Here is a 57,671-nt window from a genome sequence, read left to right on the forward strand (position 1 = left end):
TACGTCGCCTATGTGAACGGCTGGGCCGACCCCGACGTGCTCAGCGGGCGGACCTAAATAGCGGCAGCCCGATTGCCGATCCGACATGCCTGCTTTGGGACGAAAGTCGGACAATGGGTGCCCCGCTAATATTCGCGACAAGCTGGCCACCAGAGGAATGCGGCCGTATACCGCGCCCAGAGGTTGCCCTGCCGATGCAGGTGCCCACATTTCAGTGCGCGCTTTTGGACCGTAACCGATGCCCAGAACCCGCGTATTGGGTTTAACGAAAGACGCGTGTGCGGCTGTATGAAATCGCCCGATAAGATTTTAGAAATTCTAGGCTGGAAGGCCCATTTCCGCGAACAGGTCGCTAGCGAGGAAGCCCGGCAATGCCATCCCGTCCGGGTGATGGCCGTCCACCGCGGCAAGATCGACGTTGCGGGCGCCGGATTTCAGCGCCTCATCTCGCCCTATATTCCAGGCGCGGGGCCGTCGGACGATCATCCGACAGTCGGGGACTGGCTGCTTATCGACCGCGACACGCTTGAGCCCGTACGCGTCCTGCAGCGAATGAACCTGTTCAAACGGCGCGCGCCGGGCGATCCCCGCAAAGAGCAGATGATCGCCGCCAACGTGGACACGCTGTTCATTGTCGCCTCGTGCAACCAGGATTTCAGTGTCGCCCGGCTGGAGCGCTATTTGGTGCTGGCACGCGAGGTCGGGGTGAATCCCGTCGTGGTTCTCACCAAGACCGACCTGGCGGACGACCCGGAGGCTTTTGCGGCGGCCGCACGCGCGATCGAACCGGGATTGCGCGTCGAATCGGTCAACGGCCGCGACCCTGCCAGCGTCGCTCGCCTCGCTGCATGGTGCGGTAAGGGCGAAACCGTTGCGCTTCTTGGATCCTCGGGCGTCGGAAAATCGACGCTCGTAAACACGTTGCGAGGATCGGATAGCATCGCCACCCAAGCGATCCGCGCAGGCGACGGTACGGGTCGCCACACCACCACCGTGCGCGAAATGCATCGACTCGACGGAGGGGGCTGGCTGCTCGACACGCCCGGTATGCGCGAACTGCAACTGTCCGATGCGGCCACCGGAATATCGGAAGTTTTCGACGATTTCATCATTGTGGCGCAGCATTGCCGCTTTTCCGACTGTGCGCATGGCGTCGAGCCAGGCTGTGCCGTCCGGGCAGCGATTGCCGAGGGAAAATTGACGTCTGCGCGCTTCGATCGCTGGCGCAAACTGGCGGCCGAGGACAACATCAACCCTCCACATTTCAAGAAGCGCGCGCCGAACTGACAGATTCGCGAGGAATTCGACAACTGTCTGCTGACGGGAAGAATTCCGGAATCGTCGTCAACGCATTCGCGCAACTTCAGAATGTCCGCGTCCGGACGAAAGCCGCTACGCCGATCCGTTTATTCCAGCGCCGCTCAGTTCCGCAGGCGGTCGATCGCCTGCGCGAGCGCGACATAGAGCTTGCCGATATCCGACGAGAGCAGGGTCACGCTGATCGCCGACCCGTCGCGCGCGCCGATGAGCACGCGCAGCATCGCTTCGAAATCGTGGATGAACTGGTTCACTGCGGCGTGGAAGCCATCGTCGGCCTGATAGATGCGCAGGATTTCCTTGGCCTCGCTATTGTCGATCAGCTTGACCGCACGCCGCGCGAACACGCCGCGGTCGCCCTTCAGATACGCATCCCATGCGATGTCGCTGACTTCGCTCGACAATATCTTGGTGACGTCGATCGCGGTCGATTTCAGCGATTCGGTCAGCAAGCCGACCTGTTTCGCGAGCGAGTCGCGGTCTGACGCGGCGATCGCCTGTTCGGCTTCGCTCACGCGCTGTTCGACGCTCGCGCTGGTGTCCATGATCGTGATCAGCTGGCGCATCAAGCGGTCGGCGGCGCCGTTGGCGGCGGCGACGGCGCGCGCCGAGGCTTCCTCGATCGCGCTGAGTTGCGCCATGATCTCGTTCTTGAACGCGGCGTCGATCGCATCGGTCGCGGTCGCCTGCATCGTCTCGCGCGCGCTCGTCACCAGTTTCTCGAGCGTCAGTCGCGCTTCGTCGGCCGCCGAATCGGCGGTGGCGCGAACTTCGCCCAGCGTCGCGATCATGCGCGCGCCGCCCTGTTCTGCGAATTCGTCGGCACCTTCGCGCAGCTTGGCGAGCGCCGTCTCGGCGTCGGCGAGCGAGCCGTTGATGCGGTCGACAAGCGCCTGCTGGCTGGTCGCATGACCCGCCATCTGTTCCTCGTTCGCCTTCAGCGTCGCCTGGACGGCGTTGACGTGCGACGCCGTCGATTGCGCGACGAGTTCCGACGCATCGAGGATCGGGCGGAGCTGCGACAGCGCCGTCTGCGTCGTCTTGCCGTGCGAGGTGATACGGTCGAGTGCGTGCGGCAGCGTTTCGTCGAGTTCGCGCGTCACGGCATCGAGCGCGAGGAGCAGCGATTCGGCATGGGTGATAAGCTGATGCGCCGAGGCGTTGCCGCTCTGCACTTCCTGCATGAAGGCGCCGAGCTGCGCTTTGGTATCGTCGATCGAGCGGCCGATGACCCCCGTGCTGGCGCTGACGCTGACATCAAGAATTTCGAGCTGCTTGCCGACTTCGGCGACATGCGCGGTGATGCGCGAGGCGAGCGCGTCGCTGGCGTCGGCGTGCGCCGCGAGCTGCGCGCCCATCGCATTTCCGGCATCGCGAGCGAGGCCGAGTTTCGCATCCATCAGCGCGCCGGCGTCGTCGACGCCTTCGCGGAACTGCCGCCAGCTTTGATCCATCTGGCCCGTCATCGCGGCGACGGTCGAGGTCATGTCATCGCGTGCGGTGGCCGCTACCTTTGTCATTTGCGCAAGCACGGCGCCTTGTTCGTTGGCAACCTGCGCCGACGCGGCGAGCAGTTCCGCTTCGGTTTCCTTCGTCTGTTCCTGCAGCGCGACGATCGCCTCGAGCATGGTCGCAGTCGTTTCGGTTCCGGTCTGCGCCGCCTTGGCCGCTTCCTCGCCAAGCGCCGCGAGCCGGGCTTCGAGATTGGCGCCCTGCTGGTGCGCGACGAGACCGGCTTCGCGGAAATTGACCGCGAGCCGCTGCGCGACGTCGTCGATCCGGGGCAGGCCGGCGAGCAGCCCATCCATCCGCTGCAGCGCGACATCGCCCGAGCGCGCGAGCTGGTCGTGCGCATTGGCGATAACCGAGGCGTTGCTGGCGAGCTTGTCGCTGCTTTCACCCAGCCGCAATACGGTGTCGAGGCCGAGCTGCTGGACGATCTTCGCCTGCTCGCCGAGCTGCTTCTGCGCATCGGCCAGATGCAAGCCGAGCGAATGCATCGACTGGTTCAGCGCCATATTCTCTTCGCGAAGCGCGGCCGCGACCCGGGCGAAACGCGCCTGTTCGGACCGGCCCGATCGGAGCAAGGCCATCCACAGCACCGCAAGCAACGTCAGCGGCATCGCGATCGTAGCGACCAGTGTGGGCCAGACGGAGAGGGCCGGGCTGCGTGCAAAGCCGCCTGTTGCGACGAAAAGCGCGAACCCCGTCCAGCCGACCGCCAGAAGGATAAGCAGTGCCGGGGCACCGCGTTCGCGCCAGGCCGGCGCAGCGCGTGGCGCTTCGTCGATATCCCCGGCGTCATCGAGCGAGGACATGTCGAGCCAATTCCGTTCGGTGGGCGCCTCGGTTTCGGGCGCGAGCGCGGGTTCGGGCGCCGCCACTTCTGCCGGTTCCGCGCTGTCCGCTTCCTGGTTTGTCGCGGAATTCCGCCACAATCCAACGATTTTCTTTTCCCCCGTCATCCTGCCATCTTAGCATCAAATGGCCGCCATGAAACGGAAACTTAACTACAAGCTGCCAATCCTGTGGAATGTCTTTCGACAGCGGCCCCCTCGACCGATATCTCAGCGCGGCGTTCGGCGACGATCCGGCGATGGCGATGGATCTGCGCACCGCCTTCACCGGCAGCGCGCGCGACCTGTCCGACCTGATGCGCCGATCGCGCTGCGATGCGAACTGGGAAATGGCGGCAACCCGCCTGAAAGGGCTCGCCGCGACCTTTGGCATCATCCCGCTGATCCAACTCGCCGAAGCGGCGATCGAGGGCGCGCCGGGTGACCCCGCCGTGCTGCGCCGGATCAACCTGGCAATCGACGCGATCGCCTGACCGCCCGCCCTGACGCTGTGCGGCCCGGACCGGCAGACCGGGTTCAATTTCGGTTCAGCCGCTTTTCTCCATTGAAATATCGATACCGCCTGTCTTGCCTTGGCAACGCGACGGGTTTAGCCGCGTTTACGACGCGCGGCCGAACCTGTGTGCGCCAAAGCGCATGCCTGGGCGAAGGCGGCCGAGTAAAAGGAGAGATTTCGATGTTTAACCGTTTCCGCTCGATGCCCGCAACGGCGATGGCCGCCGTGCTGGGCTGCGCGCTGATGGCGACTGCGACCCCGGCTACCGCTCAGAAGAAAGAGAAGCCGAAGAAGGAAGAAGAGGCGAAGGGCAAGGGCCTGTCGGCAAGCAAGGGGTTCGGCCCCGCGCTCAAGAAAATGACCGACGCGACCACCGCAAAGGACGCCGCGGCGTTGCAGGCGGCGCTGACCGAAGGGCAGGGGACCGCCACCGCGCCCGACGATAAATATCTCCTCGGCTTCTACCAGCTCCAGCTCGGCATCCTGAACAAGGACCAGGCGGTTCAGGGACAGGCGCTCGATGCGATGCTCGATTCGGGTCTGACCCCGCCGGAAAATCTCGCGGTCTACAGCTTCTTCTCGGGCAATTTCGCTTATGCGGCGAAGGACTATCCGAAGGCGATCAAGCGGCTCGAAGCCGCGCGAGCCGCTGGTTCGACCGAAGCCAATGTGCCCATTCTGTTGATGGACAGCTACCTCAGCTCGGGTCAGGTCGATCAGGGCATCACGATCGCCAAGGCCGCGATCGAGGCAAGCCGCGCCGCGGGTCAGCGTCCGTCGGACGAACTGTATGTCCGGCCGATCAAGGCTTTGCAGGCGGCAAAGCGCAACGACGAGATGCTAGGCCTGATGACCTTGCGCCTGCGCGATTATAGTCAGCCGCAAGTCTGGCGTCAGACCTTGTTTTCGGTGCTGCAGGCCGGGCCGGCTGCCGGGACGCCGAAGGAACAGGAATCCGTTACGCTCGACGTCATGCGCCTGATGCGCGCGGCGGGCGCGATGACCGAACGCCTCGAATATGACGAGTATAGCGCGCTTGCGGCCAGCGACGGCCTGCCGGGCGAAGCCGTCGCCGTTATCCAGGAAGGCGAGCAGAAGAAGGTTTTCCCGGGCACCGACGCGAAGCTGGCGGCCCGGCGCGATGACCAGAAGGCGCGCGCCGGCAACGAGGCATCGACCATCGTGGCCTATTCCAAGCAGCCTTCGACGCTGACCAACCCCAAGACGGCGGGTGCCACCGCCGACGCGCTGGTCGGCTATGGTCATTATGCCGATGCGATTCCGCTCTATCAGGCGGCGGCAAAGGGCGCAGCGGACAAGGACATGTGGACGTATCGCCTCGGCGTTGCCCAGGCACTTTCGGGCGACAAGGCGGCCGCCAAGGCCAGCTTCGGCCAGGTGGCCGGCCCCCGCAAGCGGTTGGCCGACCTTTGGGTGGTCAAGCTGGATGCGCCCGCGGCGGCTCCCGCTGCGGCGGCTACCCCGGCGGCTCCCGCGACGAACTGATCGCGCGCTCCGCACAAAAGAAAAAGGGCGCCGTCCGGTCAGGATGGCGCCCTTTTCTTATGGCCGACCTGCAATCTCAGGGTTCGACGGGAATTCCCGCCAGCTGTTTCGCGGTGCGAATCGTCAGCGAGGTTTTGACGCTGGTGACGTTGGGCGCCGACGTCAGGTGCGCGGTCAGGAACGACTGGAAGCTCTGCAGGTCGCGCGCGACGACCTTCAGCAAAAAGTCGATCTCGCCGTTCAGCATATAGCATTCGCGCACCTCGGCGAGCCCGCCGACATAGTCCTCGAACGCTTTCAGGTCGGATTCGGCCTGGCTGCGCAGGCTGACCATCGCAAAGACGGTGATTCCATAGCCGAGCTTCGATGCGTCGAGGTCGGCGTGATAGGACCGGATGACCCCCGATTCCTCGAGCGCCCGGACACGTCGGAGACATGGCGGAGCCGTCAGCCCCACCATTTGTGCCAGTTCGACATTCGTCATCCGCCCGTTTTTTTGCAGCTCGCCCAGTATCTGCAAATCAATCTGATCGAATTTCTGACTAGCCATCATTGAAACATCCGCTTTCCAAAACTGCGGTGACCATAATATTATTTCAGGCGATTGCAATTGTCCCACAATGCGACGTGGACGGTTAAGGCACTTTCATGACCGGATGATTCACGCTAGCCGGTAAGCATATGCTAACCAACGACCAAGGCTGTGGGGCTGATTTCGCGTGACTGCTGACTCGATGATTGCGACCATCTTGCGCCAGGCGCCTGCGGATCGCCGTGCGAGTATCACTGCCTGGCGACAACTTACCGATATTCTGGCGCAGCGCGGCAATCAACTGTCCGATGACGATATTCGCCGCAGCCTGCACGCGCTTGCCGTACTCAGGCCGCGTGTGCCCGAATCGGTACGGCGCGACTGCGCGCGCGCCGTCGCGCGCCATGGCCGTTTTGCACCGCTCGTCGCGCTCTATGCCAATGATGTGCCGGCGGTGTCGGCGATCATGCTGCGCGATGCGCGGCTCGCCGAAGCCGACTGGCTGGCGCTGCTGCCGGCGACGAGCGCGATGGCACGGTCGGTGCTGGCGGGACGCTCCGACTTGCCGCACGGTGTTTATCGCGCGCTCGCCAGCCTTGGCAGCGCGTCGGTCGCGCTGCCGCAGCCCGAAGCCGCCGCGCACGAGGAACCGGCTCCCACAGCCGAAGCGACGCCCGAACCCGCGAGCGAGGGGCATCCGAGCCAGATCAGCGAACTCGTTCGTCGGATCGACAAATATCAGTCGACGCGCACTCAGCCCGCCCAATCGCGGGCGCCGCGCGCGGCATTCCTGTTCGAAACCGGCCCCGATGGCGTCGTCCACTGGGTCGAGGGCGTGACGCGCGGCGCGGTGATCGGCCTGTCGATCGCTGAGGCCGCCTATGGCGGCGAGCCGGGCACCGACGGCGTTGCCGCGGGCGCCTTTCGCCAGCGCGCCGAAATCATCAACGCGCGCATGCTGCTGGAGGGGACGCCGGCGGAGGCGGGCGAATGGCGGTTTTCGGCGCTGCCCTGGTTCGACCCGGCGACAGGGCAGTTCCGCGGTTACCGCGCGAGCGCGCGCCGCCCGCACCGCAATGAAATGCCCTTTGGGCGGCCGGCGTCGGAGGATTCGGGCGATTCGATCCGTCAGCTCATCCACGAGCTTCGCAGCCCGCTGAATGCCATTTCGGGTTTTGCGCAGATTATTTCGGGACAGATGTTCGGGCCGGTCAGTCACGGCTATCGTGGGATGGCCGAAACGATCGTCGCCGATGCCGCGTCGGTACAATCGATCATCGACGATCTGGAGACCGCGGCGCGCAGCGGCTCGGCGGGCACCGGCGCCCCGTCGGACGAGGTCGTCGATATCGGCGTGGTGGTGACGCAAGTCGAAAGCGAACTTGCCGCGCTCCTCGCCGACCAGCGCGTCGATCTCAGCATCTCGCGCGTCGGGGGACCGTTCCTCGGGCTTGCCGGCGACGCGGATGTCCGGCGGATGGTTGGCCGCCTGCTGACGGCGCTGGTCGATGTATCCGAACCGGGGGCAATATTGGTTGGGCAATTGGTGACCGAATCGCGGCACGACGACATGCTCCAGCTGCGGGTCGTCCGCCCCGCGACGATCCGCTTTGCCACGGCGGCGGACCTGCTCGACCCGGGGTTCAGCCCCGAAGGCGAAGCGCCCGGCGCCGCGGTGCTCAGCCTCGGTTTCTCGCTTCGCCTCGTCGACAGCCTCGCGCGCGGTAGCGGGGGACGCCTCGATATCGGGCATAACGCCTTGACCTTGCACCTGCCCTCCGCCAACTCAAAGGCCGAAGTCGAGCTGGAAGCCCAGCAAGGCGAGTAGGTCTGTCGGCCAGCCTTTCGGGGCAAAGGGGAGCATGGTGCAGCCTGCGGGCAATTTCTTTGCGTATCCGGCCGCATCGGACCTGATCGAACTGGACGCCGGTGAGCGCTCCCGATTCTGGGTCACGATCGACACCGAAGAGGATTTCGACTGGGCCGCGCCCTTCGCGCGCACCGGCTATCGTCTCGCGTCGGTTCCCGCGCTCGCCGAATGCCAGAGCTATTTCGAGCGTGCCGCGGTTCGCCCCATCTATCTGGTCGATTGGCCGATCGTCGCCGACGACCGCGCGGTAGGCATCCTGGGTGCGGCGCAGGATGGCGGCCGCTGCGAAATCGGCGCGCAGCTCCATCCCTGGGTAACCCCGCCGCACGATGAGGATGTGAACGAGCGCAACAGCTATACCGGAAGCCTGCCCGCCGCGTTGCAGCGCGCGAAGATGACGGCGCTGCGTGATGCGATCCGCGATCGCTTCGGCATCGCGCCGGTCGTCTACCGCGCCGGCCGTTACGGCCTCGGCTCCGACACCGCCGCGATGCTCGCCGAACTGGGCTTCCGCTGCGACACATCGGTGCGCAGCGGGTTCGATTATCGCGCCGGGCACGGCCCCGACTATCGCGACGCGCCGCTGCATCCCTGGTGGGTTCGGACGGGGCAGGGCGCCGTGCTCGAGATGCCGGTCACCACCGTCTTCGGCGGCTTGCTCGGGGGAGCGGGACGCCGCATCTATCACCGCGTCGCGCGAAACGGCACCCACGCCGGCGCCGCCCTCGCGCGTCTGGGGCTTGTCGAGCGGATCGCACTGACGCCCGAGGGGATCCCCGCCGAACGCGCGTGCAAGGCGATCGATATCGCGATCGCGGCGCGCCTTCCGGTGCTCAACTTCTCGTTCCACTCGCCGTCGCTGCAGCCGGGAAATACGCCTTACGTCCGCAGTGTTGCGGATCTCGACCTCTTCTATCGCTGGTGGGACATTGTGCTCGACCACCTCGCGCGCCGCGGCGTTGAGGCGACTACCGCCGCGGGAATATTGGCGATGGCCCAACGAAGGCTTCCTTCAAAGCCGGCATCCTGATCGTTGGCGCTTGCCAATGCGGCGCGGCCTCCGCTATCGCCCGCACACCCCCACCGGGTTTCAAAAGGGGGCCTGTAGCTCAACGGTTAGAGCTGGCCGCTCATAACGGCTAGGTTGCGGGTTCGAGTCCTGCCGGGCCCACCATTTCCTCCACCATTTTCCCTTGCAAATCGAAACCGATACCTCTCCATTGCGCGGGCAGAAGGAGAGGGACATGGGGAAGCGGCGAATGATTTTGCTCGGCGGTCTTGCGATCGTTGCTGTGGTTGCTGGGACGGTGGCGGTACGGACCGCGACCTTCGCGCCCAAGGACATCGCCGACGGCAGCGCCATCCGGCTCGCCGCCGTGCCGGCCTATGATCTCGATGCCGCCGTCGGGCATCTGAGCGCCGCGGCGCAGATCAAGACGATCTCGCACCAAGACCCGGCCGAGAATGACGTCGCCGAATGGGACCGGCTGCATAGCTGGCTCGCGGCGACCTATCCGGCGACGCACCGCGTCATGGCGCGCACGATCCTGCCGAACCGGACGCTCGTCTATCACTGGCCGGGCAGCGACGCGTCGCTCGCACCGATCATCGTCATGGCGCATCAGGATGTCGTGCCCGTTACCGAGGGCACCGAAAAGGACTGGAAATATCCCCCCTTTGCGGGAACGATCGCCGAAAAGGCGGTGTGGGGCCGCGGCACGGTCGACGACAAGGGCTCGCTCATCGGGCTGTTCGAAGCGATCGAGGCGCTGGCGGCGCAAGGCTTCCAGCCCAAGCGCGGCATCTACCTCGTGTCGGGGCACGACGAGGAAGCCGGCGGATCGGGCGCTGCCGCGGCCGCAGCCAAGTTGAAGGCGGAGGGCGTGCGCGCGCTCTACACGCTCGACGAGGGCAGCGTCGTGCTGCGCGACACCCCGGTGATCGACGGGCCCGCCATCCTGATCGGCGTCGCCGAAAAGGGCTATGCGACGCTCAAGGTCACCGCCAACGCACCCGGCGGGCACAGTTCGATGCCGCCCGCCGAAACCGGCGTGACGACGCTGGCGCGCGCCGTGCTCGCGATCACCGAAAGCCCGTTCCCGATCGAAATGCGCGGCCCCGGTGCGGCGATGGTCGAGGCGCTGGCTGCGCACAAGGGCGGCACGACGAAGCTGGCGGTCGCGAACCAGTGGCTGCTCGGCCCGGTACTGAAAAAGCAGCTTTCGGCTTCGCCTTCGTCGGCTGCGGCGTTCCACACGACGATCGCGCCGACGATGCTTCAGGGAAGCCCCAAGGAAAATGTGCTGCCGCAATCGGCCACGGCGTTGATCAATTATCGTATCGCGCCGTGGAACAGCTCGGCCGACGTGATGGCGCGCGCGAAGGCGGCGGTCGGCGATGCGCCGGTGGAACTCAGCTGGGTGAAACCGCCGAACGAGCCGTCGCACGTGTCGTCGACCAGCTCGCAAGGCTGGAAATATGTCGTCGCGGCGGCGCGCGCCGATGCGCCCGATGCCATCGTCGCCCCATTCCTGGTCGTCGGCGCGACCGACAGCCGCAGCATGGGACCGATTTCCGAGGATGTGTACCGCTTCATGCCAATGCACTTCACGCTCAAGGAAACCGCGATGATCCACGGCACCAACGAACATATGACGATCGACAGTTTCAAGCGGATGATCGATTTCTATGCGCGGCTGATCGCGACGTCGGCGGGGTAATTCGGGGGCGGCAATCAGTCGGCGAACGGGTCGCTCGGATTTTTCTTCGCCATCAGCGCGGCGCAATCTCTTAACGCTGATATTTGCCAGCCCTGTCCATAGGAGACGTCGACGTCGGCGACGTTGATGCCGCCGCGCTTGATCTTCACGCGCGCCGCCTTCTCGATGAAACCGAGGAACTGTTTCCCGTCAAATGCGGCGACGATCGCCGCCATATCACCATCGACGCGCCCCCGGAAATTGACCTGCCCGAAATGGGCGGTCTGTTCGTCCTTCAGCTCCAGATCGGTCGCGAGGCTGTAGGTTTCGCCGTCTTTCAAGGATTTGAAGCTGGGATCTCTGAGCGCGAAGGTCACTTCGTCGCGCCGCTCATCAAACTCCACATATATGACGATGCCGCCCTCAAACTCCTTGATGGCGGCGCAGGACGAGGGTTGGATAGCGCTTACCCGCCATCCATTATATATTTTGGTGACCCACTCCGTCGACGGCTCTGGGGCCATGCCCAACATCAACGCGGTCAAAATGCCATGCCTATTCCCCCCGGCGATCAGGCTATGGGCGGCGGAGGCGGCTGTCCAGCCGGTAAAGGCGCGTCGTGCGCGTTGGCAGCGATCATGGACGGTCTGGGAAGATAGTGGTCGGGGAGACAGGATTCGAACCTGCGACATCCTGCTCCCAAAGCAGGCGCGCTACCGGGCTGCGCTACTCCCCGACTACTGCCCCGCGCCTTAGACAGCGCCGGGCCGCAAGTCTATACGCTGCTTGTCGCGGAACCCTTGAGTTCGATCAGATTTCCTTCGGGATCGCGGAAATAGATCGACGGGCCTTCGCCCTCTGCGCCGTATCGGGGTCCCGATTGTTCGATAGCGACGTCGTGGCGATCAAGATGTGCGCGGATCGCGGCCTCGTCGAACGGAGCGATGGCGAGCGCGAAATGATCGACATTCCGCCCCTCGCTGCCCGGAGCCGCGCCGCCGGCCGCGCCGAGGCGGCCGTCGATCGTCACGAGATCGATCAGCGATTGCCCGGCGCGCAGCTGAAACAGGCCGATTTCCGCCTGCTCGCGTTCGTCGCTGCAGCCGACAACCTCGCGATAAAAGGCGAGCATCCGGTCGAGATCGGATATGCGCAGGACGATGTGATCGAGCCCTTTGAGATCGAAGGGCGGGGTGGGCGTCGGCATCGGATTTTCCTTTCCAACCCGAATGACGCCTGACCGCCCCACCGGGTTTCATCTCGCCGTGCAGGCAAAGAAAAAGGCGGCCTTCCCGAAGGAAGACCGCCCCAATCTCGTTTCAGTCAACGCCCCGAAGGGCTGCGACTTACTTCTTTTCTTCAGCCGGAGCAGCAGCGGCCGGAGCAGCAGCGGCGTCAGCCGGAGCAGCAGCGGTTGCAGCAGCGTCAGCGGCCGGAGCAGCAGCTTCTGCACCAGCAGCAGCAGCGTCGGCACCAGCGGCAGCGGCTTCAGCGCCAGCAGCAGCGGCGTCGGCGCCTTCTTCAGCAACCGCTTCAGCGGCAGGAGCTTCGGTGGTGGCTTCTTCAGCAGCCTTTTCACCGCAAGCGGCGAGGGCGAACATGCTGGCAGCAACGGCGATAGCAGCAAACTTCTTCATGATGTGTGGGCTCCCTAAAATGCCTTAACGCGTCCGGGAAAACTTCCCGTACCGCGAGCCGCGGGATTTAGCCGTTCCGCATGAATCGTCAACAAAAATAATTGAGATGGTCGGCGGCGGCGGGATTCTGTCATTTCTCCGTCACACTAGGGAAGCTCGTCGTTCGTGCTGTTCGCCAGAATCGCCAGAGTCGCGGCCCAAACTGTCACATTTTGCCGCAATTGCGCGGGGTCGATCTTGTCGAGCGTATCGTCGGGCGTATGGTGGATATCGAAATAGCGTGTCCCATCCTGTGCCAGATCGATCGCCGGAACCCCGGCCTGCACGAGCGCGCCGATATCGGCCCCGCCGTTCGCCGGCTGCTTCCCGCGGACGACGCCGAACGGCATCACCGCGGCGGCAATCCGGTCCGAAAGCGCCTTGGCGCTGTCGGGCAGCTTGAAATCGACCCGCCACACGCGATCGGCACCAAAGTCCGACTCAAGCGCGACGGCGTGCTTCTCTTTTCCATGCGCTTCGAAATAGGCTTTGCCGCCGAACACGCCGACTTCCTCGGCGCCCGCCCACAAGATGCGGATCGTGCGGCGCGGCTGGCCGGCAGTCATGACATGCTTCGCGGCGGCGGTGATAATCCCGCAGCCCGCGGCGTCGTCGATCGCTCCCGTACCGAGATCCCAGCTGTCGAGATGGCAGGCGATGATGACCGGGCTGGCGGCGGGGTCGCTGCCCGGCACCTCGGCGATGACATTGCCGGAGCGCTGCTGCCCGAGGTTCCGCGGCGTCAGGAGCAGTTTCATCCGTAGCGGCGCAGCCGTTTTACCGGCATCTACGCGTTTCCACTGTCGCACCAACTGGTCGGCGTCGGGATTGGAGAGCGCGCCGGCGGGGATCGGCTTGACGCCGGCTTCGAAATTGGTGCCGCCGGTGTGGGGATTGCGGTGGCTGTCGGTTCCGATCGAGCGGATCACGACTGCGATCGCACCTTTCTTTGCCGCGACATTCGCGCCGGTGAAGCGAGCGCGGCCATATTGGCCATAGCCGCTGCCGTCCTGCGCGGACTTCATCTGATGATCGATGAAGACGATCTTGCCTTTCACCAGATCGTCGGGGGCCGCGACGAGCGCGTCATAGCTCGCGAAATAGACGATATCGCCTTCCAGTCCCTTGGGGCCCGTCGAGGCGCTGGTGCCGAGCGCGGTGATGTGGAGCTTCTGCGGCTGGAACGGGCCGGTCAGCGACGCCTCTTCGGCGCCGCGCACCCAGGTCTGCATCATGAAGGGTTCTTCGCGCACATTCTGGAACCCCATTTCGGTGAGCCGCTTGACGCCCCAGCGCCGGGCCGCCGCCTCGGCCTCGGTCGCCGCCTGCCGCGGGCCGATTTCGGTCGTCAGTCCTTCGGTGATCGCCCAGGCCGGATCGTCGCCTTGCTGCGCCAGTTCGGCGGCGCTCTGAGCCGGTTGGGCCGAAACGGCGGAGGAAAGGAGAAGGGCGGCGATCCCGGCAAGGCCGGCGGAGGTGCTGTTGATTTTCATGCCGCTTTCGTAACGGCGCGCCCCGCGCGCGCAAGCGCCGATTGCCAATCGCGCGCCCATTCGCTAACCGGCGCGCAACTCATAACTCTCCCGGCCGCGCGCGCGGCCCAGCCCATACCGGAGCATATCCATGGCCGCCCAATATAGTTTCGTGATGAAAAGTCTGAACAAGACTTATCCCGGCGCGCAAAAGCCGACGCTTAAGGATTTGAGCCTGCAATTTTATCCCGATGCCAAGATCGGCATCGTCGGCCCGAACGGCACCGGTAAATCGACGCTGATGAAGATCATGGCCGGCATCGACAAGGAGTTCACCGGCGAGGCGTGGGCAGGCGAGGGGATCACCGTCGGCTATCTGGCGCAGGAGCCGCAGCTCGATCCGACCAAGACGGTCAAGGAAAATGTCATGGACGGCGTCCGCGGCGTCGCCGACATGATGGACCGCTTCAACGAGATCAGCACGCTGATGGCCGATCCGCCAGAAGGCGCCGATTTCGACGCGCTGATGGAAGAAATGGGCACGCTTCAGGAAAAGATCGACGCGGTCGACGGCTGGACGCTCGACAACCAGCTCGAAATCGCGATGGAAGCGCTCCGCTGCCCGCCGGGCGATTCGAGCGTCGAGAGCCTGTCGGGCGGCGAAAAACGCCGCATCGCGCTCACCCGCCTGCTGCTCGAAAAGCCCTCGATCCTGCTGCTCGACGAACCGACCAACCACCTCGATGCCGAAAGCGTCGCGTGGCTCGAAAAGCATCTCGTCGACTATCCGGGCAATGTCATTCTCGTCACTCACGATCGCTACTTCCTCGACAACGTCGTGAACTGGATCCTCGAACTCGATCGCGGCCGCTATTTTGTCTACGAAGGCAATTATTCGACCTACCTCGAAAAGAAGGGCAAGCGCCTCGAGCAGGAATCGCGCGAGGACGCCGGTCGCCAGAAAGCGATCAAGGACGAGCTCGAGTGGATCCGGCAATCGCCGAAAGCGCGTCAGGCCAAATCGAAAGCGCGTATCAAAAGTTTCGACCAGCTCGTCGAGGCGCAGGAAAAGCGCATCCCCGGCAAGGCGCAGATCGTCATCCAGGTTCCCCAGCGCCTCGGCGGCAAGGTGATCGAGGTCGAGAATATCTCGAAAGCCTTTGGCGACAAACTGCTCTTCGAAAACCTGTCCTTCTCGCTTCCGCCCGGCGGCATCGTCGGCGTGATCGGCCCCAACGGCGCGGGTAAATCGACCTTGTTCAAGCTGATCACGGGACAGGAAACCCCCGACAGCGGCAAGGTGACGATCGGCGACACCGTCCACCTCGGCTTCGTCGACCAGAGCCGCGACGACCTGAAACCCGACAATAATGTCTGGCAGGAAATCTCGGGCGGCGCCGAAATGATGAACATCGGCAAGCACGAGATGCAGACGCGCGCTTACGTGGGCGCGTTCAACTTCAAGGGCGTCGACCAGCAAAAGAAGGTCGGCCAGTTGTCGGGCGGTGAACGCAACCGCGTCCATATGGCCAAGATGCTCAAACAGGGCGGTAACGTCCTGCTGCTCGACGAACCGACCAACGATCTCGACACCGAAACGCTCGCGGCGCTCGAAGAAGCGCTAGAGAATTTCGCGGGCTGCGCGGTGGTCATCAGCCACGACCGCTTCTTCCTCGATCGCCTCGCGACGCACATCCTCGCGTTCGAGGGCGACAGTCATGTCGAATGGTTCGAAGGCAATTTCGAATCCTATGAAGAGGACAAGATCCGCCGCCTCGGCGACGACGCGACGCGCCCGCATGCGACGTCGTACAAGAAGCTGACGCGCTGACCGGGATGAGCGGGGAGGGGCAGTCACCGATTTCGTCGGGCGCGATCCGCATGGATGCGGACGCGCTCAACGAATTTCTGAAGGCGGCCTTCCCGCACTCCGAACCCGGATCGCGCGGTCACATCGTGTCTGCCGCGCCGGGTTTCATTCAGGCGCGGATGGACCCGACCGACAAGGCGCTCCGCCCCGGCGGGCTGATCTCGGGCCCGACGCAGATGGGGTTCGCCGATATGGCGGCCTATGCGCTCGTCCTCGCGCATATTGGCCCGGTCGCGATGGCGGTGACGAGCGCGCTCAACTACCAGTTCCTGCGCCCCTGCCGTCCCGGGCCGCTGTTTGCCGACGCGCATATGCTGCGCCTCGGCAAAAGGCTGGCGGTGATGGACGTGCGTATCTGGACCGACGACGCCGACAAGCCGGTGGGGCAGGCGAATGTGACTTACGCTATTCCCTGAGGGGATTCCGAGCCTCCGCTGGCGATCGATAGCCGACCTTCTCTATCATCGTCACCCTCTAACGAGACACGTGGCTCGTTAGACTTGATCCGGGGGCCACAGCTACCGTCGCGCTAATGGATCCCGGATCAAGTCCGGGATGACGAAAGGAGGAGGAGGAGTCTGCTTCCAACGCGACCGGTAACCGCTCAAAACACGGCTTTCCTACATTGTTCCGGTATGCCAGCGTCGGTTTCGGCTCTTTGAATTCGTCAAAATTCTGCTCCTCCGCCTAAAGCGACAAAGGAGACATTTCCGGCGCGCACATCCGTATCCTTTGTCGCCTTAAAGCCACAAAGGACACAGTTTCGATACGCGCATGCGGGGCTTTTGTGGCTTTAAGCCTCAATATTCCAGCGACGGATACCAGTCGGTGCCGCGGCCCGACGGCGTGAGATCGAGGATATTCCACAGACTCGCGATGTCGGGTGCGTCGCGCGGATCCTGCCCGGGGTCGGCCATGGCTGCAGTCATTTCGCTCTTCCAGAACAGCCGGATGCCGCTGCCGTTACGTTTGAACACCGCGAGCGCCGGGTTTTCACCGCCGTCGGCGTTGAGCAGCCTGAAATCCCGCGCATAATCGTCGCCGACGGTCTGCACGAAATCGAGCGCCTGCCAGCCGCGCTCCTGTGCGAACGCCTTTTGCCGTTCGACCGGGCTGCGCCCGATGATCTTGAGCGCGATACGCTGCTTGATGTCGTTTCCATTGCCGTTCACTGCGCCCAGCCAGTTGGTGCACATCGGGCAGGGGCGCTCGCGTTCGGGGCCGTACATCCAGAAATACGCGACCAGCGTGTCATGCTCGCCGAACAGTTCGGCCAGCCCGAGCTCGGCGCCGTTTGCATCCTTGAACCGGTAATCCTTCATCAGTGGCCCGGGCGGCAGCGCACGGCGCTGTTCGGCCAGCCGCGTCATCTTTCGGCGCAGGTCGATTTCTTCGGCGAGCAGTGATTTTCGGGCTTTGGTATAGGCTTCATCTTCGCCGGGAAAGGCATGTCTACGCGAAGCAAGCGCCGGCGCAGCCGACAGGGTTTGGCGAAGGGCCATCAAGTTCTCCTTTTTTGGAGAACGTGTCATCAACGTCATTGTTGCGGCGGAGTTTCACGCTTGCCCGCAGCCCTGCGTCGCTTCGTCGCGCGCCGCGCGGCCCCGTCATGCGGGCGCGGCCTCCCACAGCATCAGCTTGGTCGCATGGACATTGTCGCGCGCGCTTTTGACGTCGAGTCGGGTCAGTTTCACATCGCCCTTGAGCGCACCCATCTCGATCATCGCGTGGATCACCACGACCCCGCCCGCGCCGAGATCGATCTCGAACTCGGCGGGCCGCGCGAGGCTCGCTTTCGCGGTCGCGACGTGGAGATGATGCTTGCCGGGGTCGACGTCGGCCATCAGCATCTGGCCCGATTTGATCTGGCCGCTGGCCGTGCCGTCGAGCGTGACGTTCATGCCCTGGAGTGCGGCGACGAAGCCGCGGCGACAGACATAGATGCGGGCTTTGCCTGTCGGGGGCTCCATCTTCCGGGCATCGGCGACAAGGCCGCCATCCGCTTTTATGCCGCGCTTGTTGCTCGACAGAGCCCAAACGATAACGCCGATGAACAGGATAAGCAGGATGGGCGCGACGATCATCATCGTCTCGTCGCCAATCGCCTCAAAGACTGGCGGGCCAATGAAAGCTCCGAAAACAGCCGCGATCGCAATGATCGTCAGCCACATGGCATTTTTGCCGCTCATCCCGACCTCCCCTGTCAGGCGGGAGAAAATTCTCCCGACGTTTCGTCCATCACGTGCAGTACGCCGTCGCTGATCGCGAAAAAGGCGCCGCGCAGCTTCAGCGTGCCGCGATTTTCCTTTTCCTGGATACAGGGGAAAGTCCTGAGATTCGCTATGCTCACGCGCACAGCTTCCATCTCCATGGCGCGGCCCGCATCGCGATTGTCGAAATCGGGATATTGCGCGCGAATCTCCTCGCTCGCCTCGTCGAGCATTGCGATCCAGTCGGCGATGAAACCGCCGCGTCCGGGTTCGGCGCCTGCCATCGACCGATGCAGTGCGGCGTGACACCCGCCGCACATGCCGTGACCCATCACGACGATTTCCTCGACCTTCAGAAACTGCACCGCGAATTCGAGCGCCGCCGAGACGCCGTGACGTCCGGGCGTTGTCTCGAACGGCGGCACCAGCGCCGCGACATTGCGAACGACAAAGATTTCGCCGGGATTGGTGTCGAAAATCTGCGACGGTTCGGATCGGCTGTCCGAACAGGCGATGATCATCACCTTGGGCGATTGCCCCTCGGCCAGTTCGTTCCAGCGTTCGCGCTGTTGCTGCCAGCCGCCGTTACGGAAACGCCGGTAGCCATCGATCATATCTGCAAAGTGAGTCATGTGCCGCCCTTAGCATAGGTAGAGAGGTTGAGAAGAGGCGCGTGCGCGACTATGTGGGCGAAATGAACGCTCCCGCATCACCCGCCGCCACTCCCAGCCAGCGCCAGCGCAAGCCCGACTGGATTCGCGTCAAGGCGCCGACCAGCCCCGGTTATGCCGAAACGCGCAAGCTGATGCGCGAGCTCAACCTGCATACGGTGTGCGAGGAGGCCGCGTGCCCGAACATCGGCGAATGCTGGACGAAAAAGCACGCGACGGTGATGATCCTCGGCGACACCTGCACCCGCGCCTGCGCCTTCTGCAACGTCAAGACCGGCATGCCGCGCCCCGTCGACCTGCTCGAACCCGAGCATACCGCAATCGCCGCGGCGAAGATGGGGCTCAGCCACATCGTCATCACCTCGGTCGACCGCGACGATTTGCCCGACGGCGGCGCGAGCCAGTTCGTGAAGGTGATCAACGCGCTGCGCCGCGAAACGCCGCAGACGACGATCGAAATCCTGACGCCCGATTTCCGCAACAAGCCCGAAAGCGCGGTTGCGGCGATCGTCGATGCGCGCCCCGACGTCTATAACCATAATCTCGAAACCGTCCCGCGGCTCTATCCGACGATCCGCCCGGGCGCGCGCTATTATGCGTCGCTGCGCCTGCTCGAAAGCGTCAAGCGCCGCGATCCGTCGATCTTCACCAAGTCGGGCGTGATGCTCGGGCTCGGCGAGGAGCGGATGGAGGTGCATCAGGTGATGGACGACATGCGCAGTGCCGACATCGATTTCATGACGATGGGCCAGTATCTCCAGCCGACCCCGAAACATGCCAAGGTGATCGACTTCGTGACGCCGCAGGCGTTCGACGCTTATGCGCAGATTGCGCGCGCGAAGGGCTTCCTGCAGGTCGCTTCGTCGCCGCTGACGCGTTCGAGCTATCATGCGGGCGACGATTTCGAACGCATGCGCGCGGCCCGCGAAGCGCAGCTGGCACGCGTCAAGGCGGACTGACGAACCTTTGCCGCGGCACCACGAAACCCGCGTCCTGCCGTACAGCGACGAGCAGATGTTTGCGCTCGTCACTGATATTGCGCGCTATCCCGAGTTCCTGCCCTGGGTAATCGCGCTGCGCATCCGCAGCGACAGCGAACATGAGGCGGTCGCCGACATGATCGTCGGTTTCAAGGGGCTGCGCGAAAGCTTTTCGTGCCGCGTCCACAAACAGCGGCCGAGCGAGGTTTGCGTGAGCTACATCGACGGCCCGATGAAGCATCTGAACAACGAATGGCATTTCCAGCCCGCCGAGGGTGGCGGATGCCGTGTCGACTTCCTCGTCGATTTTTCGTTCCGCAGCCGGATGTTTGAGGCGCTCGCAGGGCAGATGTTTGACAAGGCGCTGCGCAAGATGATCGCGGCGTTCGAAACCCGCGCCGACGAACTTTACGGGGTTGTGGCCTGACTTGCCCCCACGGCGTTTTCTTTTTGCGAAATCAGCTCCGGCGACGTAAGACGAGCCCAGCATCAAGAGTTGGGGCGACGCCCAACGCCAACCTGCCGATCCGGGCAAGGTGGCACTCCGCAAGGAGGATGTGGCCGGGCCGGCAACTAAAGCGGATCAAGCCACCAAGCGTCGAACCTGTAAAGAGGAAGCGACGCGCCGTGCCCATAACAATACCCGATCAACTCCCCGCTCGACATACTCTCGAAGCCGAGGGGGTCATGGTGATGGGTGAAGCCGATGCAGTGCGCCAAGACATCAGGCCGCTGCGGATAGGCTTGCTAAACCTCATGCCGAACAAGATCGACACCGAAACCCAGCTGGCCCGACTGCTTGGGGCGAACCCGCTTCAAATCGAATTGACGCTAGTGCGGATCACGGATCATGTTTCCCGCAACACGCCGGCCGATCACATGGCGGCCTTCTATCGGCCGTGGAGCGACGTCAGCGCCGAGCGATTCGACGGTTTCATCATCACGGGCGCACCCGTCGAACGGCTACCTTATGAGGACGTTCGCTATTGGCCCGAACTGCGGTCGATCCTTGATTGGACACAGACGCATGTCCATCGCTGCTTCACGATCTGCTGGGCTGCGCAAGCCGCCCTTTTTCACTTTCACGGCGTTCCAAAGCGCAACCTGTCGCGCAAAGCCTTCGGCGTGTTCAGGCATCAAAATCTGGCCCCCACGTCGCCTTATCTTCGGGGTTTTTCAGACACATTCGACGTACCCGTCTCGCGCTGGACAGAGGTTTGCCCTTCCGCTTTGGCCGGCGCGAAAGAGCTGCATGTTCTTGCAGGCAGTGACGAAGTGGGTGCCGGCTTCGTCGACGATCGCGTCAACGGAATGCTGCACATGTTCAACCATCTTGAATATGATACCGGCACGCTCGCGTCCGAGTACCACCGCGACGGACCCGGCCAGCTTCCGAAAAGCTATTTTCCTGCCGACGATCCTGCACGCCCCCCGGAAAACCGCTGGCGCGGTCATGCTCACTTGCTGTTCGCGAACTGGGTCAACGAAATCTATCAAACAACGCCATTTGATTTCACCGGCAGCGCGAACGCGGAACGACCGAAGCCAAAGGCGCCGCTCCTGCGCTCTCAAGCCGGCAGGGCAATATCTTCCGACGGCCGCAACTCGTCCTTTTGGGGTTGAAGCAGGTCGAGCGCGAACAGCGTGGCCGCATGGCGGATCGCCGCGCGATCGGTCGATTCGAACTGCACCCGCTGGGTGAAATAATCGTCGGGATCCTGCCCGCGGAGCGCGCGCGCGAACACGATCAGGCCGACGGGCTTCTTTTCCGACCCGCCGCCGGGGCCGGCGATCCCGGTGATCGCGACCGCGACATCGGCGTCGCTGTTGGCGAGCGCACCCGCCGCCATCGCCCACGCGGTCGCGAGCGAGACTTCGCCAAAGGTTTCCAGTATCTCGCTGCTGACGTCGAGCTGGCTCTGCTTGGCATGGCCCGAATAGGTGACGAAGCCGGCGCTGAATACGTCCGAGCTCCCGGCGATATCGGTCAGCGCGACCGAGACCATGCCGCCCGTGCAGCTTTCGGCCACGGCGACTTTCCGCCCCGCAGCGCGGTTGTTTGCAAGGACGGTTGTGGCAAGGTCGTCGCGCGCGGCAAGGCGCGTTTCAGCATCGGACAGCACGGGTTCAATTCTCCGGAAGTTGCAGGGTCGCGACGGCCTGGGCCGCGATCCCCTCGCGGCGACCGGTGAAGCCCAGCCGCTCTGTCGTAGTTGCTTTGACACTAACCCGTTCGAGCGGAATCGCAAGGATTTCGGCAATCCGTGCCCGCATCGCGGCGCGGTGCGGGCCGATCTTCGGCGCTTCGGCGATGATCGTCACGTCGACATGGTCGATGCGCCCGCCGCGCGTCGCCGCCCGCTCGGCTGCAAAGCCAAGGAAGCGGTGCGACGCCGCGCCGCGCCATTGCGGGTCGCTGGGCGGAAAATGATCGCCGATATCGCCGTCGCCGAGCGCACCGAGGATCGCATCAGTCAGCGCGTGAAGCGCGACGTCGGCATCGCTATGCCCTTCAAGTCCATGACTATGAGCGATTTCTATTCCCCCGATCCATAGCGGCTTGTCCGCCACCAGGCGATGGACGTCATATCCCATGCCAACGGCAGTGCGCGTCATTTGATCGATCCCCAGCAAGCCGTTCAGGATCGCCATATCCTCGGCATATGTCAGTTTATGAAGGCGGGCGTCGCCGGGCACCGCAACGACCGGCAGGCCAAGCCGCCGGACGAGCTGCGCGTCATCGGTCGCGGCCGCCTCGACGGCTTCGGCATGCGCGCGGCGCAATGTGCCAAGATGGAACGCCTGCGGCGTCTGGACGCGCGCCAGCGCGCTGCGGTCAACAACGTCACCGGCGAGATGGGCGGCTTGTTCGACCAGCGTATCGGGAACTGGAAGCGTCGGGATCGCCGCTTCGGCGTTCCCCAGCGCCGCCAGCAGGCGATCGATCACCTCCGCGGTCACGCCGGGCCTCGCCGCGTCATGGACCAGAACAAGCGCCTCGTCGTCCCAGCCTGCCATCGACGCGAGCGCATTGCCGACCGATTGCTGCCGCTCGACGCCGGGATCGGCGGAGATCCAGGTGTTCGGAAGGTCGCCGATGGCCGCCACGACGTCATCATTCGCAACCAGCACGCCGCCCGAAATTGCGGGATGCGCTGCAAAGGCGTCGAGGCTCCACCGGAGGACCGGCTTTCCGCCCAGCGCTTCGAGCTGCTTCGGCTGCCTGAAGCCCGCACGCGTTCCCTGGCCCCCGGCAAGCAGGATTACCGCGACGGGCGGGGCAGGGAGGAAGGCGGACTCGATCATCGTGCGCGCCGGTTAGCGCAGCCGCGCCTTGCGGGAAAGCGGCTTAGCGTGTACGGGCTGCTCAAATTTTAGGCAATGTAAACGAAAGCTCCCCGCCATGGTGCCGCTGCGGCCCATCCAGATCGGCAACATCACCATCGCGGATCCTGTGATCCTCGCGCCGATGACGGGCGTCACCGATCTGCCGTTCCGCAAGCTCGTCCGCTATTATGGCTCGGGCCTCAACGTCACCGAAATGATCGCGAGCCAGGCCGCGATCCGCGAAACGCGCCAGTCGATCCAGAAAGCGGCGTGGGATCCGGTTGAGGAACCCGTGTCGATGCAGCTTGTCGGTTGCACGCCTTATGAAATGGGCGAAGCGGCAAAGCTCAACGAAGATCGCGGTGCGTCGATCATCGACATCAACATGGGCTGCCCGGTGCGCAAGGTGACCAACGGCGATGCAGGCTCGGCGCTGATGCGCGACCTCAAGCTCGCTGCGGCGCTGATCGAATCCTGCGTCAAGGCCGTGTCAGTGCCGGTGACGGTCAAAATGCGCATGGGCTGGTGCCACGACAGCCTCAACGCGCCCGAACTCGCACATATCGCCGAGGATCTGGGCGCAAAGCTCGTCACCGTCCACGGCCGCACGCGCAACCAGATGTACCGCGGCGAGGCCGACTGGGGCTTTGTCCGCAGCGTCAAGGATGCCGTGTCGATCCCGGTTATCGTCAATGGCGACATCTGCTCGGCGGACGATGCGCGCACCGCGCTGGCGCAGAGCGGCGCCGACGGCGTGATGATCGGCCGCGGCGCTTATGGCCGTCCCTGGCTGCTCGGACAGGTGATGGCGGCGCTGCGCGGCGAAAACGCGCGGCCCGATCCGGGCATCGATGAGCAATATGATGTCATTACATCGCATTATCGCGCGATGATCGACCATTATGGCGAAGTGACCGGGGTCAATATGGCGCGCAAGCATCTCGGCTGGTACGTCAAGAGCCTGCATGGCTCGGCCGAATTCCGCAATAAGGTCAACCAGATTCCGAACAGCCGCGACGTGCTCGACGCGCTCGAGCAGTTCTACACGCCGTTCCTGAGTAAGGCGGCGGCGTGACCACGCTCACGTCGAGCATCCCGAGCTTCGACCATGACGAGCTGATCCAGTCGCATCCCGTCCCAACGCTGCTCATCGACGGCGGCGGGGTGGTGCTGTTCGTCAATGCCGCCGCCGAGCAACTCTGCAATGTCAGCCGCTCGGCGATGGTCGGCCGCGTTGTCTATGACGTCATCGAGATGGATCGCAGCTATCGCCAGCGGATGAGTGACGCTTCGACGTCGGCGCTTTTCGCGCATCGCACCGAGATTTCGGCGGGTGGCCGCCGGTCCTTCTTCGTCGATATGCAGATGGTGCCCTATGGCCAAAGCGGTCACCGCATCCTCGCGCTCGTGCCGTCGCAAAGCGACGCCGAGCTGATGGGCGGCGCGATCGGCCGCTCGGGCCGCGCGGCGGGCGCGGCGGCATCGATGCTGGCGCACGAGATCAAGAACCCGCTCGCAGGGATCAAGGGCGCCGCGCAGTTGCTGGCGCGCAAGACCGACGCGGGGGGCGAGCGCTTCACGACGCTGATCTGCGCCGAGGTCGACCGGATCGCAACGCTGATCGACCAGATGGAACATTTCTCGCGCGGGCAACCGATGGCCTGCGGCCCAATCAACCTCTACCAGCCGATCCATCAGGCAATGGAAACCGCTCGCGCACGCCAGTTTCCGGGAATCCGGTTTGCGGAGGATTTCGATCCGTCATTGCCGCTGGTCCATGGGAACCACGACGCCATGGTGCAGATATTGCTCAATCTCGTGACCAATGGCTGCGAGGCGCTGGGTGGGCGCGACGACGGGGTCGTCCGGTTGACGACCGCTTACCGGCACGGCCTGTCGATCGACAATGGCGACGGGCGCGGACGCATCGCGCTGCCAATCGAGGTCAGCGTCAGCGATAATGGCCCGGGCGTTCCCGCCGACATTCGCGGCGACCTGTTCGCGCCGTTCGTGACGACGAAGCGCGAGGGAAGGGGGCTCGGCCTCGCGCTCGTCGCCAAACTGGCGCGCGATATGGGCGGCACCGTCCAGCATATCCGTGATGGCGAATGGACGCGCTTTCGGGTCCATCTGCCCGTCGCGCAAAAGGGACGGCCGGCATGAGCAAGGCGAAGACGATCCTGCTGGTGGAGGATGATCCGGCGATCGCGATGATCATCCGCGAAACGCTCGTCGGCGAATGTGGCAGCTTCGCATCGGTCGCCAGCATCGCCGAACGCAATGCCTGGCTCGCCGACAACCGTCCCGATCTCGTCATCACCGATGTCGTCCTGCCCGACGGCGACGGCATCGATTCACTGCGCATCGACGCCCTGACCCCGGTGATCGTGCTGTCGGCGCAGAATACGCTCGACACCGCGGTGCGTGCGACGGGGATCGGGAGTTATGATTATCTGCCCAAGCCGTTCGATCTCGACGAACTGACCGCGAGTGTCCGCGCCGCGTTGCAGCGAAAGGCGGAACCCGCGGCAAGGGACACCGCGGCGCCGGCTGACAGCCATGGCCTCGTCGGCCGCGCGCCGGCGATGCAGGCGGTCTATCGCACGATCGCGCGGCTCGCCTCGAACGACCTGGCGGTGCTGATCCTTGGTGAATCGGGGACGGGCAAGGAGGTCGTGGCGCGTGCGATCCACGCAACCGGCCTGCGTCGCAACGGACCTTTCGTGGCGATCAACATGGCCGCAATCCCGCGCGAACTGATCGAAGCCGAATTGTTCGGTCACGAAAAGGGTGCCTTTACCGGCGCGCACAGCCGCAATGCCGGACGCTTCGAACAGGCTGCGGGCGGCACACTCTTCCTCGACGAAATCGGCGACATGCCGCTCGAGGCGCAGACGCGCCTGCTGCGCGTCCTGCAAAGCAACGAATATTCGACCGTCGGCGGCAGTCAGGCGCTGCGCGCCGATGTGCGCGTCATCGCCGCGACGCACCGCGACATGCGCACCCTCGTCGCCGATGGCCGCTTCCGCGAGGATCTCTTCTATCGTCTCAACGTCATTCCCGTGACGCTGCCACCGCTGCGCGACCGACGCAGCGACATCGCCGCGCTCGTGCGCCACTTTGTCGAGGCGGGGCGCAGTTCGGGGTTGCCCGATCGCCAGTTCGCGCCCGCTGCGATGCAATGGCTCGAGCGCTACGACTGGCCGGGCAATGTCCGCGAACTCGGCAATGTCGTCCAGCGGCTCGCTGTCTTGTCGCGTGACGTCGTCGTGACCGTCCGCGATGTCGAGACGGTGCTGCACGAAAGCGGCGAGGGCGGCGGCGCGGTCGAGCCCGCTGCGCTGATCGCGCGCGCGGTCGACGATTGGGCGCGCGAGCAGATGGCGGATACGGCAAGCGAAGGCGATATTCACGAACAGCTCGAGGCGATCGTCGAGGCAGCGCTTTTTCGGCGCGTCCTGCGTGACGTCCGTGGTAACCAATTGGAGGCGGCACGGCGCCTTGGCATCAACCGTAACACGCTCCGCAAGCGCCTCGGGCAGCTCGATATCGATCCCGCTCACCCTTGATTGGCAAAGACAAACCCGGAATCGGGGCAATTGGGCGACACTTGCGTAGATTGTGTGTTTTCTATGCAACAGGATTGTCGTAGCGTGGCAACAATGACGCAATCCCCCACTCTGGCTCTCGACATGGATTCGGACGGCCAAGAAGTGCGTTCGGGTTTCTGGCGCTTCGCGGCCCCGGAATATTATACGCTCGCCATCATCATCAGCGTTGCCATCGCAACCTACATCTTTGTGACGGGTGATGCGCAGAGCGAGCGGCTGCTGACCCCTGCGCTGGTGGCCGCGATCATGGTCGTCAATCTCGTGCCGGCGATGGCATTGATCGTGCTCATCGGCAGCCGCGTTGCGCGCGCGCGGGCCGTGCGGTCGATGGCGGGCGGCAACGGCCGCCTCCATGTCCGGCTCGTCGCGCTCTTTTCGTTGATTGCCGCGGCGCCGACCTTGCTCGTCGTGATTTTCGCCTCGCTGCTGTTTCAGTTCGGCGTCGATTTCTGGTTTTCGGACCGGTCGCGCGGCATGTTCGAAAATGCCGCCAATCTTGCCGAGGGATATTATCAGGAAAACCAGCGCCAGGTCGGCGCGAACACCTATGCGATGGCAACCGACCTTGGCAAACAATTGAGCCTGGTTCCGATCGATAGCCCGGCCTTCAGCAATTATTATTTGCAGCAAGTTGTGGTGCGCAGCCTCAATGAATCGGCGATCATCGAAATCGGCAGGGACGGCGTCGCGCGCACCGCGACGGCGATCAACCCCGACGACAGGGCGGCCGAAGCCCGCCTTGGTTCGGCGATGGTCGGCCGCCTCGATGCGGGCGAGGATGTCGTCGTTGTTCGCCAGCCTACCCGAATCGAAGCTGCGGCGCGGCTGCCCGGCACCGATCGCGCCTATGTCTATGCCTCGCGCGACACCAACGTCCCGGGATTCCAACAGTCGGCGCGCGCGAGCGCGGTTCTAGCCGACTATAACAGCCTGTTCGACCGCTCGCAGCAGCTCCAGCTGCAATTCAACGGCGCCCTCTATCTTGGTTCATTGCTGCTTCTCGCGCTTGCCGTCATAGCGGCGATCGTGGTTGCGGACCGTATCGTTCGTCCCCTCGGCACATTGATCGGAGCGACGCGAACCGCGGCGGGCGGCGATCTGTCGGTCCGAGTTACTCCGCCGGCACGCGACGACGAAATCGCGGTCCTGACGCGTGCTTTCAATCGGATGACCGAGCAGTTGCAGGGCCAGACCGGCGCGCTCGTCAGCGTGAACGAGCAGCTCGAAGCCAGGCGCAGCTTTATCGAGGCGGTGCTGAGCGGCGTGTCGTCGGCGGTGGTCTCGGTCGATGCCGATCACCGCATCCTGCTCGCCAATGCCGCCGCCGAGCGCTTGATTTGCCAGTCGGCCGAATGCCTGACGGGCCAACCTCTCGACGATGTCGCGCCCGAACTGGCGCGCCTGCTGATCAGCGACGAGCGCGAGGCGATCGTTCAGCTATCGCGCAAGGATGCCGAACCCGCGACGCTCGCGGCGAAAGCGGTGGCGCAGGGCGATGGCTTTGTCCTGAGTTTCGAGGACATTACGCAGCAATTGCTCGATCAGCGCCGCGCGGCCTGGTCCGACGTGGCGCGGCGCATCGCGCACGAGATCAAGAACCCGCTCACCCCGATCCAGCTCGCGGCCGAGCGCCTCCAGCGGCGGTTTGGCGACAAGGTCGAGGGCGATAGTGCCACCTTCCGCAAGCTCACCGACACGGTGATCCGGCAGGTACACGACATGCGGCGCATGGTCGACGAATTTTCCAGTTTTGCCCGGATGCCGAAACCGACCTTCGGGGTCGAGGATGTCCGCGATATCCTGCGCCAGACGGTGTTCCTGTTCGAAGTCGCAAAGCCCGACATCGCGTTCGCCGTCAAAACGCCGGCAGAGATCGAACCGCTTGTCTGCGATCGTCGTCTGTTGTCGCAAGCCATGACGAACATTGTCAAAAACGCGGTAGAAGCAATTGAAGAAAAATATAAAAATTCAGATGCGCCTGTCACCGGGCATGTGGCGGCCGAACTTTTTTCCGGCGCGGATGGCGAGATCGTCATTCGCGTCTCCGACGACGGCATCGGGCTGCCGGAAGCGCGCGACGCCATTGCCGAGCCCTATATGACGACGCGCCAGGGCGGGACGGGCCTCGGACTCGCGATCGTCAAGAAGATCGTCGAGCAACATTATGGCGAACTTGAATTTTCGGACAATCCGGCGGGGCAGGGGACGTGCGTCACGCTGACGCTCCACCCCGACCGGCTGCGGCCGTTGGCCGGCAAGGGCGGGGAACAAGGCATGGGGCATAGTGAATCGGTTCCCGGACGCATCCGGAACCGGCAGGACAGAGAAGATCATGGCGCTTGATATTCTGATCGTCGACGACGAACGCGACATTTGCGACCTCGTCGCCGGCGTCATGGAAGACGAAGGTTATGAGGCGCGCACCGCGTCGGACAGCGATTCCGCGCTGGAAGCGATCCGCCAGCGACGGCCGTCGCTAGCGCTGATCGACGTATGGCTGCAAGGTTCGCGGCTCGACGGGCTGGGGCTGGTCGAGGCGATCAAGGCGTTCGATCCGACGCTGCCGATCATCGTCATCTCGGGCCATGGCGGGCTCGACACCGCGGTTGCGGCGATCCGCCGGGGCGCGTTCGATTTCATCGAAAAGCCGTTCGAAGCCTCGCGCCTGCTCCACCTCGTCGCGCGCGCGACCGAGAATGAGCGGCTGAAGTTCGAATATGAGCAATTGCGCGAGAAGGCAGGCCCGTCGGACGAACTGACCGGCACCAGCGCCGCGATCAACAATGTCCGCGCGACGCTGAAGCGCGTGGCGGGGACGGGGAGCCGCGTGCTGATCACGGGTGCGCCCGGCGTCGGCAAGGAGGTCGCCGCGCGCGTGCTGCACGGATGGAGCGGGCGGCAGAACGCGCCGTTCCGCGTCATTTCGTCGGCGCGAATGGACCCCGAGACGGTCGAGACCGAATTGTTCGGGTCCGAAGCCGAGGACGGCTCGATCCGCGTCGGGCTGCTCGAACAGGCGCATGGCGGCACCCTGTTCCTCGACGAGGTCGCCGACATGCCGCTGACGACGCAGGGCAAGATCTTGCGCGTCCTGACCGACCAGAGCTTCACCCGCGTGGGCGGTCGCACGATGATCCGCGTCGATGTCCGCATCATTTCGGGATCGGCCCGCGACCTGATGACCGAAATTGCCGAAAACCGTTTTCGCGAAGACCTTTATTACCGGCTGAACGTCGTGCCCGTCCACATCCCGCCGCTGCGTGAGCGGCGCGACGATATCGCCAGCCTCTGCGATCATTATATCCGTCGTTATGCCGCCGACCGCCGCGTCGCGCCGCCCGAAATCAGTTCCGAGGCCATGGCCGCGCTCCAGGCACATGAGTGGCCGGGCAATGTTCGCGAACTGCGCAACGTGATCGAACGCGTGATGATTTTGGCGCCGAGCGACCGCCTGGCGCGGATCGACGCCGACATGCTGCCGTCCGAACTGGTGCGCGGCGGAACCGACATCTTGCCCCATTCGGAATCGATCACCGCGATTCCGCTGAAGGAAGCGCGCGAGAATTTCGAGCGCGAATATCTGCGCATCCAGATCAACCGCTTTTCGGGCAATATTTCGCGCACCGCGACCTTTATCGGCATGGAGCGCTCGGCGCTGCACCGCAAACTGAAACTTTTGGGGCTTACCGAGAGTTCGGACGGCGAGGGATAGCGGCTTTGCGCTAGACCTTGCGCGCCCTTTGCCGCATATTGCGTTTGCAAAGAAGGTCTTGAAAGCCGGAAAACCGGCGCCGTACCCGCGGTTTAACCGCCAAAAACAGGAGGCAAATGTGTCCGATAAAAATCAGAATCTCCAGGATATTTTCCTCAACGCCCTCCGCAAGAGCAAGACCCCGGTGACCATGTTTCTGGTCAAGGGTGTAAAACTGCAGGGCATCATCACCTGGTTCGACAACTTCTCGCTGCTGCTCCGCCGTGACGGACAGTCACAGCTTGTCTACAAGCACGCGATCTCGACGGTGATGCCGTCGCACGATTTCGACCTGTCGCTGCTCGGCGACAATCTGCGCGATGCGCCGGCGAGCAAGGGCAAGGCGTTGCAGGACGTGTTCCTTAACGCCGTGCGCAAGTCGGACGAGTCGGTGACGATGTTCCTCGTCAACGGCGTGATGCTGCAGGGCGATATCGTTGCGTTCGACCTGTTCTGTATGCTGCTCGAGCGCGAGCGCCAGGTTCAGCTCGTCTACAAGCATGCGATTTCGACCGTTCAGCCGAACGGCCCGATCAACCTGACCGACAGCGAGCCGGACGCAGAAGCGGACAACGCCTGATCGACCCGATAATCGACAATGAAGACGAGGTAACGCGCGGCGCCGCCGCGCTTATCGTCGTGCCCGAATGGCATAGCCAGCGCCTCGCGCGCGACCTCGACGCGCGCGCCGAGGAGGCGAGGGGACTCGCGCTCGCGATCGGGCTCGACGTCGTCGCGGTGCATACGCTTCGACTTCGTCAGACGCGTGCCGCGACTTTGCTCGGCGTCGGACAGATCGACGCGATCACGCCTGATATCGCGGCAAAGAATGTGCAGCTGGTCGTCGTCGATGCGGCGCTCAGCCCGATCCAGCAGCGCAATCTCGAGACGGCGTTCGGGACGAAGGTGATCGACCGCACGGGCCTGATCCTCGAAATCTTCGGCGAGCGCGCCGCGACCGCCGAGGGGCGGCTGCAGGTCGAGCTCGCGCATCTCGATTATCAGGCAGGGCGGCTGGTGCGTAGCTGGACGCACCTTGAACGCCAGCGCGGCGGTTTCGGCTTCCTCGGCGGACCCGGCGAAACGCAGATCGAGGCCGACCGGCGGATTATCCGCAACCGCATGGCACGCATCCGGCGCAGCCTCGAGGATGCCCGGAGAACGCGCCAACTGCAGCGATCGAAACGGCAGCGCGCACCTTGGCCCGTGGTCGCGCTCGTCGGCTATACCAATGCCGGAAAATCGACGTTCTTCAATCGGTTGACCGGAAGTGACGTCATGGCGGAAGATATGCTTTTCGCGACGCTCGACCCGACGATGCGCGAAATCCGGCTGCCCGGCATTGACAAGGCGATCCTGTCCGACACGGTGGGCTTTGTCTCTGACCTGCCGACCGAACTGGTCGCGGCGTTCCGCGCGACGCTGGAGGAAGTCACCACCGCCGACCTCATCGTCCATGTCCGCGACATCGCCCATCCCGACAGCGAAGCGCAATATGATGACGTGCGCGCCATTCTGAACTCGCTCGGTGTCAACGGGCCGCAGGATGGGGAGGAGGGCGATGCGCCGCCGGTGATCCAGCAAATTGAAATCTGGAACAAGATCGACACCGCCGATAGCGGCCGCCGGGCGGACATTGAAGAAATGGCAGCGCGGCGCCCCGACGTTGCAATCATATCGGCCGTAACGGGCGAGGGCGTCGAAGCCGCGCGTACCCTTATGGCGTCACAATTGACCGCGCTGCACAAGGTGCAGCGCATCTATCTGACCTATAGCCAGGGCGAAGCGGCGGCGTGGCTTCACGCGCGCGGCGAAGTGCTGGCGGACGAGCCCGAAGCCGAGGGGCATGTGTTGACCGTCCGGCTCGATCCTGCCGATAGCGCGCGGTTCGAGCGGCTATGGCCCTCTACGGACGTTCCGACACCTTGACTGCCCGCCAATGGCTTTCCTGCACGTCGAGCGAAAGCCCCGACAGGCTGCCGCCGGCACGCGCTTCCATCGCCGCAAAGCGGCGCGCGAATTTCACGTTGGCGTCGCGCAGCGCGCCTTCGGCATCGACGCCAAGGTGGCGCGCGTAATTGACCACCGCGAACAGGAGGTCGCCGACCTCTTCGTGTCGTTCGGCATCATTTGCTGCGCCCGCAACCTCGACAAGCTCTTCGGCGATCTTGTCGAGGGGGCCCTCTGTGTCGGGCCAGTCGAAGCCGACACGCGCGGCGCGTCCTTGCAGCTTTTGCGCACGCAGCAGCGCGGGAAGCGATAGCGCGACCCCGGCGAGCGCACTCGTCGGCCCGTCCGACGCGCGTTCGGCCGCCTTGATCTGCTCCCACTGCAACCGGACGTCGGTCGTCTTGCCGCCGCCGAAAATATGCGGATGGCGCCGCTCCATCTTGTTGCTGATGGCATTGGCGACATCGTCGAAACCGAACAGGCCGTCGTCGGCCGCAATCTGGCTGTGAAAGACGACCTGGAGCAGAAGGTCGCCAAGCTCGTCGCAAATCTCGGCAGGATCGCCGCCGGCAATGGCATCGGCGACCTCATAGGCTTCTTCGATCGTGTAGGGCGCGATGGTCGAGAAATCCTGCGCCAGATCCCATTCGCAGCCGCCATCGGGATTGCGCAACTGGCGCATGATGGCGAGCAGGCGGTCGATGGGGGATTGGGCTGCCGTCTCGGCCATAGAGTTATCCGATAATATATATTATGTTAAATGTTCTGGAATTCAGAAGAGGAAAGGCTTCTTGCTACGTCACCGTCTGCCACGTGCGGATGACGAGGAATACGAGCCCAAAGATCGCAACCCACGCCAGCGCCATCTTGAGCCAGTCGGCCATCGGCAAGCGCCGTGCCAGCAAAGAACTCAGGACCAATGCGAACGCGCCCGCGAACCACAGGATCTGAACCGTCGTGTCACCACTCATAGCTGCACCTCCAGCCCGTCATATCCCGGTTCGACACCCGGCGGCAATTCGGCCGCAAGGTCGTCATAATCCATCGTGTTGTCCATATGCGTGATGATTGCGCGCGGATTGCCGACCTTGGCAAGACCTTCGAGCGTCATGGCCAGATGCGGATGTGTCGGATGCGGATAGCGGCGCAGCGCATCGATAACGAACAGGTCGACGCCTTGGAAGAAGTCGACCATTTCGTCAGTAAACTTTGAAAAATCAGTAGCATAGGCGATCTTATGCGCACCATCGCTGAAGATCAGGCCGCTGGCCTTGATCGGCCCGTGCGGCATTTCGATCGCCGACACTTCAATGGGACCGATCGACTGATGATCTTGCAGGTCGATTGGATCGACCGACGCCGGATAGCCGGCATTGCCCGCGAAGGCATAGGTGAAGCGCCATTTGAGGATGTCGAGCACATGGTCGCGCGCATAAACAGGAACGGCCGACCGGCGCAGGTGCATGACCTGGCGCAGATCGTCGAGGCCGTGCGTATGGTCGGCATGTTCGTGGGTCCAGATGACGGCATCGATTTCGCCCACGCCGGCATCGAGCAGTTGCAACCGCATATCGGGACTGGTGTCGACGAGGATACGAAAGCCGCCGAGCGACACCATGATCGACGCCCGGCTGCGCAGGTTGCGTGGATTGTCGGGATCGCACTGCCCCCAGTCGTTGCCGATCCGCGGAACACCCGAAGACGTCCCGCAGCCGAGGATTCTCAACCTCATGATGCGTGGAATGTCATGGCCGCGCCTTGTTGAAAAGCGCGTAAAAATTGGCGCTCGTCGCGGCGGCCAGCGCGTCTTCGTCGTCGCCGCGCAGCTTGGCGAGGAACGCGAGTGTATCGGCAACAAAGGCGGGCTCGCCGGTTTTGCCGCGATGCGGGACGGGGGCGAGGAAGGGGGAATCGGTTTCGATCAGCAGTCGGTTCTGCGGCAACCACTTGGCCGTGGCCTGGAGATCGGCGGCGTTCTTGAACGTGACGATGCCCGAAATCGAGATGAAGAGCCCAAGGTCGAGCGCCTTATGGGCAAAATCGTCGCTCGCGGTAAAGCAGTGGATCACGCCGGGGAAAGTCGCCCTGCCCATCTCTTCGCCGAGCAGCGCCAACGTATCCGCTTCGGCATCGCGCGTGTGAACGATGATTGGCAGGCCGGTTTGCTGCGACGCGTGAATATGACGGCGAAAGCTGTCCTGCTGCCGCGCGCGGTCGCTCTTGTCATAATAATAGTCGAGCCCGGTCTCGCCGATCCCGATCACGCGCGGATGCGCCGCGCGTTCGACGAGCTTCGCGGTATCGACGTCGGGATGATGGTCGGCGTCGTGCGGATGGATGCCGACGCTCGCCCACACATCGCCATTCGCTTCGGCGGCGGCGAGCACATCGTCCCACTCGCTTTCGCGCGTCGCGATATTGAGCATCGCGGTCACGCCCATCGCGCGGGCGCGCTCCAGCACCTCGCCCTGCTGCTCGGCCAAGCCCTTGTAGTTGAGGTGACAGTGCGAATCGACGAGCATTACGCCTCCCCTTCCCCTTCACCCTCGGGCAGTTCGAGACGGGGGAAGATCGGCACGGGCTGTCCGACGGTGAAGCCGCTGGCGGCCAGTTTCACTAGCCAGTCCCGATCCTCCAATGCGGAGAAGTCGCGCGCGTCGGCGGCGATGCCCATCTGGTCGAGCAATTTGTCCGCCGCTGCCGGGACGACGGGCCGGATCGCGATCGCCAGCGTACGCACGGCTTGGAACAAGGTCATCAGCACCGCGCGCATGCGTTCGGGATCGGTCTTGCGCAGCGCCCAGGGCGCTTGCGTGTCGACATATTGATTGCAGGCGAAGACCGCCCGGATCCAGTCTTCGATGCCGATCGAGAAGGCGAGATGTTCGAACTCGCGCGGCAACCGGACTGCTGCCATGTCGCCGAGATCGGCGAGCAGGTCGTTGTCGTCCTGCGCGGGCATATAGTCGACGGAAAGCCTGCCATCTAAATTCTTGAAAATCATCGACAAGCTACGCTGGGCGAGATTGCCGAAGCTGTTCGCGAGATCGGCGTTCGCGGTGCGCACGATCGCCTCGGCCGAATAGGTGCCGTCCTGGCCAAAGCTGACTTCGCGAAGGAGATAATAGCGCAGCGCGTCGACCCCGAACTGATCGGCGAGCGCCATCGGGTCGACAACGTTGCCGAGCGACTTCGACATTTTCTCGCCGCGGTTGAGCAGGAAGCCGTGGCCGAACACCTGCTTGGGCAAGGGCAGCTTTGCGCTCATCAGGAAAGCCGGCCAGTAAACCGTATGAAAGCGCACGATATCCTTGCCGATCATGTGGATATTCGCCGGCCAGAATTTTCCGAAATCGCTATTCGGGTCGGGATAGCCCAGTCCCGACAGATAGGTAGTGAGCGCGTCGACCCACACATACATCACATGTCCCGGTGAACCCGGCACCGGCACGCCCCAATCGAAGCTGGTGCGCGAGACGCTGAGGTCCTTGAGACCGCCTTCGACGAAGCGCAGCACCTCATTGCGACGGCTTTCAGGGCGGATGAAATCGGGCTGGTCGTTGTAGAGCGCGAGCAGCCTGTCCTGATATCGGGACAGGCGGAAGAACCAGCTTTCCTCGACGGTCCAATCGACCGGCGTGCCCTGCGGTGAGAGGCGGACGCCCCCTTCCCCGTCGGTCAGTTCGCTTTCGTCGTAAAAAGCCTCGTCGCGGACCGAATACCAGCCCTCGTAGCGATCGAGATAAAGATCGCCATTCGCTTCCATGGCTTTCCAGATCGCCTGCGACGCTGTGTGATGCGCGGCATCCGACGTGCGCATGAAATTGTCATAACTGATATTCAGTCTGGCATACATCTCACGGAAATATGCCGACATTTCGTCGGCGAGATCGATCGTCGCGCGGCCCTGGTCGCGCGCGGTCTGGAACATCTTCAGCCCATGTTCGTCGGTGCCGGTGATCAACCGCACGTCGCGGCCCCGCGCGCGCTGGAAACGGGCCATAACGTCGGTCGCGATCGCCTCGTAAGCGTGGCCGATATGCGGACGGCCATTGGGGTAGCTGATCGCCGTGGTGATATAGAAAGGTTCGGTGTTTTCGGACATGGCCGCGCCTTAGCCGCTGGCGCGCGCGAGGGAAAGCGTCAGCGTGCTGCCTGACCCGTCCTCGGCGCCAATTCGGCGAGGCAATTGCCGATTTCGAAGCCGACCATCGCGCCGTCGTAGGAACCCCGGATCGCATCGCGGACGGTGCGCTGGACGCGGTCCCACTGCGCGAGGATCGGTGCGATCTCGGCCACCGGCCGTTCGCGCGCCAGGCGAGCAAGCAGCCCGGGAACAATGTCGATCACCAGTTCAAGACGGGCGCGATTGCTGGTTCCGCCGACCTCGCGCGCAAGCGCCTCGCGCAGCCGGTTTTCCGGATCTCCGCTCGTCGCAATGGCGAGCAGCTTCTTTTCCATCACCGCGACATCGCTGTCGATCAGCGCGAGCGCCTTGCCTGGTACGCCGCCCGATGCGGCGACGATCGCGCGCACTTCGGCCATCTCCAGCATGGGCCGCAGTTCGTGCAGCCACGGTGTCATGACGTCACGTTCAACCGGTTGAAAACGAAGCATTCTGCATCGTGACCTGATCGTCGGGAGCAAGCGCCCCGGCGAATGGCTGACGAGCAGGAACAGCGTTTTTGCCGGCGGTTCCTCGAGTGTCTTGAGCAGCGCGTTGGCGCCATCGGTTTCGAGATCGTCGACCGCGTCGACAATGATCACGCGCCACTCGCCGAGCGACAGCGAGAGGTGCAGACGGCGGATCATCTGCCGGATCTGTTCGATCGTGATGTTGCGGGCGAGTTCTTTCGCTTTGTCCTTCGGCTGGCGCGCGAGGCGGAGGATCTCGGGATGGTTTCCGGCGTCGACCAGCCGGGCCGCGGCGTCGTCTCCGCGGTCGTCGAGCGTCACCGACTGCCCGTCACCGCCGCGCCCATGGGTCACGAGAAAGCGCGCGACGCGTTCGGCAAATAGGCCCTTTCCCATTCCCAGCGGTCCGGCGAGGAGCCATGCGTGATGGAGGCGACCGCCTTGCCACGCTTCGAGAAAAGCCTTTTCGGCGTCCTGATGACCGATCATCACAGCCATTCGGAGAGTTCGGCGAGGATCGCGGCGGTGACGTCCGATGCCGCCGCATCTGCATCGACGATCCGCCATCGCGCGGGTTCGGCTTTCGCCATTTCGACAAAGCGCGCCGCGAGCCGCGTCTGGTAGTCGGCGGGCTTGTTACCCATGCGGTCGCTCCCGCCGCGTTCGGTCAACCGCCGTGCCGCCTCGTCGGCGCTGACGGTGAGCAGGAAGGTACGGTCGGGCATCAAGCCCATCGAACCGAATCCGTGCAGCGTCAGGAGGTCGGCGTCGGTGATTCCGCCACCGCCGCCCTGATAGGCGCGGCTCGAATCGACGAAACGGTCGCAGAGCACCCACGCGCCGCTTTCAAGCGCAGGACGGATCGTCCGCGCGACATGGTCGGCGCGCGCAGCGGCGAATAGCAGGGCCTCGCTGCGCGCATCCCAGCGGTCGTCGCTTCCTTCCATCAGCAGGGCGCGGATCGCCTCCGCGCCCGCGCTGCCGCCGGGTTCGCGGGTCGCGACGGTTTCGATGCCGCGCGCCTCGAGCGCAGCCGTGAGCGCGCGAATCTGGGTGGATTTACCGACCCCTTCGCCGCCCTCGAGCGTGATGAACCGCCCAGTCACAGCCCGGTCAGCCGGTAAAACCCTGTTCGTGCGCGCGCCCACACGCCGCCCTCGGCGACATCGGTGGCGGCGATTAGCGGCGTCGTTTGTGGCGGCAGGCCGTCGGGCGTGACGACGAGGTCGGCGACCGGCGTCCCGCGAATGAGCGGCGCGGCAATGGGGGCTCGTGTGCGCATCACCGCGCGATAGCTGCCCTCATAGCCCTTGGGAACCGTCATCCGCACCGCGATCCCGGCCTGGGTGGCGACCGCGGGAAGCGCTCCCTTTCGGACATCGATCCGGCCGAGGCTGGCGCCTGCGGGGACAAGTTCCCGCCCCTCCCATTCCTCGAAGCCCCATTTCATCAGCCGTTCGGCCTCGTCGCGCCGCGCTTTTTCGCTGCTCATGCCGGCGACCACCATGATCAGGCGGCGGCCGTTCCGCTTCGCCGAACCGAGGAAGCAATAGCCGGCTTCGGCGGTGTGGCCGGTTTTCAGGCCGTCGGCCCCCTCGAAACGCCCGAGAATGGGGTTGCGGTTGGGCTGGATGATCGGCTTGCCCTCGGGCGACTTGCCGTGCTGAAGCTTCGGCAGCGAGAAATATCGACTATAGCCCTCGGGATGGTCGCGGATCAGCCGGTCGGCGAGCGTGATCAGGTCGGCGGCGCTGACCTTGGTGACCCCGCCGTCGGGCCAGCCGCTCGGCGTTCCGAAGCGACTCGATGCCATCCCAATTTTGGCCGCTACGACGTTCATTCTTTTGGCGAATGCATTCTCGCTTCCGTCGATGCCGACCGCAAGGACCGCGGCGGCGTCATTGCCCGAGACGGTGATCAATCCTTTGAGCAATTCGTCGACCGAGACTTTTTCGTTCGGGCGCAGGAACATCGTCGACCCGCCGGTGCTGCCGTTCCACTTCTTCCATGTCGCCTCGCTGACGGTGAATTGCTTGTCGCGCGCAAGTTCGCCCTTTTTGATCAGGTCGAGCACGACATAGGCGGTCATCACCTTCGCCATCGACGCCGGGGCAAAACGCTTGTCGGCGCCGCGCGAAAAGAGGATCGCGCCCGAATCGAGATCCTTGAGCATCACGATTGGCGCTTGCGTGACGTAGAGCGGGCGACTGACCGGCGCGCTCTTGGGGCGGGTATCGCCTGCCGACGCTGCCGGAAAAGCCAGCGTCAGCGCAAGCGCGGTCAGACCGGCCGCCCCGCCCTTCACTAAGATGCCTGGCTTCCCCACGCGCAGGCTCGTCAGCGGTCGCGCTGGACCACCGCGTCGCGGAAGCCTTTGGCTTTGACTTTGCCGAGGGCGCCTCGCGCTTCGGCGTCGCTTGCGAAGGGGCCGACGCGCACGCGCCACAGATTGCCTGCCTTGGTGACATGGCCGCTGACCGACTTGGCGGCCGCATTGGCACGGGTCTCGCTGCTGAACGCTCCGACCTGGATGGCGTATTTTCCCGCGACCGCGGCAGCGGGCTTGGGTGCGGGTTTTGTCGTCCCCGGACCTTCGACGACGAAGCGGTCGTCACCGGGCTTGGCCTTGCCCGATGCTATCGGCGCGGCGGGCTGAGCGGCGACCGGCGTCGCCGCAGCGACCGCGGTCTTGGGCACCGGCAGCGCCTTGGCCTTGCTGCGCAGGATCGCCAGCAGCGATTCGGGCGTCGCAATGCGTTCGGGAACGGGCTTGCCGGAACGAAGCTGCGCGCGTTCGGCCGCGGGCGGATTGGTGCGGCGGACGCGGACCGCGGCGACGCCGTCAGTGAGGCCCAATTGTTCGGCAGCGCCGCGCGACAGGTCGATCAGGCGGTCGCCGACCATCGGGCCGCGGTCGTTGACGCGCACCAGGATCGTCCGTCCGGTATCGAGCGCAGTAACCTCGACGTAGCTCGGCAGCGGCAGCGTCTTGTGCGCTGCCGATATGCCCGCGGGATCGAAAGTCTCGCCATTCGCGGTGGGTTGCCCTGCGAGTTCCTCGCCATACCAGCTGGCATAGCCGACATCGTCATAGTCGGGGATATCTGCGGGCGTATAGGTCACGCCGCCGACCGAATAGGGATCGCCGACCTTGACCGGCACATCGGCCACGCCCGCGACTGAAGATGCAGGCGTCGGGCTTGCCGTCGGCCCACCTTGGCGCTTGCCATCCACACTACCACAACCGGCGAGCATCAGCATCGCTCCGGCCATCAGGCCCCCGCCCCTAACGATCGATTTCATCCGCCAGCAACCCCACAGACAGTGCGTAAAAGTTGGAACAATTATAGTCCAATATCGCACGATAGTTACCGGTCAGCAAATAAGCGGTTCGACCGGGGCCATCGGGTTCGAGAAGCGTCGCCTGCACATTGCCATCGGGCCAGCGGCCCCCGAGCGGCGCGATGCCGTCGGCGCGCCATTCGGCCATCGAGCGCCAGCGGCTGTGGCGATCGAAAACACGCGGGCAACGCGTGGGTGCGAGGCGGTTGGCGACCGCGCCGCGGTTGAAGCCGGCGGGAACGGTGACCGCAACGCCCCATGGCTGCCCGGCGCGCCACCCGGCGCGGCGAAGGTAGGAGCCGATCGATTCGATCGCATCGGCCTCGCTCGACCAGATGCGCGCGACGCCGTCGCCATCGCCGTCCTCGGCGACCTGCAAATAGACCGACGGCAGGAATTGCGGGTAACCGAACGCCCCGGCCCAGCTGCCCTTGAGGGCGCTGCGCGGGACGCCGCGTTCGACCATCACCATCGTCGCGATCAGTTCGGGTTCGAACAGGCTGCGGCGGCGCCCTTCATAGGCGAGCGTTGCGAGCGCTTCGGGCAGATCGAAATTGCCGGTGACCTGGCCATAGGCGGTTTCATGGCCGTAAATGGCGATCATGATGCTGGTCGGAACGCCCGTGCGTTGCTCGATGCGCGACAGGAGCGGGAGCAGCCGGTCGTGGACGCGGCGCCCGCCACCGATGCGTGCCGCATCGACATGCTTGGTCCTGTACGGCGCAAAGGCCGGGATCGGCGTGTTGGGACTCGGCGGGCTGCCGAGGTTGTCGCGATCGAGCGCGACAACGCGCGGGTTGTAGGTCAGCCCGGCGGTCACCCGGTCGAAGGTCGTGCGCGACACGCCGCGCGCCTGCGCCTTCGGCCAAAGCGACTGGACATAGGTGTCGAAGCCCGACTCGCTACTCTGTGCATGGAGCGGCGCCGACGCCGTGAGCATCCATGCCGACAGAAACGCCGTGACAAATGTAAAAAGGCGTCCGATTCTGAAACGTATAGCGTGCATCATGTCCCCACCATAAGACGTGTCTCGCACAGATGCGAGCGGCTTGACTAGGTTGCCGCGAGACAAAGCGAGTCATTCGCGGGGCCGGCCGAACGGGCAAGGTTTCGCTTGCCGCAAGGGCATCACGCGCTATGGCGACGCCGTGCGGACAGGTGGCCGAGTGGTTTAAGGCAGCGGTCTTGAAAACCGCCAAATCTGCGGGGCTCAGAACCCCAATGACCCCGCCTCGCCTGTCGTTTATCTTAGATTTCTGCGGCTTTTGGCTTACGAACTTGGCCGCAATTTGCGAAGATGGCGATGGATTGCGAAGTCCAAAACACCTCAAAAGGTGTCCCAGTACGGCTCCTGATCATTGTGCCCCGGTTCGACGTCCGCGACGCGAGACATGAGCGTATTGACTTAACTTACGGTGCGAGCCTCGTTTCCCATGAAGGCTTCGTTCGTTGCGTTGGCTGCGGAGGTCCGTAGCGGTCGTTACGCCCAGCACAAGGGCGCCACGTTTTCGTATCGTTTTCCGCTTCCAACAACCTAGCGTTTACCGCATTTGGACGGCTCCGGTCAGTCAGTTTTCAGCCCGAGGTTGCGAAAGTGGGACGTTGGATGCGCGCAAGATTAGCGATCAATGCCCGACTGGCTCGGAATCGCGCACCGATAACAGACGTTTTGTGGGTCAACTCGGCAAGCATTGCTGTGAGGCGGTTGATCTGAGCCGCGGACTCCAGCTTTCGGCGTGAAAACAGCGGAAGCCGCCATTGCCACATTTCGCGTGCGAATGAGCTGAGATCAAAAACGCGTCTTGAATCGCTTAAGGTCGAACAGCGTATCATCGCCGATTTACTCATTGCTTGTTCAGCGACGATCGAGTTCCCGCCCAACTGCGGAGCGCAGTAGTTCGACAAGTTCAACACGATTTGACGATGCCGATGCGGCGCGCAAAAGATAATCGAAATTCACGAGGAGCGCCGCATTGCGTCGTGGATTGAGCAACAGGACCTCCGACCATATATCGCCGTTGTTCTCGACCACCCGCGCGTAACGCAGAAGCCAGTACATCAGGACTTGACGAAAATCACCCGCACCGAAGTTGCGCTCGGCGTGCTTGACCTCAATCAGCATTTGGCCGATTGCAAAGTCTCCATTCCCGGATGCCACCCAGCCCAGGCCGGGAATAAGAGGCGCATGTTCCAAAGCGGCAAGCGGCCGCTGTGCCTGAACGCTACATAGCATTGCCACCAGATTACGAGCGGCGTGATCGGCCACCAAGATGTCCGCGGGCTCAAGCCTTTTGGGGATCTTGGCGTCAAAATGGCGCTGCTGCCGCTTCGAAGCGGTCACGAGGCAATCTTCCCATGAGGCCACCGGTTCTCCACGAAGAAGGCTTTCGGCACGCGCCATCGACAATTCGAAAATCATTGCCTTCTGCACACAGCTTGCTTCGACAATTTCAACTGGAATTGGGCTGATGCCAGGAAAGGTAAACATCTTTGCGTTTAGGGCGTTGACCAGGCCGCCCGTAAGGCGCGGAAACAAGACATCCAGTACACCGGGGATGTCGCGGGCGACGGTCCTCGGGTCCCGTGCCGGCAGCCGATTAAACGGCATGCTTGACCCAAGCTTCGTAACATGCCGCAAAACTGCCAGGTGAGCCAGCCTCAATACCGAGTTGCCAAGCCTGCCCGAGAGAGCCCCGCAATTGATCTCTCGTCTTCATGCCTTCGTCGCCGAATGCGCCTGCCGCCACCCAGAACATTCGCTGCTCGCCAGTGCTGAGATTAGTCCACTGGTTTCGCAGACGCGTGAAGTTTGATCTGTCGCCCCAATGCCTCCAGCAATCGATGCAGGCGCGTCGGACTGACGCTGACGCAGTCACATCGAAAGTCTGTCGCACGAAAGCACCGCGTACATCAGTTCTTGTAAAGCGGATTGCTTTCAAAAAATGCAGCATGTTAACTTCGGGAACAAGTAGATGTGCCGCAGCAGACGGAATACGATCGAGCAGAGCATCGAGTGCTTGGAAAATCGACGCAAATTGGTCATTAGACCGAACGGCATAAACGCCGCGCATGATTTTAGACCAAGAAGCTCGGAACGAGTCCAGATTGTTTGGGTCTAGTAGCGTGGCGCATAATTGGACCGCGACAGCTGGCTCCTGGAATTTTAAGGCGCGACCGATCTGCGCGAGTACGAAGGCGTCAGGCTGCGATTTCTCTCGCTCGAGATCTAGCAGAAAGGATATATCGATCTTCTCGAACGATTGTTTGAGCTTCTCATACTCGGCGCTCGCGTTGTCTGAGTAAGGGTCGAAATGAAGGTCAAGTTCGCGCAGCGCGACGCTCGAATCTTCGTTCTCGCCTAACTGGGCTGATACAAAGTCCTTATAATGCTTGGCGCTCAAGATGGTGGTCTTGCTACGATTTAGCGAAAGACCGTAGTCCGCCAAGGCGTGCGACAGCGTCGATAATGCTCTGTACGCGTCCTGCTGCGAGCGGCAGATCAAAGTATAATCGTCGACGTAGCGGTGCCAAGCGAGCCCGGTGTCGGTGAGAGATCGATCGATGGGGGTCATCATCACTTCTGCGAGGATACGCGCGCACTGACCGCCAACTGGCAAACCGAAGGAACGGCCCGCCGCGAGCTTGCTTAGAATACGATCGATTTGCATTGCTAATGTCGAGCGCGGCGCCAAATCTCTCACGGCGTTTTCAAGGCGATGGTGGTAGATATGCTCGTAGAAGCTCGCGACATCGGTTTGAATGACGACTGCCCGCTCGTCGCTCAGACCGGGTTCGCTTAAGGTCGCGATCTTGTACGCGCGCCAGGATTTGGTTCGGTCGAAAAAGCCCGGCCCTTGGGCCGCGAGCCTGTAAGAGTGCGCACGTTCGCTCCTCTGAATTTCATTAGCCTCCGCGACCGCAAGACCTAAGCCATTTAAGTAAAGGTTCCAAAAGGGGTGGATCTTGGTGGTGATACGAAAGCCATGCGGGCCAGAAGGAACGAGAAGGCGTTCCGATCCTATCGCGAGGCCGTTCATAAAGTTGACCGGTTTGCCCACGGTCCCCGCTTCGACGCCCTGGAAAAACGCCAGACATAGGATCGCGAGATCGCTGGCCTTGTCCTTGATGAAAGCGTCATCCAGATCGTAAGGAAGCGTATCATTGTCGCCGCTATTGCCGATCTCAAGCGCCGCCCGAATGAAATGATCGATTTTGACTTTTACCATTTTGATCCTTTGCAGACGTTGCGAACGCTGGTGGCTTTAAATCAAAAAAACGTGGGCGGGGGATTCTGCTACTAACAGCTTGCCGGAGGATATTTCCAACCACCTTGGTTCGCTAAACCGTGAATCCGTCGCGATTTCATCTCCTCGATATCGTCGATCTCGAAGAACGAGATCGTTGCCTGCGGTTGACCATGGGTATGGAATACCTGCCGGACATGCGGGCCGCCCTTTGGCAGGTGCGCGTTGCTTCCTCCATAGGCGCCATTATTGGCAACGAGGACGAGTTGAAACATGTGATAGTGCAGCGCCTGAGCCATTTGGTCGAAGGTCCCGACATCGCGATTCAGTGCGGGGATGGCAAACACGTCCGACACGTCACGAAGATCGCTCGCCAACTTCAGATCCGTCGCATCGTAACAAACCGAGCCCGTCAGCCATAACGGGTCTTTTGCGTTGTCGGGAGACCATTCATATCCCACGAGCCACTGGCACGGCCGAAATCCCATAACCTGTTCATTCGGTACGTTGAAGGGGTGTTCGACAGGCGACAGATGCTGCTTCCCCTGTCTGCGAACGATCGTCTGGAGTCCCTGACCCTCAACCATTCGAGGAATGACCCAAAGGGCCGAATTTACCAAGGGCTGTCCTGGTATGACTCGCTCATATATCATTCCCGCAAGAATGGCCGTTTTAAACGCCCGAGCGAAAGGTACGAGGTGTGTGGCGACGTCATCGGGATGAACGGACAATTCTGGAAGAATTAGCCAGTCGAGCCTTTTATTGTCGGGCTTGTGTGTTTCTCGCAGGTCCAGCATCTTCTCCACGGCGGCAAGCGCGGTAGACAAGTGTTTGCGGTGCTTTCGTCGAATGTTCGCGTCGCGCATCTCCAGATCGTCAGACGAAAAATCGGATATTTCTGGCATGATTGACTGGACGACACATGCCCGAAGCGGGCGGCCATTTTTTCGCGTTCCTGGCATTGGAGCGCCGACCTTAAGCATTAACAGTCCGGTCGCCGGGCCGATGGCTTGACGTGCGGCGATAACCCCAGCGCTGACACTCAAAATAGTTTCGTCGAGCGAAAGCTCGTCTCCGCCAACTTGGCTTTCACGACATCCAGGCCAGATCAAAAGCGAGAACAAGAGATCTTGGGTATATTGCGAGATCGGGAGCCAGTCATCCCCAAAGGCTTCGTGCCCGTTGTAGAAGCCATATTGACGTTGGAACCAATGAGCGCGCGTGGGTCGATAGAACGGCTCCGCTGCCTTCCACGACGGGGACCGGACAGGGAGGCTAAAATCCACCCGCGACGTCAGGATAAAACGAAGCAGATAACCCAGCTGAAATCGCCAACGCTGGCTTTGATCTGCCCATGAAGGCGCGGTATAGATCGATTTATATGTCTTTGTCGTTTCCGCGGATCGAAATACTATCTCCTTTACGGTGGCGTAGGAGCCGACAGCATCGAGCGAAATCTGGATCGTAGAAGGCGTGACGATCGGGGGGATGACCCCGCGCTTCGCCTCTTTCAGAAATTTTTCAGCGAAGCTCAGCACGCCTATCTCATTACGAAGAGCATTCAGCGGCCCATTGCTTTGGACATATTCCTGAAGCGATTGCATATCAGGCGCGCTAGACCACCCATTGATTCCAATATCTTCTGCAATCCCAGGCCCAACAGTCAGTTGGTGCTCCACTACCCGGTAGAGGTCGCGCGCAAATTCAATATCTCTAGCGGCGATTTCACTGAACCGGCCGGGTGTTAAAGATCCGCCGACCAAATCGAGGGCTCGTTCCTTCGACAAGAACGACCGACGACTGACAACTGCCGATATTGCGAAGTCCCGATCCGAGAGTTTCGCATGGTTGCCTTGGAGGAATGCGATCATTCGCCAATAGACACCATTTGATTTTGGCAGCTTCAACGGTCGTATGCGAGCAGAGTCATGGACTGCAATAAATAAAAGAGCCTGTTGGACAAGGTACCAAGGCGCTTGCTTCGCCTCGCCGCGCACGACGCGGACCGCACATTGCAGCAGCAATTGGCGATAGCCCGGAAGATTGACATTGGCTGGAAAACATTCCGAATCCTCAATGAAACCGGTCTCCGTTGCGCCAGCCCTCAGGATTTCCGCTAAACAGTAATAGACGATACGGCGTGGAGCGAATACACTAATTGCGCCAGCAAGATATGGCTCAAAGAGTTTCAGAATTTCTGATAGAATTTCTGGCGATGGCCAAAGGTCTAAGGCAACTCTCAGCAGACGGACGTTAGACGGATCGGCAATCCAGCGGTCGATCAGCGTTAAAGCGAATGCATGGGCATCATCGTCCAGCTCAGCTTGGGTGAGACGCGTGCGCCTGTACGTCTCCTCGCCTGCATCAGCTGGGTTTTTAAATGGGCGATCATCCAGCAATGGCCGCAATGATCGGTACGTCGTTCGGAATCGGCCAGCAGCAAAGCGACTGACCGTTTCGTCCTTCACGTCGGGCACCGCTTTGAGCGCAGATGCTCGTGACGGATCGGTCGATGTACCCAAGCTGACTTGCGATCGAACCAGTGCTTCGATTGCTTGGATGACTTCCTCGCCGCCACTCGCATCGAAGCCCCCGGAGATTGCGGTCTGGATGCGCTCCATTTTTCGGGACTGGCGGACCAGCGGCTGTTCCTGCCCCCCGAACGAAGCGGTGGTGGTCTTTTCTGGCGCAATTTGGAGTCCCGCGCTGTGTTCGTCGAGAATGCGGCCCACCCAGTCCATCACCCGAAGTTGCGCATCGACGGCTGTGACGCCGGAGGCTGTCTTAATCGTCAGCCTAATGTCGTCGACATAGCGGCAAGCATCTTGCAGCCACACGCCAGCTGCGATCTCCTGCCCAAGCGACCGAAGGACGGCCCGGTCAAAATCCAGCATAACGATATTCGAGAAAAACCCCGCAGAAACGAGTCCCTGCGGCAGCGCAACTCTCTCGAAATCCGGTATTCCAGCGCGCTCTTTGTAACGGGTGACCTGTACTTGATCTCGCTCCGCCCATCCCCAGTCTAGGACATTGTCGACGAGATCGAAGAATTTTTCGTCATCTCCCGGCGATTGTAGCTGCCGTATTTTGGCATGAAGGGCCTCGGGCGTGACGCGGTCATAGAATTGCTTGAGGTCTGTCTGGACGATGAAAACATCTTGTTCCTCGCCGACAAAGCTGGCGGCCACGCCCTCCGGACGATTCAAGAATGTCCGATAGTCCTGGAAATATGCACGATACAACTTCGATGAACCCCAACGATGGACGAGTAGTTCGCCAGATTCGATGGGGTCACAGAACAGCCGGTTCCCATATGACATCACCGATCGTCGCCCTGCAGGGGATCGATAATCGTTGCGCGGATCGCCTTGGGCCGTCTCGACCCTCTCACTAAGGCAAAGCAACAGCGCAGTGGCGGCGACTTGGTCTGGAAGAGACACGTGCGCAAGAGGACGGATTTTCGCTTTTCCAGGCAGCTGCGGTGCCCAATGCCCGTTGGAGTCCATATGCCAGCGTTGGCTCTTGGGCGCAGGAACTAGCTTTAATGCGCTCGTCTCATACTTTCCCGATCGAAGCTGGTCCGACAGCTGTGATATAAATTCTGGGAGGTTAGCGGCAGCCCGATCAAGCTCGAGCGTGTCCGAAAACCAATTATGATATCGTATGTACGATGCCGACTTCTTCCAAGCTTGGACAAGGACATATTCTTGAGCCACCTGCTCCAACGTAGGAAATAGCCGCTGCATGTAAGTTTAACCCTCCCCCGCCACCTTCATTTTCTCTTCGCAACTTGCTCGATCAAACTCCATCGGTGACCACGGTGAAATCGACTCGTTCAATGGTGTTTTTACCTGCGGTGTGGCTAATAGTTTCCGGCACTTCTGTAGTTCATTCTCATGATTTTCTCTAATTTTCATAAGGCTCAGACACTCCAAATCTCTGCTGTTCCGAGCGTCAATTCTTACATGGAACCCATTAACGTCATCCCCGACATAGCCGCGTAGATCGCCAAAGAGCAGACTGACTTTAGAAGTCGCGTCGAGTTGTTAGTCGCGGTCCATGGCCCAGCACCGGTAAGGTTCACCATCCCGTTCAACAAAAGCCTCGCTAACACCTGTCGCCGAAGCGGCTGCCAAAAGCGCGATGTCGCCAAGTTTGTACGCCCTTACACTCACTTATTCACTCCTGGACTCCAACGGTTTCGCCACTGGACATCAGCATGTTGGGTATCGGTAACCCGGCTGCCCAGCCAATGGTCGGTGTCATCCGCGGCATATGCGACAGATATTTCTCGGCCAACTGGATTTCATCAGAGCGAACCGAAAATCGACGCCATCACGCAAGGGGTGCGCCTCCTATGCTGCCCGCGGAAGCTTGCTTGGTGACGAGCGCCTTTGGTCAGGCAGCAAGCAGGAAGCAGGTCAGGGCCCACTTCCTGCCGCAATGCTCATGCCAATGGCGCGACCCAAGCACCGTGGCGGTCTATTTCCCGACGAAACCTGTCGCCGGGACGTCGATCATTTCTGCAATGTCGGGATCGAGATCGTAGCCGATGATTGCTCGTTTGCCGTAGCCAACGACGCCTGGCTTTCGGCCGTCCTTGCACACGAACCGCCCCGACTTTCCGTCCATCAAAATAGCGCGCGCAAACACGGCGATATTTGTAGGCAACGCCTCTCGCTGCTTACCGATTTGGTAGGTGCCGTTTATTAAGTCAGGATACCGGTAGTCGCCATCGGCATCGATAAGAGCAAAGCGAGTATCGTATTTCATTGCTGCCTCCTTTGGGTGCTGAGGCGAAACCAGCTACAGATGCGAGGCCTGAATGACCAATGGCAAATCACCCGCTTTAGAAACGAGTTCTAAGCGCGTTGGCAAACCCGCTGGACATTGGCTCAGTGGCCATTGTGCTCAGTATAAATATGCCTTCGCGTGACGTCATAATAGACGTGGGTGCGGTCGCCGCAGTCCCGGCAGAGCGAGGTGGAAAATAGATCTTCGCCGCCTTCGTGGCGCGGATCGAGAAACATGACCCAGATCGGAACCGCATCGCCACTTTTGTTCGTATAGCTACCCATTGGCACCCAGCGAAGGATCTCTCCTGTCGCGATGTCGGTGACCAGAAGTGCCCCTCCGCGCGGATCGTCTGCCTCGCACCCTTCGAAAACAACGCTCTGTCCAAGAATGCGGCGACCTCCCGGCGCGACGCTTTCCGCGCGCCATGAGACGTGCGGCCGATATTCATCTATCTGCAACTGGGTCGCGCGGTCGATGCCGACGAACGTGTCTCCTTGCACGGCCTCCAGCGAACAGACCCGGTAGGAATAATAGATCATAGTCTTTTCGAGATAGGCAGAGAGCTTTTCAGCCGTCACTGGGCCAGCGGAGGTCCCCAAAATACGGGCAGTCATAGCCCCATCCCACCACATGCTGTTCGGTTCTGATTTCACGAACACGCTTGGAGCGGCGCTCGCGGGAGCGGCTAACAGCGAAAAAATTCCAACGATAGAAATTGCCTTCATCTCAGATCCCCCTAGGGCTTACGCCCAGCCGTCAGCTCAACACGTTATTTAGCTTTCGGGTTTCCCGGCAAAAAGCTAATTGCCCGAACGACATAACCGACGCTCCAAAAGACCAGGAAAAGGGTGAAAAATCCACCCGCGGCGAGCTGGAATGCCCACTGACGTCCGTATGCGTCGGCGAGACCTGAAAGGGCGCTGGTTGATCCATATTCGGCAGCAGACACTTGCCAGGACTCCGGCCCTTGATTGAATGCGACGATGGTAAAAATCAAAGAAGCTGCGAGGCAGAGCCACCCTACGATCATGGGCGTGCCTCCATCGGGTCGATCGGGCGCGGGGGAGCTTTCGCTGGAAAGCGACATATCCTCGTCGTCCGCATCAATTTCGGCCCCGGAAAACGGGTATCCACAGCCGCTGCATCTATTGTCGGCTTCGTCGGCATCAATTCCACACAGCGGGCATGCTTTCATCTCGGACCCCTTTTCACGAGTTGGACATGGAAATTTGGATGTTGGTAAAGCTGCTTCGACCGGCTCAGAGTGAGTGGCGATCGGATATGGACGAAAGGTCGTCGAGGAACTCCGATCCAGGTTCGACGCCCGATAGCATTAGGCGATCGCGCGCGCGCGTTGCGGCAACGTAGAGAAGATGGCGCTCGGTATCCTGGATCGCTTCAAGGTCGTTGATGTCACCGACCTCCGCGAGTCTGGCGGCGTCCGGCAGGACATCTTCATCCAGCGCCATCACCGCAACCGCACGAAACTCCAGCCCCTTCGCATCGTGCATAGTCAGGACGACGGGATCGATGCTGGCCGCATTGGCGGCTGACGCCGCACGTTCCAGCTGGGCTTCGCCGCGAACAAGGATCGCGATCTCTCGCTCGGGCATTCCCTCTTCGGCCCTTGACCTTAGCCAGAGCGCAACTGCGGCGATTTCATCCTGCTCAGCTGCGAACAGCTCGACGGTTGGCTCGGGGCCATCAAAGACTGACACGGTCCCGCGGCGGGTCTCTTCGATGCCATCCTGATCGACGATCTCGAGAGCGAGCAGCCGATCAGCGGCGCTGCGGATCTGGTGCGAAGTGCGATAGCAGACCTTTAGGACCTGCGCCCGACCGCGCACATCGAGGCCGAGACGCGCCCACGAAAACGGCAAGTGGAAGATGCGTTGACCAAGATCGCCGGTGAAAAACAGCGCGTCCGGACGCCCGGCACGACCGACTGCAGCGAGCAACCGGGCCTGTGCTACCGACAAATCCTGTGCTTCGTCGACGACGACATGGGTGAAGGGCACCGCTTCACCATCCTCGACCCATTGCGTGAACCGGCCGTAAACGTCGGAGAGCGTGATCAGGTTTCGATCGGCGAGCCATTTGCGGACAAATTCGAAGACAGCCCACGCTGTTTCACGCTGCTTCGGTCCCAATCGGGTGCGTCGGCCGATGCGGGGGACCACGGCATATTCTTCGCGGTCTTTCAGGCCCCAGGCGTCGACCAGTTCGATCCACTCTTCGAACAGAAACGACGTTGCGTGCCCTTCGCCTAGCCCAGCAGCGACCGCGGCCTCGATCGCAGCAAAAATTTGCTCGCTGGTTGCCAGATCCGGGCTGCCGAATGCCTTTTCGAACAGTTCTAGCGCGGCCTGATCAATGGCTCGGACCGAAATATGCTCACGCCGGTCTCTCTGCACTTCGGTCAGCAATGCGACCTTGATCGCGAGGTTTTTCGCCAGTGTTTCGGAGAATGTGGTGAGCAAGACTTGCGCTTCACCCTGCCCCGCCAGTTCCACGGCGCGGTGCAATGCGACGATGGTCTTGCCGGTGCCTGCCGACCCCGAAACGCGCGCTGGTCCCGACCAATCGCGGGTCACTGGCGCGCGTTGTGCGGGATGAAGGAACACGGTCCATTGATCGAACGGCGCGTCGAGAGCCGCCCGCAGTTCTTCGACGCCGTCCACTGCGCGGAAGCGCCGCATGGCATCCGGATGTGCGAAAGGATCGGCGTCGGGCGCGACGGGGACCGGGATATGATCCTCAAGCCGACCGCCCGTTGCATAGTCCAAAAGAGCCTCTGCGGCTTCATCGGGCAGTGCCGCAAAAAGGCCATCGACGCTCGCCTCGCCAGCCTCGCGAACGGCTTCGAGCCAGTTGCGGGGGACGCCGACATTCAGCAGGTCGTCGTCGCCGAGTTCGGCAAAGGGTCGATGAGCAGCGACCGGAGCAGGAGAAGTGTCCCCGACCCTCTCGGTATAAACGAGACGCTCTTCGGTTCGCTCGACGACCTCGACGATCTGCATAGCACCGGTGCGCTCGTGTGGCACGATTTTGCGCCGCTCGGCCCAGCGATAGGCGTCGTCATGATGGTCGACCCAGGCAAGGAGCGTATGCTCGCCGTCCTTGTGCAGGACGATACGGATGTCCTGGTTGACGCGCGCGGTCCAGAAACCGGGCGACGCGTCGACGCGGTGCAGTTGAAGACCGTTCCCCATTTCATCTTGGGCGAGATCGAATGCGGTGATTTTCACCAGCTTCTGCTCGGTGGCGGTGAGGCGACCGAGTGCCTTCGTGAACGTCGAGGCGTAGTGGAGAGTCATCTCTTCGCGATTTTATCAATGAGTTCGCGAAGGTTCAGCTCGACTGACGAAAGGCGAATTTCGACCTCTTCGTCTTCGTCTTCGTGCCACTGATAGATTTGTTGGGCCTTCCCGAACTTCCCTCCCTGCCTGTTGAGTTTGGGTTCTGCAGCCGCGATCAAAATGGCTTCCAGATGATTGAGAACCTCGTTGACCTGAGGTGTCTTCGGCTCCGTTTCCACGAGGCAAAGATCATCGCCGACCTTCTTGACGGGATCGATCCCAAACCAAGAGAAACGCTGCCATCGTTCGCGCAAATGGTCCGACATGTGATTATCTAGGCGATCATACAGGCGCTTATATCCGTATCCCGCTTGACCGACGTAAAGCATCTGAAAGTTATCGTCGTAGAGCGCGTAAACGCCACGCTGCTTTCGAAAATCCACAGGGCCAGCTCGGACCGCCTGATACCCCAACAACCGACCCTGGTTGCCCTTTCCTGGACTCCCCCATTGAATACGATCAGCGTGCCAGAACAGCCCGTAATTCCGAAAAAGCATCGCGCTCCCCTCTACGATCGCGGTCGGTCTCTCAGACGCCCACAACCTTCATCACTTCATCCCCAAGGTGGTTGATGACCTTCACTGCAACCTTGCCGCCCGCTGGTCTTGGGAACGGTCGCGACCGCGTGCGCTTAAGGCTCTCCCACGCATCGGCGTCGATTTCTGCCTTTAGCGAGGTTTTAAGCGCCTTGTAGGGATCGTTCGCGCCGGGGAAATAGGCGTGGCGGACGAAGAAGCTTTCGTAATTATAGTCGGTGTCGATGAACCACACCGCAATGTCGTCGGCATCGCTGCTGACGATCTCGCCGCCCTTATACATATCGACGCCGGCGACTTCGATGCTGATGCAGCCATCGGCCTCGTCGTGGACCTGGATGTCGGGCTCGCCGAACACGGTGAAGAGGTTGCCCGCGCCGGTGCTGGCTAGGTCGGGCATGTGGAGGTCGGGGTTGATCCGCGCCTGCAGAACGGTCAGCGCCCCCATGCGGTCGAACTCGGACGCGTGCGCGTCGAAGTTGAACGAGGCGGCGATAAGCAGGTCGAAGCCAGCCTCCATCGCCTCGCGCGCGGCTGCGGTCAGGTCGGCGCGGGCGACGGTGCCATATTCGGGGCCGACGAAGATCGCGGCGCGGCGGGTGGGGCTGTCGGACAGCGTGTCGCTCTCGCCCTCCGAAGCCTGCCGCACCGCGCCCTCTGCGCAGATGAAGCGGCCGGGCCAGGGTTTCAGCAAAGCGAAGACGAGCCGGTCCGCCTTATGCGCCTGTTGCACGCCCGACCGTTTGAGGTTTTCCAGCACCATTTCGGCGAAATCGACGCTCTCTGCCGCGGCGCCGGCCTGCCGCCGGCCTTCGGACGCTTCGAGCTCGTCGAACAGGCTGTCGTCGGCATCGACCGCGGGGACGCGGTGCGGCGACAGGCTTTCGACAGTGAACGGCCCTGCAACGCGGACTCGGCTCTTGTCGTCATAGGGCTGGTCGTAAAGATATTCGGTGTCGGCCTTGGCCGCGATCGAGGCGTCGATTTCCTTCTGTCGCGAGATGCGCGCTTCCCACCAAGCCGCGTGCGGCGCCGCGGCGGTCGATTGCGCCGCGGTCAACTCGCGCGGGATTTCCCATTCCTGCCATTCGGTGCCCAGCGCGGCGTTGATCGCCTGCCGCAACGGCTCCAGCCGCCCCTGCCAAGTCTCCCATATGGCATCGATCTCGGCATTGTTGGCAATTGATTTCAGGGTGATGTGGGGCACGCGCTTGTAGACGAAGCCCTGGCGGATGCGGCCATAGGTGGGGATGTCGGCGGGGACGCTGCGCGTCACCTCGCCCTCCTTCACCTGCCCCTCGCGGCTGTCGGCTAGCACATACCATGGATAGCGCGCGCCCATAATCCGCGCGCGCGCGAGAGCCAGCGCGACGCGGCTAGTGTCGATTGTGATCCAGCGCCGACCCCATTGTTCGGCGACATAAGCGGTGGTGCCCGATCCGCAGGTGGGATCGAGGACAAGGTCGCCGGGGTCGGTGGTCATTAGGATGCAGCGCTGGATTATTTCCGCGGTCGTTTGGACTACGTATAATTTCTCCGAACTTACGAAGCCGCCCTGCGAAATGTCATCCCAGAGATTATTGGTCGGTCGAACAGGGAAATCGTTCAGCTCGCGAACGTAGCGAGGTGTAGCCCCCTTGATCCCTAGGCGATATGCCGATTTCAGCCTCGACATTCCGAGGACGTTGGTCTTCCAACCTCCTGTCGTTGGGGAAAAGCGCCGCCCAAAAAGTTCGATCGGCACGCGCGTAGTGTCTGCACCGGTCTGTGAGGTTAAGTTATCAAGTGAACATATTTCACCGCTTGATCCGGTCGATGCCGCTACCACACTTCCATCTGGAAGACGGCGATAATCGTATCCCGTGGTTTCCGCGTCTTTAGGGCGATACCCTTGTCGATACTTCACCGCGGGGCCGGATTTTGCATACCAAAGAATATAGTCCTGCGTTGATGCGAGCACCTTCGTTCCAATGGCCGGGCTACCTGCACCGGTCGTCTTTTTGACCGTTATTTCAGAACAGAAATTCTCGTCCCCAAACACTTCATCCATTAGCGCCCGCACGCGGTGCACATTCTCGTCGCCGATCTGCACGAACACCGACCCGCTCTCGGTCAGCAGGTCGCGCGCCACCGTCAGGCGGTCGCGCAGATAGGTGAGGTAGGAGTGGATGCCGTCGACCCAGGTGTCGCGGAACGCCTTCACCTGCTCGGGCTCGCGGCTGAAATGGTCGGCCTTGCCGTCCTTCACGTCGCGGCTGGTGGTGCTCCACTGGAAGTTGGAGTTAAATTTGATGCCATAGGGCGGGTCGATATAGATGCACTGCACCTGCCCCTTCAACCCCTCGCGCTCCGCTAGGCTCGCCATGACCTTGAGGCCATCGCCCAAGATCATGCGGTTCGACCAATGCTGGTCGTGCGCATAGAACTCGGTGCGTTGTTCCGGGTCGATGCCGTTGAAGTCGGCAAACAGGTCGGGCGCAACCTCGGGATCGGCGCGGCGCGCGCTCGCGCGCTTCAGATCCTCGACAAGCGCCTTGGGATGGATTTTTTCCTGAATATAGAGCGGCGGCGCCTCGACGATCAGGTCGGACCAGTCGGCGACATCCTTGCCGCGCCACACGAGCTGCGGGTCGAGATCGGGGTTGCGCCGTTCATAGGCGGCGCGGATCGGCGCCTTAACATCGTCCGAGACAAACGCCTCCAGCTCTGCCGTCGGCGCATTGCGCCGTGTCGCCTCGTCATGGGTGAGGGTGTCGACGGTAAGGGGCTTTTTGGCCATTAGGCGGGTTCCATCTGAAGATGAGTGGCGATCGCGGCTGCATAGCGCGCGGTTGCGGAGACGAGCCATTCGATCGCCGCGGCGACCTCTTGCGGATCGTCATGGTTGACCGGTCGAGACATTGTGAAGGGATAGTCGGCATTGCCGAGCGGGATGCCGAGCTCCGTCTCCAGCGCATTCGCCACCCCTTCGATGCGCGGTAGTGTCAGTTCTCCGCTGCGACCATAATCGCCGCGAAGGAAAAGCCCGACTTTGCCTTTCGATCTGAAGCGCGAGATGACGATGCCGGTGCCGGGCACGGAGCGCCAACGGACGGTCGCGCCGACACGGCGGTCGCTCTCAACGGCAGGATCGCGTTCGGCGTAGGCGGACCAGAAACCCTCGCGCTGCGCTGCGGCAATAGGATCGATGGGGGCGGCCGCAGAGCGCGCGGTTTGCTGGAGCGACCGATCCCACGCATTGGGCTTTTCGAGCACGTCGAATAGCGGCGCCAGCGGCGAGTCGGCGATCTGCACGACGCGCAACCGCACCGCGAAGAACGAGAAACGCTCATCGGTGTGTTGGTTGAGCCAGCGCAGCGCAGAGAGATGCTCCTCGCGGAACGCGGGGGCGAGCCAGATCATTACCTGTGCCTCTAGCCCGGCCAGATAGGTCATGATCTGACCGAGATGGGTGTGGTCGGACGGTTCGAGCTGATTTTCGATCAGCACAACTGCGCCGTCGGCCGGGCTCGACGCAAGGATGTCGGCCGAATAGCGCCCGACGCCGACCTCACGCCCGGTCAGCTCAAGCGGGATGCCGATCGCGTCCGAGAGCCGGTCGAGATTGTCGGCGAGCCAAGGCGTGAAGGCATGGGCCTCGTGCGGCCAGGCGCTGCGTGGCGCGACATCGACGAGGCGCGCAAATACGGGGGTAGAGAAACCGTCGGTCACGCGCTCACCTTGTCGTCACTCATATCGTCCAGCCAAGCCTCTACTTTTGCCGCAAATTCGGTTGCGATGGTCCAAACGTCGGTGAACTCGGCATAGCTCCAGCGGCCGTGGTCGCCGAGGGCATTGACGCCGGGAACCCACAAGGTCCGCATCGTCTCCGCCTTATCCTTGTCGTCCTCATCGCGGGCGCCCTTGATCTCGACAACCATGTTGAGCGGATCGTCGGGACCGCGACCGTCGTCGATGCGCAGGATGAAATCGGGACGGTAACGTCGTGCTTCACCACCCGCGCTGTAGGGAACCTCGAAGCCAAGGTTGTGATTTTTCGCCCACGCGATGACGCGCGGATGCTTGTCGGCGACGCGGCAGAACTCCGCCTCCCAGTCGCTGTCGATCACGGCGTAATTGGCGTGGCACCGGTCGCCGGTCTCGTAGCGATCCTTGCTGGTCATGAAGCTGACGTGCCGGGTGCTGCCTTCGCGGTTGTAAGGGTCGAGCATCGCGAGGACGCGGCCCCCGCCTTCCTGCCCGCGCGTGATCGCGGCCATGATGCGGTCTGCAACACGGTCGGCGATATTATAATAGAGGAGCTGGGCCGGCTGGGTTCCGCCTGCGAGCACGAGATGCTCGGCCATCCAGCGACGGACGATCGACTTCATCTGGACCAGCAGACCCAGATTGATCCTCTCGCCGGCGGTGGTCATCTTCCGCTTCACGATCCACTCGGCCAGCTTGAGGTGAATGGTCGAGGA

At 62.4% G+C, this 57,671-nt stretch carries 51 protein-coding genes, 2 tRNA genes and 1 riboswitch (2 of these 54 cut by a window edge); of the genes, 20 read left to right on the forward strand and 33 right to left on the reverse strand.

Features of this window, described 5'->3' with window-relative positions; translation table 11 throughout:
• Together ACTJI5_RS00855 and rsgA are read left to right on the forward strand one after the other, a co-directional pair.
• Positions 1-57, forward strand: the 3' end of a protein-coding gene (locus tag ACTJI5_RS00855) for a DUF1467 family protein (RefSeq protein WP_058537958.1). It extends 204 nt beyond the left edge of the window; only the last 57 of its 261 coding nucleotides appear in the window; its start codon lies off the left edge, out of view; it ends in the stop codon at positions 55-57.
• Positions 58-288: 231 nt separating this feature from the next.
• Entirely contained in the window at positions 289-1,287 is a 999-nt protein-coding gene (gene rsgA / locus ACTJI5_RS00860) for a ribosome small subunit-dependent GTPase A (RefSeq protein WP_440859072.1), read from the forward strand.
• A 134-nt stretch (positions 1,288-1,421) separates the two neighbouring features.
• Here the strand turns inward: rsgA and ACTJI5_RS00865 are convergent, their stop codons facing one another.
• The gene (locus ACTJI5_RS00865; protein WP_440859073.1) at positions 1,422-3,701 is read right to left on the reverse strand and encodes a hypothetical protein; all 2,280 of its coding nucleotides are present in this window, start codon (positions 3,699-3,701) and stop codon (positions 1,422-1,424) included.
• Between the two features lie 149 nt (positions 3,702-3,850).
• Between ACTJI5_RS00865 and ACTJI5_RS00870 the strand changes: the two genes are divergently transcribed.
• On the forward strand, positions 3,851-4,147 hold the full coding sequence (locus ACTJI5_RS00870; RefSeq protein WP_058537956.1) for a hypothetical protein: 297 nt from the start codon (positions 3,851-3,853) through the stop codon (positions 4,145-4,147).
• A 203-nt stretch (positions 4,148-4,350) separates the two neighbouring features.
• Positions 4,351-5,676, forward strand: coding sequence for a hypothetical protein (locus ACTJI5_RS00875; RefSeq protein WP_058537955.1), 1,326 nt, complete (start codon positions 4,351-4,353; stop codon positions 5,674-5,676).
• 76 nt (positions 5,677-5,752) lie between these two features.
• Here ACTJI5_RS00875 and ACTJI5_RS00880 read toward each other — a convergent pair whose 3' ends face one another.
• On the reverse strand, positions 5,753-6,226 hold the full coding sequence (locus tag ACTJI5_RS00880) for an Lrp/AsnC family transcriptional regulator (protein ID WP_037510868.1): 474 nt from the start codon (positions 6,224-6,226) through the stop codon (positions 5,753-5,755).
• A gap of 169 nt (positions 6,227-6,395) precedes the next feature.
• Between ACTJI5_RS00880 and ACTJI5_RS00885 the strand changes: the two genes are divergently transcribed.
• The 4 genes from ACTJI5_RS00885 (at position 6,396) to ACTJI5_RS00900 (ending at position 10,798) form a co-directional block, all read left to right on the forward strand.
• Positions 6,396-8,036, forward strand: a complete 1,641-nt coding sequence (locus ACTJI5_RS00885; RefSeq protein WP_231732650.1) for a histidine kinase dimerization/phospho-acceptor domain-containing protein — start codon at positions 6,396-6,398, stop codon at positions 8,034-8,036.
• A gap of 34 nt (positions 8,037-8,070) precedes the next feature.
• The gene (locus ACTJI5_RS00890) at positions 8,071-9,108 is read left to right on the forward strand and encodes a polysaccharide deacetylase family protein (protein ID WP_440859074.1); all 1,038 of its coding nucleotides are present in this window, start codon (positions 8,071-8,073) and stop codon (positions 9,106-9,108) included.
• A gap of 68 nt (positions 9,109-9,176) precedes the next feature.
• Positions 9,177-9,252: transfer RNA gene (locus ACTJI5_RS00895), tRNA-Ile, on the forward strand.
• Between the two features lie 70 nt (positions 9,253-9,322).
• On the forward strand, positions 9,323-10,798 hold the full coding sequence (locus ACTJI5_RS00900) for a M20 family peptidase (RefSeq protein WP_440859075.1): 1,476 nt from the start codon (positions 9,323-9,325) through the stop codon (positions 10,796-10,798).
• A gap of 14 nt (positions 10,799-10,812) precedes the next feature.
• Here ACTJI5_RS00900 and ACTJI5_RS00905 read toward each other — a convergent pair whose 3' ends face one another.
• The 5 genes from ACTJI5_RS00905 to ACTJI5_RS00925 all read right to left on the reverse strand — a co-directional run bounded on the left by ACTJI5_RS00905 (position 10,813) and on the right by ACTJI5_RS00925 (position 13,946).
• A complete protein-coding gene (locus ACTJI5_RS00905) occupies positions 10,813-11,322 on the reverse strand; it encodes a hypothetical protein (protein WP_440859076.1) in 510 nt (169 codons plus the stop codon).
• 114 nt (positions 11,323-11,436) lie between these two features.
• Positions 11,437-11,513 (reverse strand) — tRNA-Pro (locus ACTJI5_RS00910).
• Between the two features lie 39 nt (positions 11,514-11,552).
• Entirely contained in the window at positions 11,553-11,984 is a 432-nt protein-coding gene (locus ACTJI5_RS00915; protein ID WP_440859077.1) for a VOC family protein, read from the reverse strand.
• A 48-nt stretch (positions 11,985-12,032) separates the two neighbouring features.
• Complete coding sequence (locus tag ACTJI5_RS00920; protein WP_156419659.1) at positions 12,033-12,356, reverse strand: hypothetical protein; 324 nt, start codon at positions 12,354-12,356, stop codon at positions 12,033-12,035.
• Between the two features lie 204 nt (positions 12,357-12,560).
• Complete coding sequence (locus ACTJI5_RS00925; RefSeq protein WP_440859078.1) at positions 12,561-13,946, reverse strand: M20/M25/M40 family metallo-hydrolase; 1,386 nt, start codon at positions 13,944-13,946, stop codon at positions 12,561-12,563.
• Between the two features lie 130 nt (positions 13,947-14,076).
• Between ACTJI5_RS00925 and ettA the strand changes: the two genes are divergently transcribed.
• Together ettA and ACTJI5_RS00935 are read left to right on the forward strand one after the other, a co-directional pair.
• Entirely contained in the window at positions 14,077-15,756 is a 1,680-nt protein-coding gene (ettA, locus tag ACTJI5_RS00930; protein ID WP_440859079.1) for an energy-dependent translational throttle protein EttA, read from the forward strand.
• Between the two features lie 5 nt (positions 15,757-15,761).
• Entirely contained in the window at positions 15,762-16,211 is a 450-nt protein-coding gene (locus ACTJI5_RS00935) for a PaaI family thioesterase (protein WP_440859080.1), read from the forward strand.
• Positions 16,212-16,595: 384 nt separating this feature from the next.
• On the opposite strand, the gene ACTJI5_RS00940 is transcribed toward ACTJI5_RS00935, so the two are convergent.
• From ACTJI5_RS00940 to ACTJI5_RS00950, 3 genes are all read right to left on the reverse strand, one after another.
• Positions 16,596-17,297 (reverse strand): DUF899 family protein, encoded by a 702-nt coding sequence (locus ACTJI5_RS00940; protein ID WP_058537947.1) that lies wholly within the window; start codon positions 17,295-17,297, stop codon positions 16,596-16,598.
• 105 nt (positions 17,298-17,402) lie between these two features.
• Positions 17,403-17,984 (reverse strand): hypothetical protein, encoded by a 582-nt coding sequence (locus tag ACTJI5_RS00945; protein ID WP_440859081.1) that lies wholly within the window; start codon positions 17,982-17,984, stop codon positions 17,403-17,405.
• A gap of 14 nt (positions 17,985-17,998) precedes the next feature.
• The gene (locus ACTJI5_RS00950; protein WP_058537945.1) at positions 17,999-18,637 is read right to left on the reverse strand and encodes a carbonic anhydrase; all 639 of its coding nucleotides are present in this window, start codon (positions 18,635-18,637) and stop codon (positions 17,999-18,001) included.
• Positions 18,638-18,699: 62 nt separating this feature from the next.
• Here ACTJI5_RS00950 and lipA point away from each other — a divergent pair, with 62 nt between their 5' ends.
• The 3 genes from lipA (at position 18,700) to ACTJI5_RS00965 (ending at position 21,279) form a co-directional block, all read left to right on the forward strand.
• Complete coding sequence (gene lipA / locus ACTJI5_RS00955) at positions 18,700-19,635, forward strand: lipoyl synthase (protein WP_058538212.1); 936 nt, start codon at positions 18,700-18,702, stop codon at positions 19,633-19,635.
• A gap of 7 nt (positions 19,636-19,642) precedes the next feature.
• Positions 19,643-20,083, forward strand: a complete 441-nt coding sequence (locus ACTJI5_RS00960) for a type II toxin-antitoxin system RatA family toxin (protein ID WP_058801005.1) — start codon at positions 19,643-19,645, stop codon at positions 20,081-20,083.
• Positions 20,084-20,137: 54 nt separating this feature from the next.
• Positions 20,138-20,243, forward strand: a riboswitch (SAM-I-IV-variant riboswitch).
• A 40-nt stretch (positions 20,244-20,283) separates the two neighbouring features.
• Positions 20,284-21,279 carry a homoserine O-succinyltransferase gene (locus ACTJI5_RS00965; protein WP_440859082.1) on the forward strand — a complete coding sequence of 332 codons (996 nt, stop codon included), beginning with the start codon at positions 20,284-20,286 and terminating at the stop codon, positions 21,277-21,279.
• On the opposite strand, the gene ACTJI5_RS00970 is transcribed toward ACTJI5_RS00965, so the two are convergent.
• Positions 21,225-21,779 carry a CinA family protein gene (locus tag ACTJI5_RS00970; RefSeq protein ID WP_440859083.1) on the reverse strand — a complete coding sequence of 185 codons (555 nt, stop codon included), beginning with the start codon at positions 21,777-21,779 and terminating at the stop codon, positions 21,225-21,227. The genes ACTJI5_RS00965 and ACTJI5_RS00970 overlap by 55 nt on opposite strands.
• 4 nt (positions 21,780-21,783) lie before the next feature.
• On the reverse strand, positions 21,784-22,962 hold the full coding sequence (locus ACTJI5_RS00975; protein WP_440859084.1) for a bifunctional 2-C-methyl-D-erythritol 4-phosphate cytidylyltransferase/2-C-methyl-D-erythritol 2,4-cyclodiphosphate synthase: 1,179 nt from the start codon (positions 22,960-22,962) through the stop codon (positions 21,784-21,786).
• A 97-nt stretch (positions 22,963-23,059) separates the two neighbouring features.
• On the opposite strand from ACTJI5_RS00975, the gene dusB reads away from it, so the two are divergent.
• The 7 genes from dusB to hflX all read left to right on the forward strand — a co-directional run bounded on the left by dusB (position 23,060) and on the right by hflX (position 32,274).
• Positions 23,060-24,058, forward strand: a complete 999-nt coding sequence (gene dusB / locus ACTJI5_RS00980) for a tRNA dihydrouridine synthase DusB (protein ID WP_058537942.1) — start codon at positions 23,060-23,062, stop codon at positions 24,056-24,058.
• Complete coding sequence (locus tag ACTJI5_RS00985; RefSeq protein ID WP_439512528.1) at positions 24,055-25,146, forward strand: two-component system sensor histidine kinase NtrB; 1,092 nt, start codon at positions 24,055-24,057, stop codon at positions 25,144-25,146. The genes dusB and ACTJI5_RS00985 overlap by 4 nt, the downstream gene beginning before the upstream one ends.
• Positions 25,143-26,552: a sigma 54-interacting transcriptional regulator gene (locus ACTJI5_RS00990; protein ID WP_440859085.1), complete on the forward strand. Its 1,410-nt coding sequence runs from the start codon at positions 25,143-25,145 to the stop codon at positions 26,550-26,552. Before ACTJI5_RS00985 ends, ACTJI5_RS00990 begins: the two co-directional genes overlap by 4 nt.
• Positions 26,553-26,645: 93 nt before the next feature.
• Positions 26,646-28,937: a sensor histidine kinase gene (locus ACTJI5_RS00995; protein WP_231732653.1), complete on the forward strand. Its 2,292-nt coding sequence runs from the start codon at positions 26,646-26,648 to the stop codon at positions 28,935-28,937.
• Positions 28,927-30,306 (forward strand): nitrogen assimilation response regulator NtrX, encoded by a 1,380-nt coding sequence (gene ntrX, locus ACTJI5_RS01000; RefSeq protein ID WP_058537938.1) that lies wholly within the window; start codon positions 28,927-28,929, stop codon positions 30,304-30,306. Before ACTJI5_RS00995 ends, ntrX begins: the two co-directional genes overlap by 11 nt.
• Positions 30,307-30,424: 118 nt before the next feature.
• Positions 30,425-30,925, forward strand: coding sequence for an RNA chaperone Hfq (gene hfq, locus ACTJI5_RS01005; RefSeq protein WP_056375239.1), 501 nt, complete (start codon positions 30,425-30,427; stop codon positions 30,923-30,925).
• Between the two features lie 59 nt (positions 30,926-30,984).
• Positions 30,985-32,274, forward strand: a complete 1,290-nt coding sequence (gene hflX / locus ACTJI5_RS01010) for a GTPase HflX (protein WP_440859086.1) — start codon at positions 30,985-30,987, stop codon at positions 32,272-32,274.
• Here the strand turns inward: hflX and mazG are convergent.
• From mazG to ACTJI5_RS01115, 21 genes are all read right to left on the reverse strand, one after another.
• Positions 32,252-33,025: a nucleoside triphosphate pyrophosphohydrolase gene (mazG, locus tag ACTJI5_RS01015; protein WP_440859087.1), complete on the reverse strand. Its 774-nt coding sequence runs from the start codon at positions 33,023-33,025 to the stop codon at positions 32,252-32,254. The two genes, hflX and mazG, sit on opposite strands and share 23 nt — an antisense overlap.
• A gap of 64 nt (positions 33,026-33,089) precedes the next feature.
• Positions 33,090-33,266, reverse strand: a complete 177-nt coding sequence (locus ACTJI5_RS01020; protein ID WP_197411460.1) for a hypothetical protein — start codon at positions 33,264-33,266, stop codon at positions 33,090-33,092.
• Positions 33,263-34,027: an MBL fold metallo-hydrolase gene (locus tag ACTJI5_RS01025; RefSeq protein ID WP_056374570.1), complete on the reverse strand. Its 765-nt coding sequence runs from the start codon at positions 34,025-34,027 to the stop codon at positions 33,263-33,265. The genes ACTJI5_RS01020 and ACTJI5_RS01025 overlap by 4 nt, the downstream gene beginning before the upstream one ends.
• A 13-nt stretch (positions 34,028-34,040) precedes the next feature.
• Positions 34,041-34,817 (reverse strand): TatD family hydrolase, encoded by a 777-nt coding sequence (locus tag ACTJI5_RS01030; RefSeq protein WP_440859088.1) that lies wholly within the window; start codon positions 34,815-34,817, stop codon positions 34,041-34,043.
• Positions 34,817-36,400: a methionine--tRNA ligase gene (gene metG, locus ACTJI5_RS01035; protein WP_440859089.1), complete on the reverse strand. Its 1,584-nt coding sequence runs from the start codon at positions 36,398-36,400 to the stop codon at positions 34,817-34,819. Before metG ends, ACTJI5_RS01030 begins: the two co-directional genes overlap by 1 nt.
• Before the next feature lie 38 nt (positions 36,401-36,438).
• A complete protein-coding gene (locus tag ACTJI5_RS01040; RefSeq protein ID WP_440859090.1) occupies positions 36,439-37,428 on the reverse strand; it encodes a DNA polymerase III subunit delta' in 990 nt (329 codons plus the stop codon).
• Positions 37,419-38,036 (reverse strand): dTMP kinase, encoded by a 618-nt coding sequence (tmk, locus tag ACTJI5_RS01045; protein WP_440859091.1) that lies wholly within the window; start codon positions 38,034-38,036, stop codon positions 37,419-37,421. The genes ACTJI5_RS01040 and tmk overlap by 10 nt, the downstream gene beginning before the upstream one ends.
• Positions 38,033-39,256, reverse strand: coding sequence for a D-alanyl-D-alanine carboxypeptidase family protein (locus tag ACTJI5_RS01050; RefSeq protein ID WP_440859092.1), 1,224 nt, complete (start codon positions 39,254-39,256; stop codon positions 38,033-38,035). The genes tmk and ACTJI5_RS01050 overlap by 4 nt, the downstream gene beginning before the upstream one ends.
• A gap of 11 nt (positions 39,257-39,267) precedes the next feature.
• A complete protein-coding gene (locus tag ACTJI5_RS01055; RefSeq protein ID WP_440859093.1) occupies positions 39,268-40,203 on the reverse strand; it encodes a septal ring lytic transglycosylase RlpA family protein in 936 nt (311 codons plus the stop codon).
• Positions 40,204-40,216: 13 nt separating this feature from the next.
• Positions 40,217-41,212 carry a lytic murein transglycosylase gene (locus tag ACTJI5_RS01060; RefSeq protein ID WP_440859280.1) on the reverse strand — a complete coding sequence of 332 codons (996 nt, stop codon included), beginning with the start codon at positions 41,210-41,212 and terminating at the stop codon, positions 40,217-40,219.
• Positions 41,213-42,127: 915 nt separating this feature from the next.
• On the reverse strand, positions 42,128-42,880 hold the full coding sequence (locus tag ACTJI5_RS01065) for a hypothetical protein (RefSeq protein ID WP_440859094.1): 753 nt from the start codon (positions 42,878-42,880) through the stop codon (positions 42,128-42,130).
• On the reverse strand, positions 42,870-44,498 hold the full coding sequence (locus ACTJI5_RS01070; protein ID WP_440859095.1) for an RNA-directed DNA polymerase: 1,629 nt from the start codon (positions 44,496-44,498) through the stop codon (positions 42,870-42,872). Before ACTJI5_RS01070 ends, ACTJI5_RS01065 begins: the two co-directional genes overlap by 11 nt.
• A 71-nt stretch (positions 44,499-44,569) precedes the next feature.
• Positions 44,570-48,022 (reverse strand): RNA-directed DNA polymerase, encoded by a 3,453-nt coding sequence (locus tag ACTJI5_RS01075; RefSeq protein WP_440859096.1) that lies wholly within the window; start codon positions 48,020-48,022, stop codon positions 44,570-44,572.
• Between the two features lie 976 nt (positions 48,023-48,998).
• On the reverse strand, positions 48,999-49,289 hold the full coding sequence (locus ACTJI5_RS01080; protein WP_440859097.1) for a hypothetical protein: 291 nt from the start codon (positions 49,287-49,289) through the stop codon (positions 48,999-49,001).
• Between the two features lie 122 nt (positions 49,290-49,411).
• Complete coding sequence (locus ACTJI5_RS01085) at positions 49,412-50,038, reverse strand: hypothetical protein (protein WP_440859098.1); 627 nt, start codon at positions 50,036-50,038, stop codon at positions 49,412-49,414.
• A 44-nt stretch (positions 50,039-50,082) separates the two neighbouring features.
• Positions 50,083-50,508 carry a hypothetical protein gene (locus tag ACTJI5_RS01090; protein WP_440859099.1) on the reverse strand — a complete coding sequence of 142 codons (426 nt, stop codon included), beginning with the start codon at positions 50,506-50,508 and terminating at the stop codon, positions 50,083-50,085.
• A gap of 64 nt (positions 50,509-50,572) precedes the next feature.
• Complete coding sequence (locus ACTJI5_RS01095; protein WP_440859100.1) at positions 50,573-52,630, reverse strand: 3'-5' exonuclease; 2,058 nt, start codon at positions 52,628-52,630, stop codon at positions 50,573-50,575.
• Positions 52,627-53,169 carry a GIY-YIG nuclease family protein gene (locus tag ACTJI5_RS01100; protein ID WP_440859101.1) on the reverse strand — a complete coding sequence of 181 codons (543 nt, stop codon included), beginning with the start codon at positions 53,167-53,169 and terminating at the stop codon, positions 52,627-52,629. The genes ACTJI5_RS01095 and ACTJI5_RS01100 overlap by 4 nt, the downstream gene beginning before the upstream one ends.
• Positions 53,170-53,200: 31 nt before the next feature.
• On the reverse strand, positions 53,201-55,987 hold the full coding sequence (locus ACTJI5_RS01105; RefSeq protein ID WP_440859102.1) for a site-specific DNA-methyltransferase: 2,787 nt from the start codon (positions 55,985-55,987) through the stop codon (positions 53,201-53,203).
• Complete coding sequence (locus ACTJI5_RS01110; protein ID WP_440859103.1) at positions 55,987-56,919, reverse strand: hypothetical protein; 933 nt, start codon at positions 56,917-56,919, stop codon at positions 55,987-55,989. Before ACTJI5_RS01110 ends, ACTJI5_RS01105 begins: the two co-directional genes overlap by 1 nt.
• On the reverse strand, positions 56,916-57,671 hold the final stretch of the coding sequence (locus ACTJI5_RS01115; protein WP_440859104.1) for a BPTD_3080 family restriction endonuclease. It continues 2,259 nt past the right edge of the window; 756 of the gene's 3,015 nt are visible here — the last part of the coding sequence; its start codon lies beyond the right edge, outside the window; its stop codon occupies positions 56,916-56,918. Before ACTJI5_RS01115 ends, ACTJI5_RS01110 begins: the two co-directional genes overlap by 4 nt.

Source organism: Sphingopyxis sp. 22461 (assembly GCF_052044915.1).
Classification (GTDB): domain Bacteria; phylum Pseudomonadota; class Alphaproteobacteria; order Sphingomonadales; family Sphingomonadaceae; genus Sphingopyxis.

Coding starts and splice junctions, on each gene's coding strand:
- ACTJI5_RS01105 (WP_440859102.1), bottom strand. CDS start 55,987: ATGGCCAAAAAGCCCCTTACCGTCGACACCCTCACCCATGACGAGGCG.
- ACTJI5_RS01085 (WP_440859098.1), bottom strand. CDS start 50,038: ATGAAGGCAATTTCTATCGTTGGAATTTTTTCGCTGTTAGCCGCTCCC.
- ACTJI5_RS00870 (WP_058537956.1), top strand. CDS start 3,851: ATGTCTTTCGACAGCGGCCCCCTCGACCGATATCTCAGCGCGGCGTTC.
- ACTJI5_RS01055 (WP_440859093.1), bottom strand. CDS start 40,203: ATGGCCGGAGCGATGCTGATGCTCGCCGGTTGTGGTAGTGTGGATGGC.
- ACTJI5_RS00940 (WP_058537947.1), bottom strand. CDS start 17,297: ATGGCCCTTCGCCAAACCCTGTCGGCTGCGCCGGCGCTTGCTTCGCGT.
- ACTJI5_RS00890 (WP_440859074.1), top strand. CDS start 8,071: ATGGTGCAGCCTGCGGGCAATTTCTTTGCGTATCCGGCCGCATCGGAC.
- ACTJI5_RS01065 (WP_440859094.1), bottom strand. CDS start 42,880: ATGCCGTTTAATCGGCTGCCGGCACGGGACCCGAGGACCGTCGCCCGC.
- ACTJI5_RS01020 (WP_197411460.1), bottom strand. CDS start 33,266: ATGAGTGGTGACACGACGGTTCAGATCCTGTGGTTCGCGGGCGCGTTC.
- ACTJI5_RS00925 (WP_440859078.1), bottom strand. CDS start 13,946: ATGAAAATCAACAGCACCTCCGCCGGCCTTGCCGGGATCGCCGCCCTT.
- ntrX (WP_058537938.1), top strand. CDS start 28,927: ATGGCGCTTGATATTCTGATCGTCGACGACGAACGCGACATTTGCGAC.
- ACTJI5_RS00875 (WP_058537955.1), top strand. CDS start 4,351: ATGTTTAACCGTTTCCGCTCGATGCCCGCAACGGCGATGGCCGCCGTG.
- ACTJI5_RS01075 (WP_440859096.1), bottom strand. CDS start 48,022: ATGGACTCCAACGGGCATTGGGCACCGCAGCTGCCTGGAAAAGCGAAA.
- lipA (WP_058538212.1), top strand. CDS start 18,700: ATGAACGCTCCCGCATCACCCGCCGCCACTCCCAGCCAGCGCCAGCGC.
- ACTJI5_RS01025 (WP_056374570.1), bottom strand. CDS start 34,027: ATGAGGTTGAGAATCCTCGGCTGCGGGACGTCTTCGGGTGTTCCGCGG.
- ACTJI5_RS01030 (WP_440859088.1), bottom strand. CDS start 34,817: ATGCTCGTCGATTCGCACTGTCACCTCAACTACAAGGGCTTGGCCGAG.
- ACTJI5_RS01090 (WP_440859099.1), bottom strand. CDS start 50,508: ATGAAAGCATGCCCGCTGTGTGGAATTGATGCCGACGAAGCCGACAAT.
- rsgA (WP_440859072.1), top strand. CDS start 289: ATGAAATCGCCCGATAAGATTTTAGAAATTCTAGGCTGGAAGGCCCAT.
- mazG (WP_440859087.1), bottom strand. CDS start 33,025: ATGGCCGAGACGGCAGCCCAATCCCCCATCGACCGCCTGCTCGCCATC.
- ACTJI5_RS00950 (WP_058537945.1), bottom strand. CDS start 18,637: ATGACTCACTTTGCAGATATGATCGATGGCTACCGGCGTTTCCGTAAC.
- ACTJI5_RS00915 (WP_440859077.1), bottom strand. CDS start 11,984: ATGCCGACGCCCACCCCGCCCTTCGATCTCAAAGGGCTCGATCACATC.
- ACTJI5_RS01080 (WP_440859097.1), bottom strand. CDS start 49,289: ATGAAATACGATACTCGCTTTGCTCTTATCGATGCCGATGGCGACTAC.
- metG (WP_440859089.1), bottom strand. CDS start 36,400: ATGTCCGAAAACACCGAACCTTTCTATATCACCACGGCGATCAGCTAC.
- ACTJI5_RS00990 (WP_440859085.1), top strand. CDS start 25,143: ATGAGCAAGGCGAAGACGATCCTGCTGGTGGAGGATGATCCGGCGATC.
- ACTJI5_RS00900 (WP_440859075.1), top strand. CDS start 9,323: ATGGGGAAGCGGCGAATGATTTTGCTCGGCGGTCTTGCGATCGTTGCT.
- ACTJI5_RS01070 (WP_440859095.1), bottom strand. CDS start 44,498: ATGGTAAAAGTCAAAATCGATCATTTCATTCGGGCGGCGCTTGAGATC.
- ACTJI5_RS00975 (WP_440859084.1), bottom strand. CDS start 22,962: ATGATCGAGTCCGCCTTCCTCCCTGCCCCGCCCGTCGCGGTAATCCTG.
- ACTJI5_RS00945 (WP_440859081.1), bottom strand. CDS start 17,984: ATGAGCGGCAAAAATGCCATGTGGCTGACGATCATTGCGATCGCGGCT.
- dusB (WP_058537942.1), top strand. CDS start 23,060: ATGGTGCCGCTGCGGCCCATCCAGATCGGCAACATCACCATCGCGGAT.
- ACTJI5_RS00880 (WP_037510868.1), bottom strand. CDS start 6,226: ATGGCTAGTCAGAAATTCGATCAGATTGATTTGCAGATACTGGGCGAG.
- ettA (WP_440859079.1), top strand. CDS start 14,077: ATGGCCGCCCAATATAGTTTCGTGATGAAAAGTCTGAACAAGACTTAT.
- ACTJI5_RS01095 (WP_440859100.1), bottom strand. CDS start 52,630: ATGACTCTCCACTACGCCTCGACGTTCACGAAGGCACTCGGTCGCCTC.
- ACTJI5_RS01100 (WP_440859101.1), bottom strand. CDS start 53,169: ATGCTTTTTCGGAATTACGGGCTGTTCTGGCACGCTGATCGTATTCAA.
- ACTJI5_RS01040 (WP_440859090.1), bottom strand. CDS start 37,428: ATGGCTGTGATGATCGGTCATCAGGACGCCGAAAAGGCTTTTCTCGAA.
- ACTJI5_RS00935 (WP_440859080.1), top strand. CDS start 15,762: ATGAGCGGGGAGGGGCAGTCACCGATTTCGTCGGGCGCGATCCGCATG.
- ACTJI5_RS01060 (WP_440859280.1), bottom strand. CDS start 41,212: ATGCTCACGGCGTCGGCGCCGCTCCATGCACAGAGTAGCGAGTCGGGC.
- ACTJI5_RS00995 (WP_231732653.1), top strand. CDS start 26,646: ATGACGCAATCCCCCACTCTGGCTCTCGACATGGATTCGGACGGCCAA.